Origin of the sequence: Cohnella sp. WQ 127256 (genome assembly GCF_024519285.1) — a bacterium.
Classification (GTDB): Bacteria; Bacillota; Bacilli; order Paenibacillales; family Paenibacillaceae; genus Cohnella.
The window spans coordinates 1-57,671 of sequence record NZ_JAMZCY010000011.1 but is presented as its reverse complement, the minus strand read 5'-3'; the positions used below and the strand labels follow the sequence as shown (position 1 = coordinate 57,671).

Below are 57,671 nucleotides of genomic sequence, written 5' to 3'. Positions count from 1 at the left end.
CGGATCTGAAGGTGGTATTCCGACGATCAAAGGGATTACGAATACACAACTGACGTCTGCCGAGCTTGATGCTCAGAAGCTTGCGGATGAAGGGAAAGCCGGTCCAGTTGGCGTTAGTCCTTCAAGTGGCATTCCTCAATATGTAGCTGGGGATTATCCAGCATACCTTCAGGATGTAGTCGCAGGTGCAAAGACCCCAGAGCAGGTCCAAGAGGCAGAACAGAAAGAATTAGTGAAGAACGCTAAGGCCAAGGATGATCCGAACTTCAAGTAAAGCTTACTAGAAATATTCGATTGGATAAGCAATTAAGGGAGAGAGTTTCTGAAGTAAAGAAACTCTCTCTATTTTTTGGAGGGGAAATGTATGCTGAAACGTCAATACTACAGGTATTCTATGCTAGCGCCAGGATTCTGCATTTTCCTAGTCTTCTTCGTCTGGCCTGCGGTTTCAAATTTTTTCTACGCGTTCACAAACCTAGACGCCACTTTTAAGTACACACGTCTTGTTGGATTTGATAATTTTATTTCTATATTTGAAGATTCGGGTAGTTCAATAGCCTTTAAGAACACTTTTATATTTACAGTTGTAACGACAATCAGTAAAGTCGGTCTTGGATTTTTGTTAGCTAACTTTGTAAATATTAAGCTTAGAAGCACGAATTTCTTGCGTTCTGCGCTTTTTTTCCCCGTTATATTAAGTCCAATTGCTGTAGCATTGGCATTTACGGCCATTTTCCACCCAAGTCGTGGATTTCTCAATGTGCTATTGCAGAGTGTTCATCTTGACTTTCTGATGCAACATTGGCTTACGAATAGACATATCATCATGTACTCCATTTCTTTTGTGGAAACATGGAAGTGGACCGGATTAACCGTCATCTTGTTTCTAGCTGCTCTCCAGACGATTCCTAAGGAGCTTACCGAGGCAGCCAAAATTGATGGAGCAACAAGCTGGGAGCAGAAGAGACATATTATATTCCCGTTGATTCTTCCCGTTGTTAATACCAACATCATTATCTCCTTAATTGGTGGATTAAAGGTGTTTGATATCGTATATGCACTCACAGGTGGGGGGCCGGGAAATGCCTCTAATGTTATTAATACGATGGTATACAAGAGCTTCTCGCAAGGAAGGAACGGGGAAGCGACTGCAGCTAGTCTATTGTTGTTTGTATTCATTCTCGTCCTTGTATCGATCACGAATAAATATCTGAATAAAGATAATAGAGGGTGAGTGTAATGCAAGGTTGGAGAAAAATACTATTGGAAGTTGTTTCTCTATTGATCAGCTGTGTTATTGCCATTCCGATTTATTTGGTTATTGTAAATTCGTTTAAGACTGGAGCGGAGGCTTCGGATTTAGGCTTATCCTTACCAACGAAGTGGAGTATATGGAATAACTATACTGACGTGTTTGTAAGCGCAAAGATTCCACAAGCCTTATGGAATACAACAATTCTAACTGTAGTTAGTGTCTTCTTTATTATCATTTTCTGTTCTCTGTCTGCTTATTTCATTCAGAGGAGAGAAAACAGGGTAAGTAAGCTAATACAGACCATTATTATCGCGGGTTTAATATTGCCCTCTTCGATCATTACCACGTATATGCTGATGTTTGATTTGAATTTGGTCCGTACTTATTTAGGCGTTATTTTACTCTATATTGCTGGGAATTACGCTTTTCTAACCTATGTCTATATCGGTTTTTTTCATAGCATTCCAAGAGAATTGGATGAAGCGGCGATTATTGATGGGGTAAGACCCTATGGTTTGTTCTGGAGAATTATTTTCCCCTTATTGAAGCCAGTTAGCGCCAGTGTTCTCATTATTGCCTTTATGTCGGTATGGAATGACTTCACGACACCATTCTATTTCTTGAACACAGCAAGTAGATTCACTTTAAGTCTGACCGTGTACTTTTTCTTCGGGCAGCATTCATCGGACTGGAATCTGGTTTTTGCTGATATAATCATCGTTTCATTGCCAGTTGTTATCTTATATCTATTTTTGCAGCGGTACATAGTTGAAGGCTTAACCGCGGGGGCTGTTAAAAGTTAATAGAAGAGAGGACTGAAAGCTAATGATTGATAGTTCTAAGGAATATCTATATACGGAAAATCCAGACATCGGCAACGAATATAGAGAGAAACAGAAGGTAGAATTTGCTCGACTCATTGAGCGTATGCGTTCAAGCAGCGATGAGCAACGTGGTGTTTTCTTTAAACCTAGCACAGCGTCAATATATTCCTATGAACAGGATATAGAATCGTATCGGCTACAGTTCAAGGAGATGCTAGGATGGCCACTGAAAGATCCCATGATCTCTTCATTACCCCCCCGTGCAGAACTGTCATTTGTTGCCGAAGATAGTCTCAGTAAGATATACAGGGTTCGGGTAGAAGGGGAATATGAGCTGACAACTTACGGTTTGTTATTCTTGCCTCATACAGAGGGCCCCTTTCCACTTGTGATTTCACAGCATGGTGGAGCAGGAACGCCGGAATTGTGCTCTGGATTATATGGTCCGACGAATTATCATGATATGACCCGAACAATTCTGAAGCGGGGAATCGCCGTATTTGCACCTCAACTACTTCTCTGGAAAGAGGAGGAATACGGTCCCAAATATGACCGAGTTCAAATGGATAAACAATTGAAACAGCTCGGGAGCTCGATTGCGGCGGTAGAGATCTATAAGATTCAGAATAGCTTGAACTATTTACTATCACGGGATGACATCGATGCTAGCAAAGTTGGGATGATCGGATTATCTTATGGTGGGTTTTATACGCTGTATACGGCTGCAGTAGATACTCGGATCAAGGCGGCGTACTCATCCTGTTTTATTAATAATCGATTTATATACGATTGGCCTGACTTCACTTGGTTCAATTCGGGAAACACCTTTTTGGATGCGGAAGTATGCGGATTGATATGCCCGCGATATTTACATATCGAGGTTGGGAGAAACGATGAGTTGTTTAGCTATGAGCATGCGATTAAAGAAATGGATAAGGTGGAGAAGCGATATGAACAATTAAATATAAAGAACCGCGTATCTAGCGAAGCTTATGAGGGTGGTCATGAACTGAATTCGAACGATCAAGGTATTGATAAATTCTGCGAATACATTCATAGTCTGTGAGTTATAAAGCTGCTCTACTTGTAGGAAATTACAAGTAAGGCAGCTTTTTTCTTGTGAATCGAGGATCATATGGGGCACTAAGGTTAGCTGAGTAATACGGATGACCGAATGTCAATACCGTGCAATAAGATTCGGAGGAAATGGGATTCTACGCAGGAGAAAATCATGCTAGCGATCGGATAACTAGAACAAACGGTGCAAAGACCGTATGCGTGATCCATTGTAAACTTAAGGAATGGAGAACGGGGGGGCAATTAGATGAAGCTGGATCGGGAGAATGTCGCCGTATTATCGGCGGGACAGGGAAAACCAGCCATAGGCTGGGCTCCGACGAGGAACCGAGACTCGCCGGTGCGGACGGACGTTGGAGCGAAGGCGTGTTGCACATATGGATCACGTTGCCTCCGCTGCATCCTGGGGTTATCGGAATTGGCGAATGCGTCGGTGAATTAAGCGCACTTTCCTCATTTACACAGATTGACAGGCCTATCCTGGATCATCCATAATTATAGGAAAGATCGGGGAAGCACCCCGCAAAGCGGGACACGATTCGTGTTGCTTTGCGGGGTGTTTGTTTTCGAGGAGGAGGCAGGAAGGATGAGCGCCAATAAAGCTGACAAAGCGACTAAGGTTAAGGGGACGCACGGCACTTATTTCATAGAAGAAAGATATGAAATCATCGGAGGTGTCCGATACGATTTCCTGTCCTCACCCGGTCTATCGACTCGTGGATCAAGTTCTTGCTCGTCGAAGGAGAATACCGGATGGTCGCGACCTGGACGGAGGAGGACAAGCTTGTTTCTTCCTCCGTGCCTTGCCTAGTCATCGAGCTTTCGTCTGTTTTCGAGAAAGAGTCTTAGACGCATAGCCAGGGCGAACTGGAGACTTTATTTTTAATAAACATATCCGAGGGGGAAGATCAGATTGGCTTTCATAACATGTAACTATTTTTCGGAAGTGCTTGGCCTAAGCACCTCTATGACCGTTATTTTACCTCAGCAGACATCGACGCAGATTGGGTTGAATAATCGCAGCAGCCAGAAGCTACATAAGACTTTATATTTATTGCATGGGTTCTCCGATGACGATACGATTTGGTCACGGAGGACGTCGATTGAACGATATGTAGCAGAGCTTGGACTCGCCGTAGTAATGCCGAATGTGCATCAAAGCTTCTATACGGATATGGAGTACGGCAATAAGTATTGGACATTTCTAACAGAGGAGCTGCCGACCATCGCTCGATCCTTCTTCCCCTTATCCGAGGCGAGGGAGGATAATTATGTTGCAGGTTTGTCTATGGGGGGCTATGGCGCTTTCAAATGGGCGCTAAGGCATCCGGATCGATTTGCGGCAGCAGGTAGCTTATCTGGCGCACTTGATATGGCAAAAGATACTAATTCCCCGGCTTTGGCTTATTTGAAGCCTTATTTACAACTTATTTACGGGGAAAAGGAAATAAGAGGCACGGATGAGGATTTACTACATATTGTTGCCGAGCAATCCAAGTCATCTTCGGAGAAGCTTCCGCTCTATCAATGTTGCGGTACAGAGGATTTTCTATACGATGCTAATGTCAATTTCCGTGACATATGTAGAGAAGTGGATTATCCGCTGACTTACGTTGAAGGGCCGGGCCATCATGAATGGGGCTATTGGGATACGCATATTCAGCATTTTTTGAAGTGGCTGCCTTTAGAAAAATAGTAAACTATCTATCTTTCCTTATAAAATAGAAAACCTTGATGACCCGAAACAGCGGGCTATCAAGGTTTTTCGGCGTGCTTGTGCTTTACGATTTGCTAATAATAGTATCGTAAAAACGTTTTGAATTACGAAAGTGGGCTTTTATGCTCTCTTTCACCAATTTCATATCTTTAGCTTGAATGGATTTTAACAGCAAAGTACGCATATCCAGACTGCTCTCGATAGCCCCCGGAACATGTAAGAGCCGGAGGCTTGTTTCGCGTCGCAAATAAACGACCGTTTGCATGAGCTTGGCATAGATTCGATTTCCGGATATGTCGCCCATATACAAATCAAAATTATCCAATCCATCTAGAAAGCTTGCCGGATCTATACTGTTCATAGCTTGTCTGAGGGAATCGAGTATGTTCTGTAAATAAGCATGGTTCTCTATTGTCGCAAGTGAGGCAGCGGATAAGTAGACTTCGGTTTCAATGAGCTGCCGAGCCGCATACACTTCATCCAGGTTATGAATTTCACTATGAAACATCCAGGTGATGGTTTCGACAGGGAGAGGAACCCTTTGTTCGTTCACAAAGCTTCCTTCACCGGCTTTGATGGTGATAAGTCCTACCAGAGATAAAGCACGCAGGGCTTCCCGCACACGGCCTCGAGTAACCTGAAATTTTTCAGCGAGGTCTCTTTCGTTGGGTAGTTGTTCACCTGGGGTTATTTGTCCGGACGTGATTAATCCGGCGATTTGTTCCATGATCTGCTCGGTTACCGTTATTTTTTTGACAGCTTTGACTTCAAACATCCGATAGCCCTCCGATAACAAACTTTAAATATCATGACCCATCTTAATGAGCCTACTATACAGAATATTGTTGAGATGTACAATCACATATGATATCTTCAAATCATGGTACTCTGGTAGCACCACGAAAGGGGAGAGAAGTTATGAAAAAACAGCTTCGCGGCATCACTTGGAATCATTCAAGAGGTTATGTTTCTGTTGTAGCTACCTCGCAAAGATTTATGGAGTTGCATCCTGACGTTGAGATCACCTGGGACAAAAGATCGCTCCAGCACTTCGCGGATTATCCGATACAAGTTCTTGCAGAGAAATATGATTTGTTAATCATCGATCATCCGTGGGCAGGCTTTGCCGCCGACAAACAAATTCTGGTTCCACTCGAACAGAAGCTACCCCGAGAATTTATGGAGAACCAATCCGCTAATTCCGTCGGATTATCCCACCAAAGCTATAATTTCAGCGGATTTCAGAGTGCGCTTGCTGTCGATGCTGCAACTCCAATCGCTACATATCGGCCAGATTTGTTCGTCCAAGAAGGGTTAAATTTGCCTGAAACCTGGGATGAATTACTGATTCTTGCCAAGCAGAAAAGGGTGGCCTTTGCCGGAATTCCAATCGATACGCTAATGCAATTTTATATGCTGTGCGTTACGCAAGGGGAGGAACCCTTTAGTTCTACAGATAAATGTATCAGCTTGGAAATGGGCACTAGAGTGTTAGAGCAGTTGAGAGAATTAACAAGCTATTGCACAAAGGAAATGTTGGATTGGAACCCCATCCAGGTATACGAAGCCATGGCGGAGCGGGAGGACATTTATTATTGTCCGTTTGCTTATGGATATTCCAACTACTCCAGGCGAGGTTATGCCAAAAATCTGTTGTATTCTACGGACATGGTGGCGATAGGCGAGCACGGCAAGTTGAAGTCAACACTGGGTGGCACGGGACTAGCGATCTCCGTTCATTGCGAAGCTATGGATGCAGCGCTTGAATATGCGATGTTCACTGCGGGCCCGACGATCCAAAAAACGCTTTACTTTGAAGGAGGCGGGCAGCCGGGTCACAGAGTAGCTTGGCTTGACGAGGAAGTGAATCGACAAACGAGCGATTATTATCGCAATACGCTCCCCGCACTGGATCGTGCTTATATGCGTCCACGGTATAGTGGATATTTTCACTTTCAGGATCATGCTGGCGATATTGTTCGCGACTATATCCGCTACGGTGGCAATCCGGCAGAAGCCCTTGAGAAGATGGATGTGCTCTATCGTGAGTCATTGAAGGAGGAATAGTGATGAAGCCATTGGAAGGTATTGTCGTTCTTGACTTCAGCCAATTTCTCTCTGGTCCATCGGCAGCACTTCGGCTTGCGGATCTTGGAGCGCGTGTAATCAAAATCGAAAGGCCAGGCTCAGGTGATTCCTGCCGCCAATTGTCTTTGCATAATCTCATGTCCGATGGCGATAGCCTTTTGTTCCATACCATTAATCGAAACAAGGAAAGCTATGCCGCAAACTTAAAGGATCCTGAAGATCTCGCTAAGGTGATCAAGCTAATCTCTCATGCTGACGTGATCATTGAGAACTTCCGACCGGGTACGATGGATAAGCTTGGTTTGGGTTATGAGGATGTAAAGCTAATGAATCCGAAAATCATCTATGGCAGTGTTACCGGTTACGGGAAAACAGGCCCATGGAGAAATAAACCGGGACAGGATTTATTGGTGCAATCCTTGTCAGGCTTGGCTTATCTTAACGGCAATGCCGACCAGCCACCCGTTCCATTCGCGCTTGCTGCGGCGGATATGTTCACAGGGGCGCATTTGGTTCAAGGTATTCTGGCTTGTCTGATCCGCCGCGGCCGAACGGGTGTTGGGGGACTTATAGAGGTAAGCTTACTTGAATCGATTCTGGACTTTCAATTTGAAGTGTTAACCACCCATCTGAATGATGGCGGACAGCCACCTGTACGTAGCTCCGTGAATAATGCTCATGCCTATTTGGGTGCGCCTTACGGGATTTACGAGACAGCTGATGGATACCTTGCATTGGCAATGGGATCAGTTATTCGCTTAAGCGAGTTATTAAATTGTCCAGCGCTAGCTGCTTACAGTGATCCGAAATCGTGGTTTCTACAACGGGATGAGATTAAGAGGATTCTCGTGGAGCATCTTTTAACGCAACCGACACAAGGTTGGTTAGATGTGCTTGAGCCTGCAGACTACTGGTGCGCCGATGTACTTACATGGGAACGTTTATTAGCACATGAGGCCTTTCAGGAATTGGACATGGTGCAAGAAATTTCGCGGCCGGGTAGCCAACCGATTAAGATAACACGCTGCCCGATTAAGATAAACGGCATGCGGCCGGAATCGACGAAATGGGCACCCTGGGTCGGGGAAAACAATGCAAAGCTCGAAGAGGAGTTTCACTTGGTCGAACCAACGGCTAAGGGAGAGAGACAAGTATGACGATGACAGATTTGGATAAACCGCTACAGGATATGCTTGTGCTAGATTTTAGTCAGTTTCTTTCCGGACCGTCTGCGAGTCTACGCTTAGCCGACATGGGAGCAAGGGTTATCAAGGTCGAACGAAGTGGCATCGGTGATATTTGCCGCACTTTATATATATCGAATATGGAGTTGGATGGGGATAGCACCTTATTCCATTCGATTAATCGGAATAAAGAAAGTCTTGCTCTCGATTTAAAAAATCCAACCGAGCTTGATGTCATCAAAAAACTGATTGGTAAAGCGGATGTCATGATTGGAAACTTTCGTCCAGGTGTGATGGAACGGCTAGGGTTAAGCTACGAACACGTCAAGCTGATCAATCCGCAGATCATTTATGGAGAAATAACCGGTTATGGTCATAATGGACCTTGGCGTGACAAGCCTGGGCAGGATTTGCTTGTGCAATCCCTCTCCGGCTTAGCTTATCTTAACGGAGATGCTGAACAGCCTCCGATGCCATTCGGATTGGCTGTTGCGGATATGATGGCGGGGGCGCAGCTTGCTCAAGGGATACTCGCGTGTTTGGTGCGACGCGGGGTCACAAGTCATGGCGCTTTGGTTCAAGCCAGCTTATTGGAAGCAACACTTGATTTCCAGTTCGAAGTACTGACGACTTATCTCAATGAAGGTAAGTCACCTGTTCGTAGCTCCGTGCATAATGCGCATGCCTACCTGGGTGCTCCATATGGGATATACCGTACGAAAGATGGGTACCTCGCTCTGGCTATGGGTTCTGTTGTTGAACTCGGACACCTGTTGGGGTGCCCCGAGATGACCATGTATACCGATTCAAGCGAATGGTCCACCAAGAGGGATGAAATCAAACGGATACTAGCAGCGCACTTGCTTCATGAAACGACTGAGTTATGGCTTTCCAAGCTCGAGCCTGCCGATTATTGGTGTGCTGATGTTTTATCATGGGATCGGCTTCTGAAACATGAAGGCTTCCAAACCCTTCAGATGACCCAGCAGGTCACTCGCAGCAATGGAGCAAGCTTAATGACAACACGTTGTCCGATTCGGATTGATAGGGCCTATATGACATCTCCGAAAGGATCGCCGCGCATCGGCGAACATAATGAAGCAATATTGCAGGAAATAGCAGGCATGTGACTATTAAGATAGAACAGGAGAGAGTAGCCGTGATACAATCGATATTTTTTGAGGATTATTCGGAAGGGGCTTCCCGAGTCACGCTTGGAAGAACCATTACAGAAACCGATATTGTTCTACATGCAGGTCAGACGGGTGATTTTTTCCCTCATCATATGGATGCCGAATGGTGCAAAACACAAGACTTTGGCCAACGCATCGCACATGGTACATTAATATTCAGTGTGGGTATTGGAATGACGGCAGGGGTCATGAATCCGGAAGCCTTCTCCTATGGCTATGACCGCCTGCGATTTGTAAAGCCCGTGCACATTGGGGATACGATTCATGTTCGAATTACGATTGCCGATAAACAAGAATATCCGAAGAAGCCTGCATATGGATTAGTTACAGAACAAGTAGAAGTTGTGAATCAAAGGGGTCAAGTTGTCATGGCCTGCGCGCATTTGTTATTGGTGAAGAAAAAACACGAATAAGGAGGATGACGATGGAAACGGAGATCAGCGCTTTAATGGATTTGGCGTATAAACCTACGGTTCCTCGGAACAAAACGATAGGAATCGGCATTGTAGGCGCGGGTGCTATTGTTCATGCCTGTCATTTGCCCGCCTATCAAATAGGTGGACTCCATGTGGTGGGAATATATGATATTGAAAGATCCAACGCCGAGAAGGTCGCCGCAGAATTTGGAATCAAACATACTTTTACCACCTTAGACGAGTTACTGGATCATCCTGAAATCCAGATTATCGATATTGCAGTTCCCTCCAAATTTCAGCCTGAAATCGTTGAGCGAGCAGCAGCAAAAGGCAAGCATGTTCTATGCCAAAAGCCCCTAGGCGAATCATACGCGGATGCTAAGCGAATTGTAGCTGCATGTGAAGCCGCTGGAATAAAAGGAGCCGTCAATCAGCAATTACGCTGGGCGCCAGGTATTCGCGCAAGCCGCACGATCATGAAGCGGGGCTGGTTGGGTGAGGTTACACAAGCATCCATTCAAGTGAATGTGAATACAGATTGGTCCCTATGGCCCTGGATTACGGAAATTGACCATCCAGAGCTGATGTACCATAGTATCCACTATATCGATGCGATTCGTTCCTTGCTTGGCACTCCCGAATATGTGTACGCGGATGGTGCCAAGTTCCCTGGTCAAGTATGCAAGGGAGAAACAAGAACGCTCATCCATTTGAAATTTCCTGGGGACACGCTTCGCGGACTCATTCATGATAATCATAACCATATCGCCGGACAGGAAGATTGGTACGCAACCTTCCGTTTTGAAGGAACCGAGGGCATCATTAAAGGTACGAATGGGGCTTTGTACAATTACCCAGTCGGTCAAGAAGACACATTAAGCTTTCTATCCAAGCAGATAGACCCTACCTGTTGGTTAACCCCGCAGCTGGAGGGCCGGTGGTTTCCGCATGCCTTTCTGGGAACGATGGGAGAATTATTGTGCGCGGTGGAAGAGGATCGTGAACCGGAAAACAGCGTGCAAGATAATTTGTTAACTTTACAAACGTTGTTTGCCGCCATTCGCTCGATGGAAGAGAACCGTCCTGTTTGGCTTAAAGAAATACGATAAATCTTATAAAAGGAGGTTCAAGTCATGAAAATAGATGCTCATCAGCATTTTTGGAATCTCGATAAAGTGGAGTATCCTTGGTTAGTTCCATCTTATGGGTCGATCTATCGTACTATCGAAGCAGATGAGCTAGAGCCTCAGATCAAAGCAGCAGGAATCGATAAGACAGTTATCGTTCAGGCAATGAATTCTTATGCGGATACGGATTATATGCTAGAAACAGGGGCGAAATTCGATTGGGTTGGCGGTGTGGTAGGCTGGGTCCCCTTGGACAACCCGGATGAAGCTGCGAAAAAGCTGGAGGAGTATACCAAAAATCCACTCTTCAAGGGCGTTCGACATTTGATTCATGAAGAAAAGGATCCAGACTGGGTCGTTCAAGATAAAGTCATCGAAGGGCTAAAGGTATTGGCAGCCTTCGGAATGACCTTTGATGTGGTTGCTGTGTTCCCTAACCATCTAAAGCATATCCCCCTAATTGCCGAGAAAGTGCCGAAGCTCAGGATGGTGATCGATCATCTGGCCAAGCCGCAGATTAAAAATCGGCTAATGGAGCCATGGGCGAGTGAGCTCAAGACCGCAGCATCCTATCCACAAGTCTATGCCAAGCTATCGGGGCTCAATACGGCAGCGGATTGGGATCATTGGTCAGCTGCAGATTTGATACCGTATACCGATCATGCCTTTGATGTATTTGGTGCGGATCGATTAATGTTTGGAAGCGATTGGCCTGTTGCGAATCTCGCTGGAAGCTATAGCAAGGTTTGGGGAGAGGCGAACAAAATGCTAGAAGGTCGCTCTCAGGTAGAGATTGATGCGGTATTAGGGGGAACGGCGGTCTCTTTTTATAAATTGTAAGACATGTATTTCAGGAAATTAAACAGCCTTAGTCCGATGGAGTTCGGGCTAAGGCTGTTTAATGATGATTGTTCTTCAAGGACTATGATCCGTTATTTTGCCAGGATACCAGTGCCTGCACCTGTAGCCGGATCTTTCGGCTTGCGGTGGAAGAGACGATCGGTGCCTTTGTGAAGGAGTGGAAGGACATAACGGTCAAGTCCGAAGCGACCTGCGTTCGTTCCAGCGACGACGACGAGTAATCCGAGAAGCAATAACCAAGGGTTGGTGCTTACTGTTCCAGTGAACAGGAACATGAAGTTCATTAAGAGTCCGAAGAATGCGGCTGTGACGGTCAACGTACCAAGGATGAGACCAAGACCTACAAGGAACTCTCCCCAAGGAATCATTACGTTGATAATTTTAACGTTCGGTAATGCGAAGTTTTCTAGGAAGGCAAGGTATGTTGGGTAAACTGCCTCGCCTGTTGCTTTATCGACAATCGGATTATTAATAGCTCCGTTTAAGAATCCTCCAGCGTTGAAAGGTGTTGCACCCGTGATTTTATGCCATCCAGCAGTGATCCAAGCATATCCAACTACGAAACGAACAATAGTGACTAAGACTGCAGCAATGCGATGCTCTCTCCACAATTTCATCATGACACTCACTCCTAAATTTTATTTTATGGGGCCTTGAATTTGAAAGTACTGATTAGTCGTTATCGCCTTATCTTATACTTAGCCGATGTTTGAGATCGAAACTGCTTCTTCATCGGGCTCACCATCCTCGTTTGTTTTCTTGTATTTCATGTCTTGATTATAAATCGATTCTCCAACTTTAAATGTGAATTAAATCACAATGTAGAAAAAAGATGAATCGATTTAGCTTTATTTTTGAAGAAATCACCAGTATGCTTTAAGAAGTAGCACCACAAAAACATTCTAAGGGGGAATTGAGATTGGCTTTCATCACTTGTAACTTTTACTCGGAGGTACTGGGGCTAAGCACCTCTATGACCGTTATTTTACCTCAGCAGACTTCGACGCAAATTGGGTTGAATAATCGCAGCAGCCAGAAGCTTCATAAGACTTTATATTTGTTACACGGCTTCTCTGATGACGATACGATCTGGTCAAGAAGAACATCGATCGAACGATATGTAGCAGAGCTTGGACTCGCAGTAGTCATGCCGAATGTGCATCAAAGCTTCTATACAGATATGGAGTACGGCAATAAGTATTGGACCTTTCTAACTGATGAGCTTCCGGCTATCGCACGATCCTTCTTCCCCTTATCCGAAGCAAGGGAGGATAATTATGTAGCAGGCTTGTCAATGGGAGGATACGGGGCCTTCAAATGGGCACTAAGGCATCCGGATCGATTTGCTGCTGCAGGTAGCTTGTCCGGCGCACTTGATATGGCAAACGGTATCAAATTCCCCGCCATGGCTCATATGAAGGCGTATTTCCAGCTTATTTACGGAGAAAAGGATATTAGCGGCACCGATGAGGATTTACTTCAGCTTGTAGCCGAGCAATCCCAAGCTTCTATGGAGAAGCCTCCATTTTACCAATGCTGCGGTACTGAAGATTTTCTATATCCAGATAATATCTCCTTCCGTGATGCTTGTAGAGAGGCAGAGTATCCGCTGACTTATGTTGAGGGGCCGGGTAATCATGAATGGGGCTATTGGGACACGCACATTCAGCATTTTCTAAAGTGGCTGCCTTTAGAAAAGTAGAAATGCTAACTTAGACCGCTTACGGAGAGGTATATATGAGGAGGAGCTACTCTTGATTCAATACCAAAGCGAAAACATAACGGTTTTCCAGAGCGCATTATATCAGACGACCTCGACGATCATTCAAACGAATGAAATGGTGCTCCTCGTAGACCCGAACTGGCTTTCGGGTGAAGTAGAGACGATCAAGGATTATGTAAATGCGATCAAAGGAAATCGGGACACGTATCTTCTATTTACTCACGGTGATTTCGATCATATCATAGGCTATCAAGCGTTTCCTGATGCGAAAGTAATTGGGAGTGTCGGACTGAAGCAGCATCCACAGAAAGAGAAGAAGCTTCAACTGATCCGGGAGTTCGATAACTCAAATTATATTATTAGGAATTATCCTATTGAATTCCCGAGGCTAGATATCGTGATTCAAGAGGATGGCCAGCAGCTTTGTCTAGGAGACACAACAATCACTTTCTATCTCGCACCGGGACATACGGAAGATGGATTGATGACTATAGTTGAGCCGCTGGGGGTCTTGATTGCAGGAGATTATTTATCGGATTTTGAACGACCGTTTATTTATCAGAGTGCGAAGGCTTATCGGCAAACTCTGGAGAAAGCGGATCGTATTTTCGCAACTCATTCGATTCACTTGCTCATACCCGGTCATGGGCAAGCCACTGCTGATTCGACAGAGATGACGAGACGCTTGGACATGGCATCGGATTATTTGAACCGATTATGTGAGGCGGTCATGACGAACAATGAAATCGCTCTTGATGAGCTCTATCATGAGCATGCCTTTCTATCTCCCTTTACCGAAGGCTGTCACAAAGAAAATATAAACATTATTAGACGTGAATGTGGCTCTTCTGGTATTGCCGGGGGGTAAGGCCAGTCCATTTCTTGAAGGTAGAGCTGAAGTGGCGCTCTTCCTGATAGCCTACAAGCTTGGCGACGGCGTATATTTTGTAGCGCTCTAGCAACAGATCTTTGGCGCGCTCGACACGGAATTGATGCAAATAATCGAGGAAGTTCACACCAAGCTCTTGCTTGAATAACGAGCTCAGGTAAGAGCTGCTGACGAACGTTTCCTTGGCGGCAAGCTCAAGAGTGAGATTGGTGCTGTACTTATTGCGTATCAGCTCGATCGTAGCGTGTACCGTACGGTGAAGAACCTTGTGATTGGAAGCGGCCTCTACAATGCATTGTACGATTTTCTGTAAAATCGATGAGCATTCGTCTATCGTCTCCATATCCGGCATTTTCTCAATCCAGTTGATGACGCCATCCTGCCATTCTATGGAGCCTGGGTAGCGTTCCTTCGCAAATTTTTGCAGCTCTAGAATAAGGCTTGTGACTCGTAATATGATTTCGGCTCTCGAATACTCGGGATGCTCCTTAAAGTAATCGAGTCCCGCCGCGATCGAGTCTACCACTTGTCCATACTGCTCATTCTGCAAGTAGACGAACCATTCCTTCTCCCATTGTTGAAGATAGGCATCGTCCATAATGGATGTCCTCGGGCGGGTCTGTCGGTTCATTTCTGTATGAAAAAAAATCCCCCCATTACCCTGGTAAAAGCGTTCCTCCATCGCTTTCAGTGCTTGCTGATAAGCAAGATGTGCATCGTTTACCGACGGTTGCATGGAACTAACGGACAAGCTTATGGTCAGCTTAAGATGAGATTCTAGATTAATCTTCAATTGCTTCATCATTGCCTCTGGATGATGCTCTGAAGCAGTAGTCGGATAATTACCGAACCATAGAATATCGTCTCCATGGCGAAACACTTCGAGTCTGCCGTCATAAGCAGAGGTAAGTGATTCGTTTGTTATGTTCAATATAGCGAAACGGATAAGCTCTAGATCACGTTCGGAGTAGGGATAATGGCTTTTATGGGTATCCATCCGAATTAACCCGATCTCAATCGGTCCAGGCTGCAGGGTAAGATCGACCTCACGTATAACCAAAGAGCGGTCCTCCAGGGGCATAAGCGGCTTCTGGATCCACTGCGTAAGAATTTGATTTTTCAGATGGTGAATATTCCGATTCCAAGCTCTGTTCATTTCCGAGAGAAGAGGTCGATTGGGTGCAGAAGCCTCGATTTTCCGTTTCACATCAAGAATTACACGGATAATATCTTGCGGCACGCATGGCTTGAGCAAATAGTCAGACACTCCGAGATTGATCGCTTCTTTGGCATATTCAAACTCGTTGTAGCCGGTTAACAGTATTGTATGAAAAGTCACCCCGTCTGCCTTTGCCTTTCGTATGACCTCCAGCCCGTTCATGTAGGGCATTCGGATATCTGTCAGAAGCAGGTCAGGTGGATTATTCATGATCATTTCCAGAGCCTGACGACCATTCTCCGCGACTCCGGTAACTTCGATATCGTACAGCTTCCAATCGACGAGGGCGATAAGCCCTTCGCGAAATGATTGTTCATCCTCCGCGACGATCATTTTAAGCTTCATTCGTGATGTCTCCTTGTCTGATCCGGATTTGTACTCTTGTTCCTATACCTTCTTTGCTCTGAATATCGAATTCCGCATGCTCGTAGAACAAGGTCAGTCGCTCTTTAATATTGGATAGTGCCATCCCGGAGCGGGATTCGCTAAGTAATCGCTTGGAATGTGCTTTGCGGCCATCCATCAATAAGTGCAGCTGTGCCTCCGGTATGCCAGGTCCGTTATCCGACACCTCAAGAATGACCCATTCATTTTCACGATAGGCTCTCACATGAATGTTCCCTGTTCCCTCGGAAGGCTCGATGGCATGGATAATCGCGTTCTCGACGAGCGGCTGGAGGAGCAGCTTCGGCATGTGAAAGTTCCGTAAAGCGGCCTCTATCTCGATCTCGAAGTGAAGCCGTGTTGGATATCTTTTCTTCTGCAGGAATAAGTAATGCCGTACAAGCTCGATCTCTTGATCCAGCTCTACATAATCATTTCCGCTGTTCAGGCTTAGTCGGAATACCTGCGAGAGTGAGACGACCATCTCCGATATTTCGTGATCATTTTTTTGCATGGCGCTCCAGTTTATCATGTTTAAGGTGTTGTACAAGAAATGAGGATTGATTTGGGATTGCAATGCCTTAAGCTCAGCTTCTCTCTGCTTCAGGCTAGAGGCATAGACATCGTCGATTAACAGCTTGATCCTTCCAACCATCGTGTCGTATAAATGCCCGAGACGACCAATCTCATCATTTCCTGTAAAATGGACCCGTTGGGTGAAGTCACCTATCTGAAGCGCTTTCATCGATAGCATAAGCTTTTTCATTGGATTCGTAATGATGCGAGCGATCAGCCAGAAAAGGATGATGGCAATAAAGCTGACGATTAGCATGATTGCTAGTGTTGCTGATCCGATATGGTTGAGCTCTAAAACCAGTTTGCTGCGATCTTGAATGACGACCGTATGCCAGTTGGTGATTGCGGAGATGGAATCGGATACGATCAATTTTTTGTTTTCCTTCAATAAAGCAAGGCCAGAAGCAGGTGGAGTGTCATGGGCTCCGCCTGCATGTGCGAACACCGGGAGCTGCGTAATGGGCTTACCAATCCAGCTCAAATCGGTCGCTGCGAGAATGGTTCCGTTATCATCCATTATAAATTGAACGGCGCCCTCCGTGTCGTGGAAGAGGTTGCGGCTAAGCCTGTCAGCATCCATTCCGATTACGATCAGCCCGGTCTGTTTATAGTTGTAGAAATCCTTGTAGGGCTTTATCAGAACAATTTTATAATGATAATCACCAGTCAGCACATTATCTGAAGGGCTGAACATATCCCATAAATAATGGTTGGGAGCAGTGTTATAGCGTTCATAGTATTTCGTTTCCTTAAATTTCTCGAAGCTGATCGCACTTGCAATCCCAGTATGCGTCATAACGAAGGGTTGATCGGTTACATGAGTCCTCGGGAACGAATAGAGAAGCAACGACTGGATCGACTCCCCGGTCACCATAAGTGGAAGTAAGGTTTTGGTCACCTGATCGCGTAGCTTTGGAGTATCCCCGTTCATCATCATTGCCTGAACCGACGGATTGAGAAAGATATAGTTAGAGAAGCTTATCGTATTTTTGGCAAAGTAGTCTAGTTGGTCCTGCGTTTTCACAGCCATATTCATCTGAGATTGACGAATTTTGTCCACTACCTCTTTCGAAGCAATCATATAGGAATAAAGACCGGTTATACCGACGGTAATAAGAAGAAGTGGAATAATTAAGGTGAGCAATTTTCGTTGTAACGAATAGTTTCTATAGGGAGTCATTAAAGTTCTCATTGTATTCACCTGTGGGTGTTGAATAAGTTAGATTTGGTAGAGTTTAGTATATCAAAGAAACGCATGTGTATTGATGAATGTTGTCAATTATCCAAAAAATGAAGCAGATATTCATAAATATGCACCATATTTATGGAGGATAGTTACGGGCTATAATGGGTGCAGATCAGGGGATGATCCTGCTCAAACAAAAAAAAGGTGGGGTAACAATGAAGAGAATGCTGATATCAATTGTGGCCATGATCATGGTATTTACACTGGCTGCTTGCGGCTCCAACAACAACAACAATAGTAGTAGCAGCTCCAGCCCGAGCAAGGAAGTGGTGTCGGAAGCACCTGCGACTACGGAAGCAGCAACACCGGCTGACGAGCCTATTACATTGAAGTTCTTCACGGCTTTAGCGGATCGTGCTAATGGTGCTGGTAAGGTTGAACAAGATATTATCGATGCTTATACGAAGGAAAACCCGAACATTAAGATCGAGGTTGAAGCCCTTCAGGACGAGCCTTACAAAGCGAAAATCAAAGTATACGCTTCAACAGATGCGATTCCGGATATCATTCAATCGTGGGGTCAAACCTCTTTCATTAAGCCGCTTATAGACAATAACATGCTTCTTGAGCTTAATGCTGGTGATTTCGCTGATAATAATTTTGTTCCGGGTGCAATGGACGGCTTTATGCAAGAAGGCAAAGTGTACGGCTTGCCTAGAAGCGCGGACTTCCTAGTACTTTACTACAATAAAAAGATATTCGACGATAACAGCTTGTCGGTACCGACAACGCTTCCTGAGCTGCTTGAAGTATCCAAGAAGCTAAGAGCGAAGGGCATTAATCCGATTACGACGAACGCTATGGAAGGCTGGTCATTGCCGATCTGGTTCGAATATGCGGCACAACGCGAAAATGGCGATTTCAATAAGATAGACAACGTATTGAAGGGCCAAGGCACATTCTCAGGCGATGCGGATTTCCTAGCTGCGGCTAAGGATCTTCAAGAATTAGCAGCAAACAAAGCATTGGCAGACGGCTTCTTGACTGCAGACTATGGTACATCCCGTAACTTGTTCGGTCAAGGACAAGCGGCAATGTTTGTTATGGGTAACTGGGAAGCAGGCATGGCTACGGACGAGAATTTCCCTGAAGAGGTTCGTAAGAACATTGGTGCAATATCCTATCCGACTTCGGACAAAGGAAAAGCAACAGATGTGGCAGTATGGTTCGGCGGCGGATATTCCGTATCGAAAAATTCCAAGCACCCTGAAGCTGCAATTGCATTCTTGAAATATTTCTTCAAGCCAGAAAATTGGGCGAAGCAAGTGTGGCAGGGCGGAGCAGGTACTCCTGCGCAATCCTTTACTGATTATTTAACAGGTCAGGAATCCACACTTCAGAAGCAACTGGTTGATATTTTCGGATCAATAACGTCCTCCAGTGGGACTCCAATGCATGATATGGGCACAGATGAGTTCAAAACAAAGGTCATGGAAGCCCATCAGAAGCTGTTCGGCAAACAAGTTTCACCTGAGGACTTCCTCAAGGAGCTTGATGCTGCAGTAGCCCTGTTGAAGTAATGAACGGTTGACCGAAGAACAATCATAGGTATGGTTAAGGGAGCAGGCGAATCCATTTCGGCTGCTCCCGCTTATATAGAACTAGAACGATAAGGCGGGAAGAGGTATGCACAAACTATTAAGCAGTCGGATCACCATCTTTTGGCTGGTCGCTCCTAGTCTACTCTTATTTCTGGTCATGATCTGCTTGCCTATCGCAATGAGCGGATATTATGGGATGACAAATTGGCGTGGTGTAGGTTCTTATGATTTTATTGGTTTGGCGAATTACTCAAAAATATTATTTCATGATGAGGTTTTCTGGCGTTCGCTATGGAATGCACTGCTGCTGCTCGCAGCAACATTGCTCATTCAGCACCCGATAGCACTCTTATTCTCGATTCTAGTCACGAATGCGGGAAGGTTCGAGAAGTTTTTCCGTACCATTTTTTTCATACCGGCGGTTATTTCCATTGTTGTCACTTCGAAAATGTGGGTAAGCGTATTCCATCCGAATTTCGGGATGTTAAATAAACTATTGGATGGTGTTGGACTCTCTGCTTTAAAGCAGGATTGGCTCGGAGATCCAAAGCTAGCCATCTGGTGCATTATTGTAGTCGTGATGTGGCAAGGTTTTGGTTATGCGTTATTGCTCTATTATGCGGGATTACAAGGCATTCCTAAGGATCTCTACGAAGCGGCTGAGCTAGATGGAGCGGGTCGTGTAACCTTGTATACGAAGGTCGTCATTCCACTGTTGACTCCGATGGTACGCGTAGCCGTTGTTATCGCTGTAACAGCTTGTCTTAAGCAGATGGAGACGATATTCCTCATGACCAATGGCGGACCTGCCAATACGACGCAGTTCGTTGGTAATTATATTTATAAAACAGCGTTTTCCTCCTCTCTCTATGGCTATGGGAACGCGATTTCAGTTATTTTCGTCATTATATGCCTCATCATCACAGTCATTATGAACAAGCTGTTCAGTAAAGACGTCGGTGAGTTCTAATAAAGGAGACACATCCAATGAAGACAACCTCGCCAGTCCTAAAGTTGATCCAGCACGTCATATTATGGTTTGTTGCGCTCATTCAAATTTTCCCGCTTGTGTGGTTAGTCAATTACTCGTTCCTAAAAAGCGGAGATTTCTTCGGTAAAAATATATTGAAATGGCCTGCTGTATTTGAATGGAAAAACTACAATAGCGCTTTTACTTCGGGTAAAGTGCCACATTTCATGCTGAACAGCTTGATCATTACGACGGTAACGATATTAGCGGCGGCAATCTTATCTCTCATGCTAAGCTATGCTCTTACCCGTATGGAATGGAAGCTACGCAAGCCGACGATGGCGTTTATTTTGTTGGGGATGATCGTACCGATTCATTCCACGCTACTTCCGAATTTCATTTTGTTTGATTGGTTACATATAATCGATAATCCTTTGTCTCTAATTTTGCCTTACATTGCTTTTTCGTTACCGATCAGCATGCTCATTATATCCGGCTTTGTGGAGACGATTCCGAGGAGCATTGAAGAATCGGCGGTTATAGATGGTAGTTCCATCTACGGTGTTATCTTTCGAATTCTATTGCCGATTACGAAACCGGCAATCGCTGCTGTCTGCATTATGAATTTCATCAGCTGGTGGAACGAATTTATTATGGCGAACACGTTTCTAACATCGGAAAAATTCAAAACGTTACCGTTCTCCATCATGAAGTTTGCTGGGCAATATTCGTCGAATTATGGCGCACAATTCGCGGTAATGACCATGATTGCGCTGCCGACCGTCATTATCTATTTAATGTTCACAGAGCAAATGTCTCGCGGAATTACAGCAGGTGCAGTAAAAGGATGATAACGATTACATTATTGTAAAAACAATACACATAATCTAAAGAATGGTGCCTGTTTTCACTTGCTAGTCCACCGTATACTATCGTTGAATTCCAGCGATAGTCTATGGGAGGTAAGAGAATGACTAAGAGAATTTTGTCGATGATTTGTATACTTGCTATTACAGCAAGTACGGTCGCCATTCAACCTACAGTTACACATGCGGCTACACCGACATCGGTTAGCGGAGCCACGAGTAGTATATTTGGACCCAATGTGTATGTGTTTGACCCATCCATGAATAATGCCGACATTCAGACAGATGTCAATTCAGTATTCACAGAGCAGGAATCAAATGAATTTGGTAATAACCGGTATGCGCTTTTGTTCAAACCGGGTAACTACAACAACGTCAGTGTTCGTGTGGGCTTTTACGAGCAAGTAGCTGGATTAGGAAAGAATCCGGACGATGTCTTCGTGAATGCGCTCAATGCAGATGCGAAATGGGATAATGGTAATGCGACTAGGAATTTCTGGCGTTCAGTCGAGAATCTATCCTTTGGCAAGCCGACTGAAGATGCTTTCTATGCCGTATCTCAAGCGGCTCCTATGCGTCGCGCCCATATTAAATCGAAGGCACTTCTCCTATTTGACTTTGATCAGTATTGGAATGCTGGGTGGGCAAGCGGAGGCTACATCGCCGATTCGAAAGTTGAAGCTAATATTGTGCCTGGATCGCAGCAACAATTTTTCTCCCGCAATAATGATTATCCCAAATGGGATGGTACCTTGTGGAACACGGTATTAGTGGGTGATAAGAATCCTCCAGCTAACTCGTTTCCATCACCCACCTTCACAGTTATCGAGAAAGCACCTGCAATCAAGGAAAAACCTTATCTCTATGTGGATGAATTAGGTGCTTATAAGGTATTTGTTCCTTCGTTACAGATAGATAGGAAAGGGGTAAGCTGGCCGGAAACGCCTGGTGCCTCGAGAGATGTTGCTACTGAATTTTACATTGCGAAGCCGGGTGTAACTGCAGCAACTATTAATGAAAAACTGAATGAGGGTAAGAGCTTGATCTTCACTCCAGGCATCTACCACATGGAAGATACGATTAATATCACTAAACCAAACACGGTTGTCCTCGGTCTCGGACTTGCTACGATTGAAGAAGATACAGGGAAAGTGGCAATGAAGGTGGCAGATGTAGAAGGGGTAAGCATTGCTGGATTAATGTTTGAAGCTTCATTGATTAAATCCGTCTCTTTGTTGGAGGTTGGAACGGGGAAAAATGAGGTTGATCATTCAGCTAACCCTATCGTTCTATCCGATCTATTTTTCAGAGTTGGAGGGACGGACGCTGGAACGACAGATGTATGTCTGATCATCAACAGCAATAACGTGATCGGCGACCATTTCTGGATATGGCGTGCGGATCATGGAGATGGATCAGGCTGGGATAGCAACATTAGTAAAAACGGACTTGTCGTTAATGGAGATGATGTCACCCTGTACGGCTTGTTTAACGAGCATCATGAGGAGTATCAAACCTTATGGAACGGGAATGGCGGAAGAGTGTATTTCTATCAGTCCGAGATTCCATACGATCCTCCGACCCAGGATAGATATATGAGCCATAATGGAACGGTAAACGGATATGCGGCCTATAAGGTAGCAGATCACGTAACGACCCATGAAGCTTGGGGATTAGGCATCTATTCTAATTTTACTGCCGGACCGGTTAAGCTGGAGAGCGCGGTTGAAGTGCCTAAAGTGGAAGGTGTTAAGCTTCACTCTATCACTACAGTTTTTCTGAATGGGATAGCTGGAAGTGGGATTACGCATATCGTGAACGACTCTGGGGAAAGTGTTTATTCGCTCTCTCCAATGACTCGGACGATGACGCATTATGCCAGTGGAGACACTCAGGCACCGAGCATTCCGCAAGATTTAACTGCGGTGGCAGTATCGGGTAGTCAAATTAATTTGTCTTGGAGTGCATCAACGGACAACGTTGGTGTGGAGGGCTACGATATTTATCGTAACGGTAAGAAGGTTGCTTCTACGGGCTTCAATACTTATAGCGACGCAGGTCTCAATGCGGAGAAAAGCTATACTTATTTCATTACTGCGAAGGATTCTGCAGGCAATCAATCTGCAAATAGTGAGACCGTAAGTGCAACGACGCTGAAGCTATGGACGGCGCTTAGCAACTTCGGCTGGACAGCGGTTGCTTCACACAATAGCGGCGTTAATAATGGAAATGCAGCGAATATGATTGACGGCAACTCAACCACACAATGGTCATCTGATTCGCTTATGGTGCCGGGCATGAATTTTGTTGTGGATTTGAAGGCTGCGCAGAGCATTGGAAGAATTGTAATTCATTCGCCCGGAAATGATTATGCTCGTGGTTATGAGATCTATGTGTCGGATGACGGTACCACCTGGGGAGCTCCAGTAGCTAGTGGGACGGGGAGCGGAACAGAAATCATTGCAGATTTGGGGATGGTAACTGGCCAATTCATCAAAGTGCAACTGACAGAATCATCTAGCAGCTGGTGGAAGGTTAGCGAATTCAGTTTGTTTACGGACACGGAAAAGCTGTTGAACCGGAATGGTTGGACGGCGACTACTGACCCAGTAAACGACAATCCTGCAAACTTGTTTGATGGAAGTCTATCTACTCGTTGGTCTGCAGGTAAATCGATGGTACCGGGTCAATCGATCACGATTGATATGAAGAGCGAGCAAATCTTTAACAAGATTCTAATTGATTCAACAGGCAGTAATAACGACTATTCAAGGAGCTTTGAAATCTACGTCTCGGATGATGGGCTCAATTGGGGTGACGCTATCGTCAATAGGGCCGCCACTGGCCCGGTTATTCTCTCAGACGTAGCGGAACAATCAGCTCGTTACATCAAAATCGTGCAAACGGGTACGAATAGTGGCTGGTGGTCTGTACATGAAATCTATGTGTACAGAGATGGTACCCAGCCTGTAGCCGTGAATAGCATCTCTGTCACCGGGGCGGACGGTGCTAGTACAATTACGAGCAAAGGCGACACATTGCAAATGAATGCATTGGTGTTACCGGCGTACGCGGATGATCCTTCGGTAACCTGGGCGGTTTACAACACGGATGATACTGTGACTGATAAGGCATTCATTACTCAAACCGGTATGCTTGCCTCACTCGATAATGGAACAGTGAAAGTCGTAGCCATGGCGGAGGACGGCTCTCTCGTGACCGGAAGTGCTATGATCGAGATTAGCGGTCAAGAGGATCTCGTGACAAGCATTACGGTTACTGGAGACGAAGGTGCGAGCGTGATTACAAGCAAAGGCGGCACGCTGCAAATGAATGCAGTGGTGCTACCGGAATATGCAGATGATCCTTCGGTAACTTGGTCGGTTCTCAATACAGATGATACTGTGACGGATAAGGCGTCCATAACACAAGCAGGTCTACTAACCTCAGTTAATAACGGAACGGTGAAGGTCGTAGCTACAGCTTCAGACGGCTCTGGCGTGAAGGGAAGTGCTATGATCACGATTAGCGGTCAAGAAGATATTATTCCTGATCCTATACTAGTGACTGGCATCTCTGTTACCGGAGCGAATGGCGCGAATGTGATTACAAGCAAGGGTGGTACGCTACAAATGTCAGCGGCAGTACTACCTGAGAATGCCAGTAATAAAGAGATAACATGGTCAGTTTATAATGTAGAGGGAACTATGACGGACTTGGCAACGATCAAAATTAATGGACTGTTAACTGCTGCGAAGAATGGAAGCGTCAAGGTTGTCGCGACAGCCAATGACGGTTCTGGTATTACGAGTGAAGCGACAATTACCATCAGTGGACAGGTAAGTAGTGGCTGTACTTCGGGCTGTGGTGGGGGTGGAGGCTATTCACCACCGACACCAAATAAGTCGATCGATGCAAATCAACAATCAGTTACAGCCGCTGAACTGAATAAGATTCAAGGCGGCACAGCAGTAGTGGCCTTAGACAAAGGGAAGACGGAAGCGGTCATTCCGGTTGATCTTGCACAAAAAGTGAGCAGTTCTGTGCAAGTGACATCCGCGGGCATATCGATCCTTATCCCATCGAAGGTTCTTCAGGAATTGGCAGGTAAAGTGCAAGGAAATGCAGGGGATTCGAAAATTGTTGTAAGGATCGTAGCGGGTACGAACGGAGTAACGGGGCTGGACGGCTCGAACCTTAAGCTAAGTGGTCAGAGCTACAATCTTGATTTGGTACTTGTAGATAAGGACGGTAAGGAGACGAAATTAAGCACATTCTCTGAACCTGTTCTAGTCGTGTTACCTTACGACGGCACCCGTACGGATAAAGATCTGATCGGCATCTACGTCTATGATGAAGCATCGAAAGCTTGGCAGTATGTTGGGGGTAAGGTCAATCCCGATAAACAAACGATTACTACCCATGTACCACACTTCAGTAAATACGCAGTGCTGGAACTCAACAAGGCATTTGCGGATGTACCTGCCACGCATTGGGTGAACCACACACTGAAGGTGCTGGCTGCAAAGCATATCGTCTCGGGAGTATCAGCAACGGAGTTTAATCCGAACGGAAAAACGACACGTGTGGAATTTGTATCGATGCTGGTGAAGGCACTTGGATTGAAGGCGACTAAAACGAGCACACAATTTACAGATGTAAATGCATCCGCTTGGTATGCGCTGGATATTACTGCTGCTTTCGAAGCTGGGCTGATTACGGGGATGTCGGATACCCTATTCGAACCGAATGAACAGATCACCCGAGAGCAAATGGCTATCCTACTTGTTCGAGCTTATGAATACGTCAATGGAGTGAAGTCTCCAACGGGGGATAACCTGGCTGATCTGAACGATCAGGAGCAAGTATCGACTTGGGCAAAAGCCGGAGTGAACTCAGCAATCGATCTTGGATTGATGAAAGGACAGTCGGCCACCGTATTTGCACCACAGTCTGATGCGATCAGAGCGGAAACTGCGCAAGCGATCTATAACTTACTCACAAGTCTGAAGTGAATTGATTTGGGAGAGGCACTATAACAGAAGTTCTAATCAGAGGTGGTCATGAGAACTCAACTCCCTCCGATAACACATAATTCAATAACACAGAAATCCTTAGTTAATAAGGGTTTCTGTGTTTTTTAATGATTTCTTGTGCTCTTTTTGCTTCCTACTGCTTGTTCATATGCGTCATATAATACGCCTTGCGGAATTCCGTAGGCGTTATTTTTTCGCACTTTTTAAATAAGCGCATAAAGTACTTCTCATCCGCGATGCCTACCGCATAGGCAATTTCTTTAACACTTAGCCGAGTTTGCACGAGCATATCCTTCGCTTTAGCTAGCTTTAAGGCATGGATGTACTCCTGCAAATTCATCCCTGTCTTTTTCCTGAAAAACCTCGATAAATAATCTTTGTTGTAGCTGAACTTATCTGCAAGTGCCGATACACTAATCGGTTCAGTAGCATGGATGCGTACCCACTCCAGGATGTTCACCAAGTTGTTGTCAGATGGCGTCTGCTCTAATGTCGTGCGAAGACCGGCTATCGTTTGTTGCGATAGCTCTAGCAGAAGTGAAGTGGTCATATATCCTGCAGCTAATCGGCTAGAATAATCGGAATTCGCGATATGAAGCAGCTGATGGAACAAAATACTTAATCGTTCAATTCCAGATGGCGTGGAGAATAAGGGGATATAGATAACCGTGTTAATGCGGTGTGATTCTGGATTGGAATTCAGCATGTACATTTCTTCACGGATTTCTTGATCGTCAGCAATAAGGTAAGGATCCTGACAAAGAAAGTGGAGCCAATAAAACGAGCTGTTCTTGCTGCTTGCGGCATATCCCTGATGAGTGCGGTTTGGGAGGAGGAGAAGAACATCACCCGGACCAACCTCGAATTTCTCATCCTCCTGCTGCATGTACAACGTTCCCTTCACACCGATAATCAGCTCGAAGCTATCGATCGTTCTATGGGAATGCGTCCAGGGTACATCTGTTACGAATTGTCCTGCGGATAGAAATTCAAGGGGCAAGGTTACGTTTGTTTTCAACAATTGCATGCGAGATCTCTCCCAACCTCTATTATCCATCGCTATCGTCTACTGTAATCTCAAAAGTCAGTTTAGTCCACCTAATGTTGTATTTGGACTACCGACAACGCCAATGAACCGATGATATTATAAGAGACAATCTAAGAGATGACTTGAGGAGGAAGGGACAATGATCAAGCATATGAATGCGGTTCCAATTAATAATGTAACGATAGAGGATTCCTTCTGGGCTAAGCGACAACAGCTCGTCCGCGAAACGGTCATTCCCTACCAATGGGAAGCATTAAACGATACGATCCCTGGCGCAGAGCCGAGCCACACCATAGAGAATTTCCGGATCGCTTCCGGTGAACTGAAAGCGGATTATTACGGGATGGTATTTCAAGATAGCGACTTGGCGAAATGGCTAGAGGCCGTTGGCTACGCTTTGTCCGGTAAGCGTGACGAGAAGCTTGAAGCAATTGCGGACGGCGTGATCGATTTGCTGGAGCGTGCGCAGCAATCCGATGGCTATTTGAACACCTATTTCACAGTAGCAAAGCCTGGGAAAAAGTGGACAAATCTGCGCGACGACCATGAGCTCTATTGTGCAGGACATCTGATTGAAGCGGCTGTCGCCTATTATGAGGCGACTGGCAAACGGAAAATGGTCGACATCATGAGTCGTTACGCCGACCATATGGTTGACGTATTTGGCAAGGAGCCCGGGCAGATCCGCGGTTATGATGGGCATCCGGAAATTGAGCTTGCGCTCGTCAGGCTGTACCGTGTCACTGGCAATACCCTTTACTTGGAGCTGAGTCGTTTTTTTGTGGAGGAACGTGGTCAAGAGCCGTACTTCTTTGATATTGAAGAATCCCAACGGACAGAACATCGAGTAGCGAGAAGGAAGGCCGACTATTTCCAAGCGCATTTGCCAGTGCGAGAGCAGAAGACAGCTGAAGGTCATGCTGTTCGTGCGTTGTATTTGTTCAGTGGTGCGGTTGATCTCGCTGTGGAATATAACGATCGCGAGCTGCTGGAGGTTTGCAAAGAGCTATGGAGAAATGTGACTCGCAAGAGAATGTACATTACCGGTGGTGTCGGTTCCAACGAAAACTGGGAATCGTTCACGATAGATTACGATTTGCCGAATGACAGGGCTTATACGGAAACGTGTGCTTCGATCAGCCTTATGTTCTTGGCAAGTCGTTTGCTACAAATCGAAGCGGATCGAGAATACGCGGATGTAATGGAGCGTGTGCTGTATAACGGAATATTGAGCGGCATATCGTTGGATGGCAAAGGCTACTTTTACGTCAACCCGCTTGAGGTTTGGCCAGCCGCCTGCGACATTCGTGATGATTTGCGCTCAGTAGCTAGAACGAGACAAGCGTGGTTCGGCTGCGCGTGCTGTCCTCCGAACATTGCCCGCTTAATTGCATCTCTCGGGCAATACATTTATTCCTATAACGAGAATGACCGAGAATGGTTCGTTCATTTGTACATCGGGGGTCAAGCTCATCAAACAATCGATGGTCATCAAGTGCAATTGACCCAGCAATCCAATTACCCATGGGATGGCAATATTTCATTTACGGTTGCTATGGAACAAGAACAATCGGCCGAATTTACGCTAGCTCTTCGTTTACCGGGATGGTGCAAGGAGGCATCTCTGAAGGTCAACGGCGAAGCTGTTGAATTAACTTCAATCACTTCCAAAGGCTACGCAAAGTTAAAACGCGTATGGGCGAGTGGCGACCGGATCGAGCTCGTATTGCCGATGACGGTGGAGAAGGTGCGGTCTAATCCGAAGGTGCGTGAGAATATCGGTAAGCTGGCCTTGCAGCGGGGCCCGATCGTCTTTTGCTTGGAAGAAACGGATAACGGCGATAACCTACGTGATATTCGCGTATCCGGTTCTGGTGAATTCGTGGTGCACCATGAAGATGGGCTACTTGATGGAATCGTTTTTCTGAGGGGTAACGCATGGCGCACGGATAAAGCTTCATACGATGAAGATAGCTTATACTCAACCGTTCCTTATTCGAGCACTCCGGTTCAAGTAAAGGCAATCCCATACTATGCTTGGGCGAACCGGGAGCCTGGTGAAATGCTAGTCTGGTTGCATGAGGATCGCGGTTAAACCATGAATTGACAATTCAACATAGTTGAATTAAAATAAAACATGTTTACTAAAAGGAAACATATAACAGTAAAGTCAGTAGAGTTCAGGCGAGTTCAACTTAAGAGAGGAAGGCTGATTTCGATGGAAACTTTACGTCTTAACCGCGTGCGGGAGCAACTTCATGAGTGTGGATTGGATGCATTATTTATTACTAGTGCTTTTAACCGTAGGTATTTAACAGGGTTCACAGGAACGTCTGGATATGTCCTTATTACGAAGGAAAAAGCATTGCTATTCACCGATTTTCGCTACACCAGTCAAGCTGCCGAGCAAGCAAAGGCGTATGAAATTGTTCTACATGCGATTAAGCCTACGGAATCGATCTTCGAAGCGATACAATCCCTTGGCGTGAAGAAGCTTGGCTTCGAGAAGAACTATGTCACATTTGCAGCGCATGCGGCTTACCAAGAACAGTTTCCCGGTATCGAGCTCGTCCCAACTGAGAATATAGTTGAAGCACTGCGCGGAATTAAGGATGAGAAGGAATTAGGCTTTATCCGCAAAGCGGTCGAAATAACGGAATTAGCATTCGAGCACATTCTAGGCATCATGAAGCCGGGTATTTCCGAGCGAGATGTTTCAGCAGAGCTTGAATATATAATGCGTAAAAATGGAGCACCTAGCTCAGCTTATGCAACGATCGTAGCATCGGGTGAACGCTCGGCATTGCCTCACGGACTAGCAAGTGACAAGCTGCTAGCGGTTAATGAATTCGTAACGCTTGACTTTGGTGCGAGCTACGAAGGGTATTGCTCCGATTTAACCCGCACGGTGTTCATCGGTACGCCGACGGATAAGCATAAGGAGCTTTACAGAATCGTACTGGAAGCCAATCGTACAACACTATCTGGGTTGAAGCCAGGGATGACAGGCAAAGCGGGAGATTCTCTTGCTAGAGATATTATCGCGGGCTATGGCTATGGGGAAAATTTCGGACATGGTCTGGGACATGCGTTTGGGCTTGAAATTCATGAGGCTATGAGGTTCTCGCAGCAAAGCAATGATATTCTACAACCGGGCATGGTGATCACAGTTGAGCCAGGCATATATATTCCAGGCTTCGGAGGCGTGCGGATCGAAGATGACATCGTCGTAACCGAGACAGGCATCGAAGTACTAACGAAGTCGAACAAAGAACTTATCGTTCTGTAATGGGAAAGAAGTGGGTTAAACGATGAAGTCTGATACGGCTGAGGTTGTCATTATTGGCGGAGGCATTATCGGTATGGCTATCGCCTATTACACGGCAAAGCTTGGGATGGACGTTGTTGTTGTAGAGCGGGGTGAGGTCGCTGGAGGAACATCGTCGAAATGCGATGGCAACATCCTGGCAATTGATAAGGATCCCGGCTTCGATAGTCAAATGTCTTTGAAATCACAAGATCTAATCGCCGAAATGGTGCATGAGCTGGACGAGGAATTCGAGTACCGTGCACCGGGTAGCATCCTTGTTTGCGAGAGCGACGAAGAGATGATTGCGGCGGAGCGGTGGGTTAACCGTCAGAAGGAAGCAGGTCTTCCCTTCCGTATGCTTGATCGCCAAGAGCTTCGCGATGAATGGCCTTACATGGCTGATGATTTGCTTGGTGGCTTGGAATGCGCCACAGATTCTACAGTAAATCCTGTATTGCTTACTTATTCCCTTGCAGCTACGGCGCGCCGGTTGGGTGCGCGTATTCTGACGAATACTCCGGTCACGGCAATCTTGCTGGATGAGCAACGGAAAATACGGGGCGTGGAAACCTCGAACGGCACGATTAAGACGAACATCGTCATTAATGCAGCGGGCGTATGGTCTAAGGTAATCGGGCAAATGGTTGGCATAGACATTCCGATCGAGCCGCGCAAAGGACATATTCTCGTTGCATCGCGGACGAACAATATCGGGAAGCGGAAAGTGATGGAATTCGGATATTTAATTAGTAAGTTCGGAGGCCAAAGAAAAGTAGATCCAGAGTTTGAGAAATACGGTATTGCGCTCGTCTTTGAACCAACGGCTTCACAAAACTTTCTTATCGGGTCTAGTCGCCAATTCGTCGGCATGGATGCACGCGTCGATCAGCACGTTATCCGGTTGATCGCTGAACGTGCGATTCGCTTCTTCCCAGTCATTGAGCACATTCCAATGCTACGCTCGTATGCCGGCTTGCGGCCTTGGACACCAGATCATTTGCCAATTGTTTCGCAGATTGACGAAATTCCTGGGCTGTATGTCGCCGCGGGTCATGAAGGTGATGGGATTAGTCTTGCTGCCGTCACGGGCAAAGTGATCAGTGAAATGCTGAGCGGTGCGTCAACGTGTATCCCAATTGAGCCTTTACGATATGATCGTTTCCACAGCGGGCACACCCATCAGGAGGTGGTCATTTGAAGCTTTCCAAAATGGTGACGACGATTGATACTCATACGGGCGGCAATCCGACTCGAACAGTAACAAGCGGCGCACCGACTTTATTCGGAAATACAATGACGGAGAAAATGGTATACATGTCGGAGCAACACGACGATTTCCGACGGGCTTTAATGTTTGAGCCTCGCGGGCATGAGGTGATGTCTGGTTGTATCCTTACAGATCCCTGCGATCCGACAGCCGATATCGGCGTCGTCTTTATTGAAACAGGCGGTTACTTGCCGATGTGTGGACACGATACGATTGGCGTTTGCACGGCACTCATCGAAGGAGGAATCTATCCTGTAGACAAAAACGTGCTACGTCTTGATACTCCTGCCGGTCTCGTGGAAGCGAAGCTAGATATTGAGAACGGTAAAGTGAAGCAGGTTACATTTACGAACATTCCTTCGTTTTTGTACCGGAGGGACGTTACGGTTCAAGTTGAGGGTTTAGGTGAGGTAACGCTCGACATTGCTTATGGGGGCAATTTCTACGGCTTGATTGACGCTCGAGCATTGAATTTACCTTTGATGCCGAATAGAGCTTCAGATATTATCCGACTCGCCATTCAAATTCGTGATGCTGTTAATGCTCAAGTCGAAGTGGTACATCCGGAAATTCCAGTCATCCGCGGCTTGACGCACATCGAATTCTACAGTGATCCAGTTTCTCCGTTGGCACACTGTCGGAACACAGTTGTTGTACCCCCTGGCGGTATTGACCGTTCTCCTTGCGGCACTGGCACATCGGCTAAGGTTGCTACTTTATATGCCAAAGGGGAGCTGGCGATGAACGAGGAGTTCGTCCATGAAAGCATTGTGGGTTCGATGTTCTATGCAAAAGTTTTGGAGGAATCCCAGGTAGGCGGCTTGCCAGCCGTTGTCGCGCAGATATCCGGTTCCGCTTGGGTAACCGGGTTCCATCAGTTCGTCTTTCGTGAAAAGGACGCACTGAACGACGGATTTTTCCTACTATGACACGGGTGAAGTTACCTTAGCCTTGGGAGGCACGCAACGATGGAAATCAACAAATGGTTAGCGGCAATAGATACCCATTCCGGCGGCGAGCCGCTCCGAATCGTTACCGGTGGTATACCGCAGATGGTAGGTGCTACACAGCAAGCCAAAGCGGTCTATTTTCACCGAAACTTCGATTCGGTTCGTCGACTTCTGATGGCTGAGCCCCGCGGGCATCATGGCATGACCGGTGCTATTGTGTCGTCTCCTACGAGTGAGGATGCCCATTTCGGTTTATTGTTCATGAACAATGAGGGGTTTCCCGCGATAAGTGGTCACGGTGTCATCGCTGCTGTCACCGCTTGGATCGAGACAGGGCAGCTACAGCTGGATGAAGCGATCCAAACTGAAGGCATTCGGATCGATTGTCCAGCAGGTCGAATTACGGCATATGCCGATTGCGATGGCTCGGTAGTAAAGTCCGTATCGTTCGATAACGTACCAAGCTTCGTGCATGACCTGGACGTTCCGATATCGCTGAATGGTGTTGAGTTTACGGTAGATGTTGCTTTCAGCGGAGAATTTTATGCCCTCGTTGATGCGCAGGCACTAGGTGGGATCAAGCTTACGGAAAGCGCTCTGCCGGACTTGCAAGCATGGGGCGGGGCGATCAAACGGGCAATCGACTCACAGCTCAATTTGGTTCACCCCGACATAGCTGATATCACTGGAGTACATGGTGTTGTCATTAGCGATGGGGACAATGTGATGCAGCCAGACTCAGATTATCGTAACATAACTGTTTTCGCTGGTGAGCAATTTGATCGGTCACCTGGTGGAGCGGGAGCATGCGCGCATATGGCGGTGTTGATGAGGCGAGGTAAGCTAAATATCGGCGAAGAGGTCGTATATGAAGGAATCGCGGGCTCGCAAACGACAGGCGCAGCGATGGTGGAATTGACGTATGGCGGCTATAAGGCCATTATTCCTCGGTTAACCGGGAACGCCTTTATTTTGGGACTGATGAATTTTGTGGTTGACCCTAGTGATCCGTTGTCTGATGGATTTTTATTACGTTAGCATTCAAGATTCACACAAATAAATGACACTAAAATTTGAGAGGGGCAATTTTCAATGGCACGTTTTGAAGGCGTTTATGTCGCAATCGTTACACCTTTTACAGATTCTTATGAGGTAGATTACAAACGTTTGACTGAGCTTTGCGAATTTTTGATCTCGAATGGCGTGAACGGTCTCGTTCCGACAGGCTCCCTTGGAGAATACGCGACAATGTCCAACGAAGAGCGCGCGAAAGTCGTAGAAACAGTAATTGCAGCAGCAGCTGGTCGTGTGCCAGTTGTTGTCGGCTCCGCGGCACCTTCTACACAACAAGCGGTTGCTTGGGTTCGCCATGCGAAAGAAGCAGGTGCAGCAGGTGTTATGGCGCTTCCGCCGATCAACTACAAACCATTGGAACACGAAGTTATCGCCCATTATGAAGCATTGAATACGGTTGGACTTCCGATCGTCGCATACAACAATCCACATGACTACAAAATTGACTTAACGCCGGATTTTCTTGCTAAGCTGTCGAAGTTCGAAAACATCGTGGCTGTTAAAGAATTTTCAGGCGACATCCGCCGCGTTCATGATATTTTAGCGAAAACGAATCTTGAAGTGATGATCGGCGTTGACGATCTCGCATTGGAAGGACCGCTATTCGGCGCAACTGGTTGGATTTCTGGCGTTCCAAACGCATTGCCGAAGGAAGGCGTTGAGCTGTTTAACTTGGCACGACAAGGCAAAGTGAAGGAAGCTTCTGAGCTTTACCGTCATCTGCTACCGTTGTTCCACTTCGATGCAAGCCCGCAGCTTGTCCAATCGATTAAATATATGATGGAACTTGCCGATTTCCCAGTAGGCCCGACTCGTCCACCAAGATTGCCGTTGCCTGAAGCCGATTATCAAGCGATCAAGAAGGCTTACGATTTCGCCGTTAGCTACAAATAAGACGAACTGAATTCGACGGCAGTAAACGGGGAGGTACGTAATATGGTGAACAGTCAAAACTGGATCGGTGGACAATGGAGCACTCCGAATGCCGGTGAAATTGTAATCAAAAATCCTTCGAAAGTGAAGGAGGACGTTGGCGTACTACATTTGTCCGACGCTTCTCACGTTATTCAAGCAGAGCAGGCGGCGCGCAAGGCGTACGCCTCCTGGTCTCACTTGACTGGAGCGGCAAGAGCGGAGTATTTGTACAAAATGGCTGCGGCTTTGGAAGCGCGCTTAGTTGAGGTTGCTACGTTAGCAAGCTTAGAAATGGGTAAGCCGATTACGGAGATGCGCGGCGAGGTCATGCGTGGAGTAAACTTGCTTCGTTATTATGCAGCCGAAGGCGTTCGCTCGAACGGCGTCGTCATTCCTTCCAGTGAAGTTAATGTCCTGCAATATACGAAGAGGGTGCCACTAGGCGTTGTCGGTATCATTACACCGTGGAATTTCCCGGTTGCCATACCGATTTGGAAAATTGCGCCTGCACTTATTTGTGGCAATACGATTATCTGGAAACCCGCGGAGTTTGCTTCACTTACCGCGAGTCGCCTGGTTGAAATATTCGCATCTGTGGAATTGCCCGCTGGCGTACTGAACCTTGTGATCGGTAAAGGCAGTAAAATCGGTGACGTATTACTAGAGCAAATTCCGCTAAACGCCGTCAGCTTTACCGGATCTACGTCAACAGGAACGCGCGTTGCAGAAATCTGCGCTCGCCGTAATATTAAATACCAAACCGAGATGGGCGGTAAAAATGCGGCAATCGTATTGAATGATGCCAATCTGGAAAAAACGATTCCGATGATCATGAGTGGCGCATTCCGCTCTGCGGGTCAAAAATGTACGGCGACGAGCCGGGTTATTGTTGAAGATGGCATTTATGAGGCGTTCGTCGAGGCGTTGCAAAAAGCCGTTTCGGCGATCAAGCTTGCACCTGCACTTGATCCTACAGCTTATCTAGGGCCGGTTGCGTCGGCCAGTCAGTATAAAACCGTTATGTCTTATGTGACGTTGGCACGCGAGCAAGCACAAATTATCGCGGAAGGACCATCTCCTGCAGAAGCAATGGAAGGTCATTACATTAGTCCGCTTATTACAGCAGGCGTTGATGTAGATCATCCGCTTATTCAGGAAGAGATTTTCGGACCGGTCGTTACGTTGTTGAAAGCCAGTGATTTTGACGAAACAATCGCTTTGTGCAATCGAACAATATTCGGGCTGAGTGCTTCCCTCTTTACGCAAAACCTCGTTTATGCGCATCGTTTCCTTGACGAAGCGCAAGCCGGTATGGTTCGCGTCAATCAGGAAACAGCCGGTGTTGAATATCAAGCGCCGTTCGGCGGTATGAAGCTATCTAGCTCACATACGCGTGAGCAAGGCCAAGCGGCTTTGGATTTTTATACCGAAATCAAAACTTGCGCTGTAAGCTACGCCTAAGAAGGATCAGCTATGAAACCATCCTCCTTGATCATATGCCGCTGCGAAGAAGTGACGATCGAACAATTGGAACAGGCTTATCAGACGGGAAGCTGCACTTCGCGTCAATTAAAAATGAAAACGCGGGCATCGATGGGCGCCTGTCAAGGTCGTGTGTGCAGACAGCTGGTCGATGCTTGGGTTCACGACAAAGATCCGGATTCGCCACACGATGCGGAATTATTATCGTACCGTCCGCCCATTCGGCCAATTACATTCGGCCAGCTAGCAAAGGGTGAATTATAAATGGAACGGATACAGGAGCATCCGATATTAGGAATGAAATCGAATCGGGACACCGTTTCCTTCACGTTTAATGGGAAGCCGCTGACCGGCTATCGTGGGGAGCCGATTGCTGCCGCGTTACTGGCAGCAGGTATACGGACTTTGCGAAAGCACGAGGAGTCGGGCAACCCTCGCGGGCTGTATTGCGCGATTGGCCACTGCATGGAATGCCGGCTTAGCGTACAAGGCAAAGGCATCGTCCGTTCCTGCCTGACACCACTTGAAGATGGGATGACCGTACTCGAGGGGCAGCAATTGGCTAATGAAATTACCGGGAGGAAGCTGCCATGAAGCCGAAGCTACAGCAGACGGATTTAATTATTGTAGGTGCTGGCCCGGCAGGCTTATCGGCGGCAACAGCTGCTGCGGATAATGGCTTGAGTGTGACCGTCATCGACGAATTTCCGGAGCCTGGCGGCCGTATGCTCGGACAGTTTCACGAGGAGCAAGGGCATTGGTGGGTCGGTAAGCGGATTGCCGATGAGCTGATCGAGAAAAACAGAGCGCAAGGTGTGTCCATCCGCTGCGGTGTATCGGTGTATGGCATGCTGAAGGTCGACCAACTGTGGGAGGTGTCCACCTCGCACGGGACATGGACAGCGCCTCGCGTGCTGCTTGCAACTGGCGCGGCGGAAATCCCCATGCCAACGTGTGGTTGGACGCTACCCGGAGTTATGTCTATCGGCGCGGCACAGGTGATGACGAATGTCCACTATGTTAAACCAGGTAAACGTGGGCTCATTATCGGTGTGAACGTATTGGCTATGGCTATCGCTCGCGAGCTGTCTGTCAGCGGCGTTATGCTTGCTGGCATTGTACTTCCACCTGGCGGTCCGTTAGCAGGAAAAGCTGCTTTACCGCGTAATAATTTGCAGGTGCTAATGGGATTGTCGCACCTTGCACCATCACCAATCCTTCGCTTTGGTGGCAAAATCGCATATGCACTTGGAATGGCGGGCATCGTGTCTAGCTTGTTTCCACGTCGCGGCATCAAGCTGTGGGATATTCCATTGAAGCTACGCACAGCGGCAGTGTCGATCAATGGCACGGATCGTGTGGAATCCGTAACCTTAGCGGATGTGAACGCGAAAGGGGAAATCATTGCTGGAAGCGAAAGGGAAGAAGCTGTTGATTTCGTTGCGCTAGCAGGCGGGTTGTATCCTTTGGCCGAGCTAGCCTCTGTTGCTGGCTGTCCTTTTATTTATACGCCTGAGCTCGGCGGTCATTTGCCGCTTCATAGCGAGCGGATGCAGACGCCTGTCGAAGGGCTTTATGTAGCTGGCAACATTACGGGTGTGGAAAGCGCACTTGTGGCGATGGCACAAGGTCAGCTTGCAGCAGCCTCGATATGTAGCGATGCAGGCGTTCTTGGTGAGGATGGCGATCGCAAAGTGGTGGAAGCGATAGGGGAAGTACAACGTGTTCGTGCTTCGGCATTGATCCAATTCCACCCAGGTATTCCTGAGGCACGACGCAAAATATATCGAATGTGGCAGCAAACCTATGAAGCTGGGGTGTGACCATATCCAGCGAGCAACCGAAGCGAGCTTACCAACATTCGAGGGGGTAAAGGAACATGGTTAAAATAGAAAAGCTGACGAATGTATCGTATAAGGAAGTAAAAATACACGATCCATTTTGGACTAAATATATGCATTTGGTGCGGGATGAAGTCATTCCTTATCAATGGGATGCGCTGAATGACCGTATTGAAGACGCTGCACCGAGTCATGCAATCGAGAATTTCCGCATCGCCGCTGGTGAAGCGGAAGGGGACTTCTATGGGTACATTTTTCAGGATAGCGACGTTGCCAAATGGCTGGAAGCTGTAGCCTATAGCCTTGCGACTTCTCCCGATCTGGTATTAGAGAAGTTAGCCGACGAAACCATCGATCTTCTGGGTAGAGCACAACAGGCCGACGGTTACTTGAATACGCATTTTACAATTAAATATCCAGATAAACGTTGGACTAATGAACGTGATAATCATGAAACGTATTGCGCAGGTCATCTAATTGAAGCCGCAGTAGCCTATTACGAAACGACTGGCAAGGTCAAGCTGCTCGACATAGTGTGTAAGCTCGCTGATCATATCGATTCCATATACGGACCTGAAGTAGGCAAGCTGCGTGGTTATTCCGGTCATCAGGAAATCGAGCTTGCTTTGATGCGGTTGTACGAGGTGACAGGCGTTGAGCGGTATTTGAAGCTGAGTTTATTTTTTATCGATGAGCGCGGCCAGGAACCCCATTTCTTTAAGCTAGAAGCGGATCAGCGAGCGGAGCGCTTCGGCCGGGAGTCGCTGCTTAAGGAAGGCTATTACAATTTATACAAGCATAACTATGAATATAATCAATCGCATTTGCCTGTTCGCGAACAGCTTCATGCCGTAGGTCACGCTGTTCGTGCAGTGTACATGTATGCAGGCATGACTGACGTGGCAGCAGCCACTCAGGATCAGACCTTAATTGATTCCTGTAAACGATTGTGGGATAACGTCACACAGAAGCAAATGTATATTACCGGTGGGATAGGCTCGAATCATGACGGCGAAGCGTTTTCGTTCGATTATGATTTACCGAATGATACGGCCTATACGGAAACCTGTGCAGCAATCGGGCTCGTATTTTGGGCACAAAGGATGCTGCATCTAGATCCGCACGGCAAATATGCAGATGTCATCGAGCGCGCATTGTATAACGGCACAATCAGTGGGATGTCGTTGGATGGTAGAAGCTTCTTTTACGTCAACCCACTTGAGGTATGGCCAGATGCGTGCAATCGCCCAGATAAAATGCATGTTGAGCCTGTTAGGCAAAAATGGTTTGGTTGTGCCTGCTGTCCTCCGAATATTGCTAGACTCATTGCTTCGCTCGGTCGATATATTTATTCGCAAAGCGAGCAAACGATATATGTTCATCAATACATCGGCAGTGGTACGAACATTGAGGTTGCTGGACGTTCTGTTCACTTGTCGCAGCAAACGAATTTCCCTTGGGATGAGACGATTGAGCTTACTGTAACTCCAGATCGTCCAGGACAATTTGCGGTGGCCGTACGGGTTCCGGGCTGGTGTGAGGACGCAACTGTGCATGTGAATGGACAAGATGTGCAAGTAGAAGCAAACCTTCATAACGGTTATGTAACGATTAATCGCGAATGGAAAACCGGGGATGTTGTACAGATCGTTCTCCCTATGCCGGTCAAGCGCATATATGCGAATCCGAACGTGCGTGTGAATGCGGGTAAGGTGGCACTGCAGCGTGGTCCGGTCGTGTATTGTTTGGAGCAGGTGGATAACGGTGCGATATTACCTGATATTGCATTGCCTGAACATGCCATACTTGACGCTCGTTTCGAACCGGATGAGTTAGGCGGTGTTACCGTCATTACCGGTGAAGCGGTACGTGGTGAGCTAATCGATGAGAATGCAGCATTGTATACAGCGAAGAAACGGAGTGAGAGCTCCATCAAGATCAAGGCTATACCGTATTTTGCTTGGGCTAACCGTGGAGCTGGCGAAATGCAAGTCTGGATTCGGGAGCGCTAAAGCGGAGGGGTAATCACTTCGGTTAGGTCACCATTCATTATCTAGGGAAGCCGGCACTGTCGGCTTCCTCGTTGTATTTCTTGATTGCGAGTGAAAGAGCTTCATCAGAAGAACAAGGAGGAAATAGAATGATTACTTACCCTAAAGTGAAAACCAAAGTTGAGTTCGCTGCTACACCGTTTGAATTGCAAGATGTGACACTGCAAGAAGGCCCCTTTAAGCATGCAATGGAGCTGAATAAAACCTATTTACTTGAGCTGGAGCCGGATCGTCTACTCGCTAGATTCAGAGAATATGCAGGCTTGCAGCCTAAGGCGAAACAATACGATGGCTGGGAAGCAATGAGCTTGTCGGGGCATTCCCTTGGTCATTATTTGTCTGCTATTGCAATGCTCTATGCCTCACTAGGGGAAATCACATTTAAAGAGCGTGTCGACTATATCGTAGACGAGCTGGAATCGTGTCAGAATGCTCACGGCGACGGCTACGTGTCCGGCATTCCTGGAGGCAAAGAGCTGTTTTTGGAAGTTTCCGCTGGAGACATCAGATCCAAAGGCTTCGACTTAAATGGTGGATGGGCGCCATTATATACGTTACATAAATTGTTTGCTGGCTTACGTGATGCTCTCCATCTGGTCGGGAATGAAAAGGCGCTTCAAGTATCCGTGAAGCTAGCGGATTGGTTGGATGGCATGCTCGCCAAGCTCACGGTTGAGCAAATGGAAGTGATGATGATTTGCGAATACGGCGGGATGAATGAGGTATTGGCCGACTTATATGCGGATACGGGCGAAGAAAAGTATTTGAAACTCGCAGACCGATTCTGGCACAAGGTTGTGCTAGATCCGTTGGCGGCTCATGAGGATTGTTTGCCGGGCAAGCACGCGAATACTCAAATCCCCAAATTGATCGGGCTAGCGAAGCAATATGAACTGACGAATGACGAGAAGTACAAGTCGACCTCGGAATATTTCTGGGATCGTGTCGTGCACCATCATTCCTATGCCATTGGCGGTCATAGTTTTAATGAATACTTCGGTGTCGCGGATGAGTTATCAGATCGGATTGGGAGCTCCACGACCGAAACCTGTAACACCTATAACATGTTGAAGCTGACGCGGCATCTCTTTCAGTGGAATGGTCATGCAAGAGAAGCGGATTATTACGAGCGGGCGATGTTTAACCACATCCTGTCATCGCAAAATCCGGACAACGGAGATATGTGTTATTGCGTATCGTTGGATATGGGCGGATTTAAGGATTACAACAAACGGTTCGAGGATTTCACTTGTTGTATCGGAACGGGGATGGAAAATCACGCGAGCCACAACAACAGCATTTATTTCCATAGCGGGAATAAGCTCTTCGTTAACCAATACATCCCCTCTACACTTCGTTGGGAGGGTCAAGGCGTCGAGTTGAAGCAGGAAACCTTGTATCCAGAGGACGATCGTATCCTAATGAGACTTTCCTGCGAACAGGCCACGCCGTTAGCGCTAAACATTCGCTATCCGAATTGGGCAGAGCAAGGGATTGAGGTCAAAATAAACGGTCAACTGCAGACGTTTAGCGAAGCCACAGCCACGCCGGGAAGCTTTATTGAAATCGATCGCGTTTGGAACGATGGTGATATTGTGGAATTACAAATTCCGATGACACTGCGTCTGGAAGCAATGCCGGACAACCCAAACCGGGCTGCGATCATGTATGGTCCATTAGTGCTCGCGGGACAATTAGGTTCGCTGGAGGATCCAGAGGCTTCGAACTATCTCTATACACCGGTTATGATCACGAACGATAGGCCTTTAACCGAATGGCTGGAGCCGGTTGATGGCAAATTCGCTACCTTTCGTACTGTAAACGTCGGATATCCGCGCAATGTCGAGCTTTATCCTTTCTACCGAATGCATGACAGAATGTACACCGTATATTGGGATTTGTTCACAGAAGAAGCATGGCATAAGGCTGAGAAAGAGTACGTAATTGCACGTGAAAACATACGTCATCTGGAGCAAAACACAATCGATTTTGCTCAACCGGGAGAGATGCAGCCGGAACGGGATCATAATTTCCAAGGTGAAGTTACTGGTGTCGGAACATTGCATAACCGCGCGTACCGCTCTGCTGGCATGGATGGTTGGTTCTCCTTCGATATGAAGGTTGATCCTCGGGTAGAGATGATGCTTGTTGTCACATACTCGGCGGCTACAGATTTGCCAGGCTGTGAGTTCGACGTTCTTGTGAACGGTACACCGCTAATAGAAGGGGTCGAGGGCGTTAAGGAAATAGAGAAGTTTTACAATGTGAACTATACGATTCCGGCAGCCAATGTGGGCGAGGCCAACGTGATGACAGTGACTTTCCAAGCCCAAAAGGGACGTAGAGTACGTAAGGTTTTTGGCTTGCGTATCGTGAATAGAGAGCAATATAACGGTTAGGGAGGGTAACGATGAAATTTCAAGATTTTGCTTATGAAAGACCCGACATTCACAATTTGGAGAAAAGCCTGGATGAACTTATTCATAAATTCGAAGCAGCGGAAAACTCTCAAGACCAGCACTCTTTAATGAAGGAAATAAATAAGCTACGCCGTGAATACGAATCTACATGCGGAATTGCGTATATTCGTTACACGATCGACACAACCGATTCCTTCTATAAAGACGAACAGGACTTCAACGACGAGACGAGTCCGATTTACCAAGGGATGATCACTCGGTATTACAAGGCGCTGGTAGGTTCTAAATTTAGGGATGAATTGGAGCAGCGATGGGGGAAACAGTTATTCCGTATTGCGGAGATGGCGGTTCGAACATTTTCACCAGAAGTTCTGGAAGATTTGCAGCGGGAGAACAAGCTATGTAGTGAATTTACGAAGCTGCTTGCTTCTGCGAAGATTAGGTTTGAGGGAGAAGAAAGAAACTTATCTCAGATGATTCCCTTCACCCAATCTACGGACCGAGAAATAAGGAAGAAGGCCATTGATGCAAGATCTGCCTACTTTGCAGAGCATGAGAGCGAGCTGGATGAGATATTCGATCAATTAGTAAAGCTACGCACTGAGATTGCCCGCAAGCTGGGTTATCGCAATTTCGTGGAGCTCGGATATGCCCGCTTGAATCGATCGGATTACAAGGCCGCGGATGTGGCTAATTTCCGTGAGCAGGTCAAGAATTTAATCGTCCCGGTTACACTGAAATTGAAGGAACGCCAGCGGAAGCGCATTGGGATTGATTCTCTTCGGTACTATGACGACTCCTTCAGCTTCAAAAGCGGAAATGCGAAGCCGAAAGGCGACCCGAATCAGATTATGGAAAACGGCAAAGTGATGTATTCAGAGCTGTCTCCGGAGACGAGTGAGTTTTACTCCATGATGATAGACAACGAATATATGGATCTGCTCAGCAAAAAAGGGAAGGCGGGCGGTGGTTATTGTGCGATAATTAGTGAGCACAAGGCTCCGTTTATATTCGCCAACTTTAATGGCACGTCTAGCGATATCGATGTGCTAACGCATGAGGCAGGGCACGCGTTCCAGGTTCACAGTAGCCTAGATTACCAAGTGCCAGAATACGAGTTTCCGACTGCGGAAGCAGGGGAAATCCATTCGATGAGCATGGAGTTTTTCGCTTGGCCTTGGATGGACTTGTTTTTCCAAGAGGACTCGGATAAGTACAAATTCAATCACATGAGTGAGTCGCTGCTTTTTATTCCTAACGGTGTAGCGTATGATGAGTTTCAGCATTACGTTTATGAAAATCCGGAAGCTTCACCCGCAGATAGAAAGCAAGCATGGCGCGCTATCGAGAATAAGTATGTGCCCTACCGCAATTACGAGGGCAATGACTTTTTGGAAAGAGGCTGTCTGTGGCTGCAGAATGGCCATGTGTTCTGCCTCCCATTCTATTATGTAGATTACACCTTGGCACGAATTTGCTCCTTCCAGCTTTGGAAGAAAGCGAATGTGGATCAAACAGCCGCATGGTCTGATTATATGGCGTTGTGTACAACGGGCGGCAGCAAGTCGTTCTTGGAGCTGCTCGAAGTGGGCAATTTGTTGTCACCCTTTGCCGATGGATGTGTAGAAGGAGTAATCGGTGACATTGAGGATTGGCTTGACCGTATTGAAGATCAACATCTCTAAAGAAAAAAGGATGGATAACCGATGAATGAACGTTTGCATAAATTTCATGCTTATATGGAAGAGTTCAATTTGGATGCCGTAATCGTTACTTTACCCAAGCATGTTTATTATTTGACCGGATATTCCTCGGACCCGCATGAGCGTTTTCTTGGATTAATATTGCCGAAAGGGGATGAGCCATTTCTACTTGTTCCCTCACTGGATATTGAATCGGCGAAAGCGGAATCCATTGTTCAGCGAATCTATACGCATACCGACACAGAAAATCCGTATGAGGTGCTGAAACGTCACTTGCGCGGGGGGCTCAAACGATTAGGTGTCGAAAAGAGCCATCTGACCATGAATCGTTTCGAAGCGTTGTCCGAGACGCTTGAAGCCGAGCAATATGTTGACGTTGAAGCGGCGTTAACGAACATGCGAGCAATCAAATCGGCTGACGAAATTTTGCGGCTTAGAAATGCTGCTCGTCTTGTCGAGCAGGTGCTACACGACGGATTAAAGCATGTTAAAGCTGGAATCACAGAAATGGACATCGCTGCAGAATTAGAATATGCGATGAAGAAAGCAGGCGTTGGTCCGGCGTTCACGACGACCGTGCTGTCCGGTGAGAAATCGGCGCTTCCGCATGGAGCGACAGGGAACCGTCAAATTCAGCACGGTGACATGCTTTTGTTCGATATGGGAGTTGCAGCTAACGGCTATCTTTCGGACATAACACGAACATTTGCAGTTGGAGATGTCAGTGATAAGATGAAGGAAATATACGATATCGTGCTTGAGGCGAATGCTCGAGGCATTGCAGCTATGCATCCGAACGCCGTCCTGGCGGATGTGGATCACGCTGCGCGGCAATGTATCGCGGATCGAGGGTACGGTGAGTATTTTACACATCGGGTCGGACATGGCCTCGGCATTGAGGTGCATGAGTATCCATCCGTCCACGGAGACAACCGTGATCAGCTGCGAGAAGGAATGGTCATCACCATTGAGCCAGGCATTTATTTGCCAGGCATCGGCGGCGTCCGTATCGAGGACGATGTCCTTGTGACGTCGACTGGTGCGGAGACGTTGACAACATTTCCTAGAAGTTTTACCGTAATTGGTTGAGTCAAGGCGAATGGATTGACGCTTCTACGGGTTTGCAATACAATAAATCTAGTTAAATGTAATGATATGGAAAAGGAACGGATCATATGGAATTAGGGACAAAAATTCGCAAAATTAGAAAAGAACAGCGTCGAAGCTTAGAGGAAATCGCCATCATATGTGGGTTTACTAAGAGCTTATTGTCCAAAATCGAAAACGGCAAAACCGTTCCGCCTATCGGTACCCTTATCAAAATTGCCGATGCTCTAGGCACGAAAATATCGGTGTTGCTGGACGATCATGAACAAGGCGGTACCGTCTTCACGACGAAGGAAGCAGCGATGCTGAAGCTAGTCAAGACGCAAAAGGGCTACTCGTTCTCAGCCTTAGCGGTCGAGCGGCAGGATAAGCTGATGCAGCCGTTCTATTTTGTCGCGAAAAAAGGGGAGACGCCAAAGCGAACCGTATCCCATATCGGTGAAGAGTTTATCTATGTGCTAGAAGGTAGTATGAAGTACAAGGTAGGAAGTATGGAATATACGTTAAACCCCGGAGATAGCCTCTACTTCGACTCTGTTGAAGACCATTTGTTTACTCCGATATCCGATGAAGTACGATACATGTCTATGTTCTGCTCAGCTCAAAGCTAGAGCTACTAGATATTGCATCATCTCATATTGCAAATAAGGGAACCTTGGTTCCCTTATTTGCGTTGTGCATGAAGTCAGTTCTCAACATTATTTCGTTTCCCCGGTCACTTTTCTACGAAAATTTGAGGGTGAAATACCTTCCTTATTCATGAAAAAGGTAGAGAAGTAAGGAGAGGTATTAAAGCCGACCTCTTCGGCGATGCGTGCGATGGACCAATTTGTCTGGAGGAGCAGCTTCTTGGCTTGCTCGATTCGGTATTGCTGTAAATAATCGATCGGCGTCATGCCGTAAATTTTCAGCATGCATTTGGCCAAATGATTGGGATGATAGTTCAATTCACTTTGCAGCATGGAATTGGTTAATTTTTTTGCATAGTTTTGACGGATGAATAGCTCTACCTTCTCCGCGAGTCGAATGGCTGCTGCATCAGAGGACGAGGCAGATTCGCGATCGATATGCTGCATGAAAACCTGGAACGCGGTTTGTTTTTTCCAGTTACGCAATGACCGTGGGTCATGATCCAATTCATAAAACTGCTTCAGATCATCCATTGATCTTTCCGAAAGCTTAAAATGCTTTGGGATGAAGATGGAGCATACCTCGCAATGGTTCAAATAAGCATTTTGCTTATGCTTTTCAATAAGGGCCAATTGATTCTCAAGGCATTTACTCATTTCTTGGCTTTCTTCCCAAGCACCAAACGTATGAAAGTGAATCCAGGTGATCTCCGTTTCCTCTTGGCAGGGTGTTGTCCCATAATGGTACCCGTCAGGTCGCAAGATGAGCGCTTCCCCTTGTCGAACCGTCCATTCAACCGAATTTTCTCCAATAAACAAAGTCCCTTTCGTCACAACAATCAAATCAAACACGCTGATGAAGTTCCGACTGATATGGCGTTCTCCTGGCATGAAATGGTGCTTCCCGCTATCTATGAAGTAAGGCACTGGTGGAGATATAAAGTGCAGTATGGGAATAGACATTATTTCTCGCCTCACATTAGGTTGATATTTTAGAAAATCGAGTTGGAATTTAGTATGTAATTCAGATGACACATTAGGTACCATAGGAAACAGATCGAATTCCACAAGGTTGAATTGCATCTGAAAAGGGAGGATATAATGAATCCTACAACATTAAACAAATCGCTTCAATTAAAAAAACTAGATATTAGGGATTCATTCTGGACTTCGTATATTCGTCTAGTACGTGATGTGGTGGTGCCTTATCAATGGGAAGCGCTGAATGACCGAGTAGAGGGTGCTGCTCCAAGCTATGCGATACGGAATATGAAAATTGCCGCTGGATTGGAGCAAGGAAGCTTTAACGGTATGGTATTTCAAGACAGTGACATCGCAAAATGGTTAGAAGCGGTTAGCTACCTGCTAGAGTCTGAGGCTAATCCGGAGCTGGAGCGTATCGCCGACGAATTGATTGACGTTATAGCCCAAGCACAACAGAAGGACGGCTATCTCAACACCTATTTTACGATTAAAGAACCGGATGGACGATGGACGAACTTGGCGGAATGTCACGAATTGTACTGCGCCGGTCATCTCATCGAAGCGGGAGTTGCTTACTATCAAGCAACGGGGAAGAGAAAGCTACTGGACGTCTGTTGTCGGATGGCGGATTACATTGATTCGGTATTTGGTCCGAAGCCCGGTCAAATTCAAGGCTATGACGGTCATCAAGAAGTAGAGCTAGCTCTTGTTAAGCTTTACAGAGTTGTAAAAAACGAAAAATATTTAAGCTTAAGTAAATTTTTCATAGATGAACGTGGGAAAGAACCAAGTTTTTATGAGCAGGAACTGAAACAACGCGAAGGTAAAGTGCATTTTCCGTTTCTCGATATGGCTCAAGATCTTTCTTACAGCCAAGCACATTTGCCAGTACGGTTGCAGACATCGGCTGAAGGACATGCTGTCCGGGCTGTGTATATGTATTCGGGAATGGCAGACATCGTTGCGGAAACAGGCGATCAACAGTTACTTGAAGCTTGTCAGAGATTGTGGAGTAGTATCGTAGAGAAACGGATGTACATTACAGGGGCGATCGGATCGATGTCCCACGGGGAATCCTTTTCTCTTGATTATGACCTCCCAAATGACAGCGCTTACGCTGAAACATGCGCATCGATCGGATTAATCATGTTTGCACAGCGCATGCTTCTGCTAGAGCCGAGAAGCGAGTATGCCGACGTGCTGGAGAAGGCACTGTACAATACCGTCATTAGTGGGATGTCCAGGGACGGCAAACGATTCTTCTACGTCAACCCGTTAGAGGTTTGGCCGGATGCATGTGACAAGAACCACACGTTCAGCCATGTGAAGCCCGTAAGGCAGGAGTGGTTTGGCTGTGCGTGCTGCCCACCCAATATTGCAAGATTGTTAGCCTCACTAAATCGGTATATCGTTTCGGTTCAAGATCGAACGATCTATACGCATTTATATATTGGTGGAGAGCTAGAGTGTGAGCTAGATGGCCAGCCTATCCATTTTACACAGCAATCGAATTTTCCTTGGGATGGCGACGTCCTCTTCAAATATGAAGGAGAACAAATTGCCCATTTTACAATGGCATTGAGAATTCCGAATTGGTGTCCGGGTGCGTCAGTCTTGATTAATGGTCATTCCATTTCACTAGAACCAACCATCGTTAACGGATATGCGCATATTGCGAGAACATGGCAGCCGGGAGATGTTATCGAGCTGTCGCTACCGATGCCAGTCACACGAATGAGAGCACATCCCTCTGTTCGTGAAACGGTAGGCAAGATCGCGTTGCAACGTGGCCCAATCGTATATTGTGTGGAGGAAGCGGACAACGGAGCGAATTTACACCATATTACATTGGATGGGGGATGTGAATTTTCAGTGGAATTTGAGCCTGAGCTGCTCGGCGGACTGCAGACGATTACCGCGAAAGGCGTTAAGATACCCTCTACCGACTGGGGCAATCAGCTCTATAAGTCGGAAAAACGTGGACAATCCCTGCCTACAACGGTAAAATTTATTCCTTATTTCGCGTGGGCCAATCGAGGTCGTGGTGAAATGGCCGTATGGGTAAGGGAGTAAGCTAACGCAGTTACCTCATGACGAACAGGAAGGCGGGTCCCGATAGAATGGTCGATAAAAGCAAAATCGATATTATGGCTAAAAGCAGCTTTGACATTCGCCTCAAAGATGGAGCAGTAATTAGCCTTAAATATTTACGAGATGCGCATGATACACAATATATTTTGAAGGACAAACGCTTTGGGGACGTATTTGTTACCTACCGAAAGCCGAATGGGGATTGGTTATCATTAAGCACTTTAGATTTAGCACAACAAGGCTTTGTGGGAACAGCCGTCTCCACGGACGGTCTAAAATACGACTCTCGTTATGACTCCGCTCAAGACGGACAACTAGATATTAGACTTGAAATTTCGTTTGAAATCGTTCAAGATTGCTTAAATTACACCATTGGAATAACTAACCAATCCAATAAACCGATTGAAATTGGCGACTTGTCGATCCCCTTTCCGATGAATTCAGCTTACGAATGGGGAACTAAGCCACATGAAAGCGTACTGCGACATGGCCTCATATCAGGCCATAATTCATATATGTTCTGGATGCGTTGTAATAGTGTGGGTCCTTATCTGACCCTGACACCGGCAAATGACTCACAGCTGGAATACTTTGATCTTTATTCAGAGGATGAAGGTAAGAAGGGAAACCGACAGTTCAAAGCCTATATTCATTCAGCGGCCCAAGGGCAAGTTGCCAAAGAGAAAGGTACGAAATGGCGCCAGCCGAATACGAGTGCAATTCTCGCTTCCCAAGGGGAGCAAGGTGATTCAGTAACGTATCCTTTTAAGTTCCATTGGGCTAAGGACTATGACGACGTGCGCAATACGATCGTAGATGAAGGGCTGATCGACATTCAAGTCATTCCTGGCATGACAGTGCCGAACGATTTGCATGCGATGTTCTATCTACGGACGAAACAGCCGATTGAATCGGTGACACCGGAGTTTCCTGATGCCACGGAGCTAACGTATATAGGTAAGCAAAGCGAAGACTTGCATGTGTATAAGGTGAAGTTCGAGAAGCTAGGCGAGAACATCGTGACGGTAAAGTACGGTGGGGGCAAACAAACCTACTTAGAATTTTTTACTACGGAGCCGATTGAAACGCTAATTCAAAAACGAGCTGCCTTTATCGCGAAAAGCCAGCATCGTGATCCGTCCAAGTGGTACAACGGACTACTTGCAGAGTGGAACATGGATAACGAGGTATTGCTTGGACCTGACAATTACGACCGCATTAAAGGCTGGCGCATTTACGAGGTAACCTGTGACGATCCGGGACTTTGTAAACCCGCTTATTTAGCCGCAAAAAATGCCGAGTTCCCGGTCGAGGAAGAAATTGAGGCACTCGAATATTATATCGAGAACTTTGTGTGGGGAGGCCTCCAACAAACAGAGGAGGAAGAATACCCTTACGGCATATATGGAATTCCGGACTGGAATGCTCTTCGTACCAGTGAAGATGAGGGGCCAAAAGGCAAAACGCACATCTGGCGAATTTACGATTATCCGCACATCGCCTTAATGTATTGGAGTCTGTATCGAGTTACGAAAAATTACCCGCAGCTTCGAACGAAGCTTTCGAAGGAAACTTATCTAGAACGCGCATACAGAACAGCGGTCGCTATGTTTACGATTCCGATGGAAACGGGCGAGTGGTCAGCCTACAAAACTGGGCTGTACAACGAATTAATTATTGCAGACTTAATAGAAGAGTTGAAATCAGTAGGATTAATAGAAAAAGCACACCGTCTCGAGAGGCACTGGAAAAAGAAAACCATTCATTTTGTTAATGAAAATGGCGATATGTTCGGTTCAGAATACCCGTTTGATTCGACTGGTTTTGAAAGCACACATGCGCTAGCTAAATATGCGATGAAGCATGCGGTTAAATCAGTCGGCGAGATAAAGGATCGCAACGCCGAGGAAGTTATTCTACATAGTAACGCAGTGAAGTTTATGGAAGCTCAGGTTGAAGCGAATATATTTTGTCGTGGATGGCTGTCTCCGGCTTACTACTTATATGGTAGTGATTACCGAGGCGAGTCTAATGGAGCTTATACATTAAGTTATATGTCTCAAATGGGTGGATGGGCGCTACTCGATTATGCCCTTGAGTACAGCACGAATCCCCATGAATATTTGCGGTTGGGTTATGCCTCCATGTTAAGCTCATGGGCGCTCATGAATACGGGAACGCCAGAAAGTAATTATGGCTTCTGGTATCCGGGACAAGCCAATGATGGCAGCGCAGGTGGAGGCTTTGAGCCCTCCCCGTATGGCCAAACATGGTTAGATCAGGAGCATCATCGCGGTTCATGGTATTATTCCTGCGAAATCGATCTTGGTTATTGTGGGGCACTTCGAGGGGCTGCAACGATTTTTACTGACGATCCTATATTCGGATTGTTCTGCTACGGAGGCGATTATCGCCAAGTGGAAGACGGATATGAAATTACGATGAAGGATGGGATTCGTAGAAAACTCCACGTATTGTTGGGTGAATCGAAGGTGTCCCTGCAAATCGATACAGATCACATTTCGGCAACAACGCCTGTATTTGTCCAAGCTAAAGGTTCCGAAGTCCGTTTCCAAATCGAATCCGAGGGAGTGGAGCAGCACACCGTTACATTAATTGTTTCCAGCCTTCCCGAAGGCTCATATGGAATTTATAAGGATAACTCTAAAGTGCTGTCTATGAAGGGTGGTGTTGAAACGATCCTACCCTTAATCATGGATTCGCAAGGAGCGACCCTCTGCATAAGGAAGGAACAATGATCAATGGCGATAAGCCTTCAGCGTTTTCAGCAACACCTTCTACCGCGGTTGTTTAACAAAAAAACACATGGGGGAATCTATCCGATGAAAAAGTTTGCTTGTTCGATGTTGGCGCTCACAATGTTAGTAACTGCAGTAGGCTGTAGTAGCGGAAATAACAACAAGGATTCGGACAAAGAGGCAACAGCAAGCTCCGGTAATTCGGGGGTAGCAGCTACGAACGGTGTGAATGAATACGGGTGGGACGTTCCAACGGAAACGCTGAAGTTTAGTTTCTATGCGGGCTATGACGATCAGTCGGAGGTTGATAAGCTTGCCGTTCCGATGAGTCAATTTTATAAAGAGAAGTTTAATGTTGATATCAAAAAATTAGTGTACAGCATCGACATGAACGAGAAGCTTAACCTCATGCTGGCGACTAGCGATTATCCAGAAGTGATTACGAATATGGATGATGCGATGGCCGAGAAGTTTATCGCGCAAGGTCGGGCAATTGACTTGACGGATCTGATCGAAAAGTCAGCTCCAAACGTGAAAGAGAAGCTGGGTAAGTACCTGAACCTAATGAAAAATGACGAAGGTAAAATTTATAAGCTACCTGCGATGTGGGGCGAGAATCCAAACGTAGCCGGCTGGGACTTCGGTATTCGTTACGACTGGTGGAAAGAGCTGGGTACTCCAATCTATCAAACTCCTGAAGAGTACTATCAAGCGTTAAAGCAAGTCATGGCTAATCATCCGACAAACGCGCAAGGTCAGAAGATTTACGCTATATCAGACAACGCGAATGCGGGCACAAATACACAAGGTGCAAACCTTTACAATGGGATGCTATCCGCTTACGGATTTAAAAATGGCTTCAAGGTAAACGATAGCACGGGTGAGTTTACGCATTGGATGAATACACCTGAAGGCTTGGAAATTGCTAAGTACATTAATCGTTTCTATCGTGAAGGTATGATGGATCCGGATTTCTTAACGAACAAATTCGAAGATTGGCAGACGAAGGTTACGAATGAAAGAGTCATTGGTAACATCGGTACCTGGTGGCAATTATGGGTAGGCGGTCAAGAGGCGTGGGCGGAACAAGATAAAGACAAATACAATATCGAAAAACGGTATATGAACGTCAGCGTCAAAGCGCCAGGTGTTGAGAAATCAACCGAGCTTTCTTCAAACTTTATCGGAAATTACCGGATGATTATTACGGATAAAGCCAAAGATCCTCAAAAAATTATCGAGTGGCTGAACTGGGAAGTGAGTACGCTTGGGACGATGATTACGGGTTATGGTAAGCCCGATCCTGAGAACGTATGGGATATAAAAGACGGTAAATGGATTTTCAAGGATAGTGCGATGGATTATGCGAATAAGAACACAAATTTCCATGATGTCCGCGAGAAGAAGTTTGGTGCTCAATCCTTTATGATGGTCGCCCCTGGAGGCTGGATTAAGGACGATCGCCTCGATCCAAGAGTGACGCGTGTGAGCGTCTACGATATGTGGCCAGTTACGGAAGAGGGTAAGTTTCTTGATGCAGGCGTTAATCTAAGCTGGGAAAATGTAAAAGGCGAAAGCTGGGATTCGACGCTTTATACAGTAACGTATAAGGGTGACGATCCGATCTCGAACACAAATGCCACGATCAAGGACACGTTAATTTCCGAGTGGGCAAAAATGATTACTAGCAAAACAGAAGAAGATCTCGTAAGTAAATTTAATTCTGCAAAGGACAAGCTGAATAAGCTTGGACTACATGATATCGAGAAGTACAGTGCCGAAGCATACAAATCTAATGTAGAGAAATTTAATCAATAAGTCATTCAACAAAGTAATAATCCTCATAAGGCTTGGATCGGATAGCATTTCCATTCGATCCAAGCGCATTCTACTTCAAAGAGTATTATACCTATCCATCGAAAGAGGAGAACTTATGGAGATACAAGCTAAAACGGGTATGAAGCAAACCGGGTTTAAAGGTCGGATGAATCGAATTGGAAAACGGTTGTATAAGGAAAAAGAGCTCTGGATCATTAACCTTTTTGCCCTCGTATGGGTGGGTATCTTCTGTTATGGACCGATGTATGGGATCATCTACAGCTTTTATGACTATTTTCCGGGTAAAAGCTTAAGTGAATCTAAATTTGTGGGTTTAAAATATTATGTTGAGTTTTTTACGCTACCTGATGTTTGGCTTATTATCCGTAATACGCTTGTCATTAGCTCCCTTGGTCTTACGATCGGTTTTATTGCTCCAGTTATACTAGCACTTTTAATGAATGAGTTGAGAAGCATCAAATTCAAGAGATTAGTTCAAACCATTTCGTATTTACCTCATTTCGTTTCATGGATAGTTGTTGCCAGTATCATTTTTACGATGCTCGGTAGCGAAGGGATAATCAATGATGTGCTGATGAAAATGGGTATTATTCATGAGCCGTTAAAGATTCTCGGTGAAGGGGAATATTTCTGGGCACTGCTGACTTCCGCCAACCTATGGAAAGGAATCGGTTTTTCGTCCATCATCTATATTGCTGCTATCGCAGGGGTCGACCAAGAATTGTATCAGGCCGGGGCCGTCGATGGGCTCGGAAGATTCGGAATGGCATGGCATATCACGCTTCCGGGTATCCGACCTACAGTGCTGTTATTGTTTATTTTAGGCATTGGAACATTGCTAAACGCTGGTTTCGAACAGCAATTGTTGCTCGGGACTCCGGCGACAAGAGAATATCACGAAGTCATAGAAACCTACGTCTATCGGTATGGTATTCAGCAAGGTCGCTATTCATTTGCAACCGCCGTTGGCTTTATGAGCTCAGTGCTTGGCTTGATGCTCGTATTATCAGCGAATAAAATCTCGAAGAAAATGACAGGCATGTCCATTATTTAATGGAGGGGAGAGCGGCAATGAGAGCGACATACGTAAAAAACACGACTAGCGGACGTATATTTGATTTTTTTAATGTCGTATTTATGGTTGTACTGGCGTTTGTGATGTTGTATCCCTTCTGGAATCAATTGATTATCTCGTTTAACCAAGGCTCGGATACGATGAAAGGAGGACTCTACTTCTGGCCACGGGAATTTACGTTGGATAGCTACTCTTATATGTTCGATAAAGGCAACTTGGGTAAGGGAGCGTTTATTTCCGTATTAAGAGTGGTTGTAGGGACAGTCACGACGTTATTTTGTTCGGGGTTACTAGCTTACATAACAACAGTGAGATGGTTTTCTGGCAGAAGATTTACTAGAGTCCTCTTTCTGATCACTTTGTATTTCAGCGGCGGTCTTATTCCGACCTATCTGCTCATTAACAGTCTGCACCTCATGGAAACGTTCACGGTTTATTGGCTTCCGGGCTTATTCAGCGCCTATTATATGCTGCTAATCTCATCCTACATGTACAATCTGCCGGAAGCGCTGTCAGAGTCGGCGAGGATAGATGGGTGTGGTGAGCTTCGAATCTATGTGCAGATTATTGCTCCATTGTGCGTTCCCGTATTTGCTGCGGTTGCGGTGTTTAGCGCCGTGAATCACTGGAACTCATGGTTTGATGTCATGCTGTATAATTCCTCCGGGAAATGGGATACCCTACAGGTTTATTTGCGTAAAGTGTTGCTGGACGTTGAACAACTGAGCAAGCTAATGGACGAACAGAGGCAAATGGAGGGAATGAGAAAGTTGACTCCGGCATCTATTAGAGCTGCGACAACCATGATCGTTACGATACCGATTATCTTATTTTACCCGTTCATGCAAAAGTACTTTATGGGCGGCATTACGATTGGAGCCGTTAAAGAATAATCGGAATCGCTATGAGATGAAATTGGGCGGAGCCCTCTGGCTACAGAGGGTTCTTTTTATAAGATAGATATGAAGCTATGTATTGGAGAGGTGGGTTAATGAATGGCGCAAACAAGTATCATTATTCGTTTGGAATTAGATCACAGGAAGATCAGCTTTGGGGATGTGGCTGCTGTAATTAGTAAGGTAAAGGGAGATATCACATCTATTGATGTGATACGTCCGGGACAAGATGTTTCCATTCGAGATATTACTGTTGATATAGCGGATAAAGATGAGGCGATCATCGAACAAGCTTTGAGGGAGTTAGATGGTATTCAAGTCATTAACATCTCGGATCGCACCTTTCTAGTACATTTGGGTGGGAAAATTACGATTCAACCGACGCTTCCTATTAAGAATCGCGATGATTTATCGAAAGTATATACTCCTGGTGTTGCTCGTGTATGCACGGCGATAGCTGATAATCCTAGCAAAGCGTATTCTCTGACGATTAAGAGGAATACGGTTGCCGTTATTAGCGATGGCACAGCAGTACTAGGATTAGGTGATATTGGACCCTATGCGGCTGCTCCAGTTATGGAAGGGAAAGCGATGCTCTTCAAGCAGCTTGCCGGGGTGGATGCGTTCCCGATCTGCTTGGATACACAGGATACGGAAGAAATCATTCGTACGATTAAAGCGATTAGCCCTATATTTGGGGGGATTAACTTGGAGGATATTAGCTCCCCACGTTGCTTTGAAATAGAGACAAGGCTCATTGAAGAGCTGGAAATCCCTGTTTTCCATGATGATCAGCATGGAACCGCCGTTGTGGTTATCGCAGGGTTACTTAATGCATTGAAGGTAGTGGGCAAACGGTTAGATAACATTCGCGTCGTCGTTAACGGGATAGGTGCTGCGGGCGTATCGATTTGTAAAATGTTGCTCCAAGCAGGCGTCAACCATCTCGTGCCTGTAGATAAGGAAGGCGCAATCGTTCGCGGTGAGACATATTCAAATACTGCATGGCAGTGGCTTGCTGATCAGCCTCAAGTGGAATCGAAACCAGGAACGCTTCAAGAAGTGATTCAAGATGCAGATGTGTTTATCGGGGTGTCGCGAGGTAGATTGTTAAGTGAAGAGGATGTGAAAAGGATGGCTCCGCGTAGCATTGTTTTCGCGATGGCGAATCCTGAACCTGAAATCACACCAGAGGAAGTACTCCCGCATGTCGCTGTATTTGCTACCGGACGGAGCGATTATCCAAATCAAATTAATAACGTGCTCGTATTTCCAGGACTATTTAGAGGAGCATTAGATTGCCGCGCACGGCTAATCAATGAGCCGATGAAGCTAGCTGCGGCAAGAGCGATTGCTTCCGTCGTATCTGCAACAGAGCTCAACGAGACTTACATTATCCCTAGTATCTTTAATGAACAGGTCGTGACTCAAGTACGCAGAGCCGTCATTGAAGCGGCCATTCTGACAAATGTAGCTCGTAGGACCCCGCCTGAATTTAGATGATAGAGTTAGTGGGATATCGCTACTCTCTCTCTATATATAGAAGAGAAGGGTAGCCGATGTTCAACTTATTAATAGAAGGGCCAAAGATGAATATAGATTCCGAAACAAATTGGGAATATTTGATTGTTGCAAACGGCATTCTATCGGGTTATGATATACCTCTTGCTTCGGAAATGAAGCGAGCGAGTAAAAAAAGAAGTTGAAAATAACTCTTGCAATCTCGTTTATGAAATGATATAATATAATTCTTGCGTCGGAATAACGACGCAAACAAGAAACGACAAATTGTTCTTTGAAAACTGAACATCGAGCGTAAGAAAACGAACAAAACGTCGGAAGATGGCTTCGGCTGTCGGAAGACAAACCAGTTGTAAAGATTGAGCCTTCAAGGCTCTTTAATACGAAGCTTCGGCTTCACTATTATGGAGAGTTTGATCCTGGCTCAGGACGAACGCTGGCGGCGTGCCTAATACATGCAAGTCGAACGAATCTCTGATGGAGCTTGCTCCTGATGAGGTTAGTGGCGGACGGGTGA

Annotated in this window: 47 protein-coding genes and 1 rRNA gene (1 of these 48 running past the window's edge); 42 read left to right on the top strand and 6 right to left on the bottom strand. The window is 46.2% G+C overall.

Annotation, left to right across the window (positions count from 1 at the left end; genetic code table 11):
* The 7 genes from M1K58_RS26415 to M1K58_RS26385 all read left to right on the top strand — a co-directional run.
* Positions 1–274: the 3' end of an ABC transporter substrate-binding protein gene (locus M1K58_RS26415; RefSeq protein ID WP_256761892.1), read on the top strand. 1,115 nt of this gene lie to the left of the window's left edge; 274 of the gene's 1,389 nt are visible here — the last part of the coding sequence; the start codon falls outside the window, past its left edge; it ends in the stop codon at positions 272–274.
* Between the two features lie 90 nt (positions 275–364).
* Positions 365–1,234: a carbohydrate ABC transporter permease gene (locus tag M1K58_RS26410; protein WP_256761891.1), complete on the top strand. Its 870-nt coding sequence runs from the start codon at positions 365–367 to the stop codon at positions 1,232–1,234.
* Positions 1,235–1,239: 5 nt separating this feature from the next.
* Positions 1,240–2,058, top strand: a complete 819-nt coding sequence (locus M1K58_RS26405) for a carbohydrate ABC transporter permease (RefSeq protein ID WP_256761890.1) — start codon at positions 1,240–1,242, stop codon at positions 2,056–2,058.
* A gap of 22 nt (positions 2,059–2,080) precedes the next feature.
* Positions 2,081–3,145, top strand: a complete 1,065-nt coding sequence (locus M1K58_RS26400) for a dienelactone hydrolase family protein (RefSeq protein ID WP_256761889.1) — start codon at positions 2,081–2,083, stop codon at positions 3,143–3,145.
* A gap of 140 nt (positions 3,146–3,285) precedes the next feature.
* Positions 3,286–3,651: a hypothetical protein gene (locus M1K58_RS26395; RefSeq protein WP_256761888.1), complete on the top strand. Its 366-nt coding sequence runs from the start codon at positions 3,286–3,288 to the stop codon at positions 3,649–3,651.
* A gap of 91 nt (positions 3,652–3,742) precedes the next feature.
* A complete protein-coding gene (locus tag M1K58_RS26390) occupies positions 3,743–3,967 on the top strand; it encodes a hypothetical protein (RefSeq protein WP_256761887.1) in 225 nt (74 codons plus the stop codon).
* A gap of 102 nt (positions 3,968–4,069) precedes the next feature.
* Positions 4,070–4,852, top strand: a complete 783-nt coding sequence (locus M1K58_RS26385) for an alpha/beta hydrolase (RefSeq protein WP_256761886.1) — start codon at positions 4,070–4,072, stop codon at positions 4,850–4,852.
* 85 nt (positions 4,853–4,937) lie between these two features.
* Here the strand turns inward: M1K58_RS26385 and M1K58_RS26380 are convergent, their stop codons facing one another.
* Entirely contained in the window at positions 4,938–5,648 is a 711-nt protein-coding gene (locus M1K58_RS26380) for a FadR/GntR family transcriptional regulator (RefSeq protein WP_256761885.1), read from the bottom strand.
* Between the two features lie 143 nt (positions 5,649–5,791).
* On the opposite strand from M1K58_RS26380, the gene M1K58_RS26375 reads away from it, so the two are divergent.
* From M1K58_RS26375 to M1K58_RS26350, 6 genes are read left to right on the top strand one after another with little or no spacing between them, the layout of a single operon-like run.
* Complete coding sequence (locus tag M1K58_RS26375) at positions 5,792–6,940, top strand: ABC transporter substrate-binding protein (protein WP_256761884.1); 1,149 nt, start codon at positions 5,792–5,794, stop codon at positions 6,938–6,940.
* 2 nt (positions 6,941–6,942) lie between these two features.
* The gene (locus M1K58_RS26370; protein WP_256761883.1) at positions 6,943–8,118 is read left to right on the top strand and encodes a CaiB/BaiF CoA transferase family protein; all 1,176 of its coding nucleotides are present in this window, start codon (positions 6,943–6,945) and stop codon (positions 8,116–8,118) included.
* Positions 8,115–9,275, top strand: coding sequence for a CaiB/BaiF CoA transferase family protein (locus tag M1K58_RS26365; RefSeq protein WP_256761882.1), 1,161 nt, complete (start codon positions 8,115–8,117; stop codon positions 9,273–9,275). The genes M1K58_RS26370 and M1K58_RS26365 overlap by 4 nt, the downstream gene beginning before the upstream one ends.
* A gap of 29 nt (positions 9,276–9,304) precedes the next feature.
* Positions 9,305–9,751 (top strand): MaoC/PaaZ C-terminal domain-containing protein, encoded by a 447-nt coding sequence (locus M1K58_RS26360; RefSeq protein WP_256761881.1) that lies wholly within the window; start codon positions 9,305–9,307, stop codon positions 9,749–9,751.
* 11 nt (positions 9,752–9,762) lie between these two features.
* Positions 9,763–10,863: a Gfo/Idh/MocA family protein gene (locus tag M1K58_RS26355; RefSeq protein ID WP_256761880.1), complete on the top strand. Its 1,101-nt coding sequence runs from the start codon at positions 9,763–9,765 to the stop codon at positions 10,861–10,863.
* 24 nt (positions 10,864–10,887) lie between these two features.
* Positions 10,888–11,721 carry an amidohydrolase family protein gene (locus M1K58_RS26350; RefSeq protein ID WP_256761879.1) on the top strand — a complete coding sequence of 278 codons (834 nt, stop codon included), beginning with the start codon at positions 10,888–10,890 and terminating at the stop codon, positions 11,719–11,721.
* Between the two features lie 92 nt (positions 11,722–11,813).
* On the opposite strand, the gene M1K58_RS26345 is transcribed toward M1K58_RS26350, so the two are convergent.
* A complete protein-coding gene (locus tag M1K58_RS26345; protein WP_256761878.1) occupies positions 11,814–12,362 on the bottom strand; it encodes a DoxX family membrane protein in 549 nt (182 codons plus the stop codon).
* 299 nt (positions 12,363–12,661) lie between these two features.
* Here M1K58_RS26345 and M1K58_RS26340 point away from each other — a divergent pair, with 299 nt between their 5' ends.
* Both M1K58_RS26340 and M1K58_RS26335 read left to right on the top strand, forming a co-directional pair.
* A complete protein-coding gene (locus M1K58_RS26340; RefSeq protein WP_256761877.1) occupies positions 12,662–13,444 on the top strand; it encodes an alpha/beta hydrolase in 783 nt (260 codons plus the stop codon).
* 52 nt (positions 13,445–13,496) lie between these two features.
* On the top strand, positions 13,497–14,333 hold the full coding sequence (locus M1K58_RS26335) for an MBL fold metallo-hydrolase (protein ID WP_256761876.1): 837 nt from the start codon (positions 13,497–13,499) through the stop codon (positions 14,331–14,333).
* Here M1K58_RS26335 and M1K58_RS26330 read toward each other — a convergent pair.
* Both M1K58_RS26330 and M1K58_RS26325 read right to left on the bottom strand, forming a co-directional pair.
* Entirely contained in the window at positions 14,293–15,918 is a 1,626-nt protein-coding gene (locus M1K58_RS26330) for a response regulator transcription factor (protein WP_256761875.1), read from the bottom strand. The two genes, M1K58_RS26335 and M1K58_RS26330, sit on opposite strands and share 41 nt — an antisense overlap.
* Positions 15,908–17,725: a sensor histidine kinase gene (locus M1K58_RS26325; RefSeq protein ID WP_256761874.1), complete on the bottom strand. Its 1,818-nt coding sequence runs from the start codon at positions 17,723–17,725 to the stop codon at positions 15,908–15,910. Before M1K58_RS26325 ends, M1K58_RS26330 begins: the two co-directional genes overlap by 11 nt.
* Before the next feature lie 209 nt (positions 17,726–17,934).
* On the opposite strand from M1K58_RS26325, the gene M1K58_RS26320 reads away from it, so the two are divergent.
* The 4 genes from M1K58_RS26320 (at position 17,935) to M1K58_RS26305 (ending at position 26,171) form a co-directional block, all read left to right on the top strand.
* Entirely contained in the window at positions 17,935–19,299 is a 1,365-nt protein-coding gene (locus tag M1K58_RS26320) for an ABC transporter substrate-binding protein (protein WP_256761873.1), read from the top strand.
* Positions 19,300–19,405: 106 nt separating this feature from the next.
* Entirely contained in the window at positions 19,406–20,290 is an 885-nt protein-coding gene (locus M1K58_RS26315) for a carbohydrate ABC transporter permease (protein WP_256761872.1), read from the top strand.
* A 17-nt stretch (positions 20,291–20,307) separates the two neighbouring features.
* Positions 20,308–21,141, top strand: coding sequence for a carbohydrate ABC transporter permease (locus tag M1K58_RS26310; protein WP_256761871.1), 834 nt, complete (start codon positions 20,308–20,310; stop codon positions 21,139–21,141).
* A 119-nt stretch (positions 21,142–21,260) separates the two neighbouring features.
* Entirely contained in the window at positions 21,261–26,171 is a 4,911-nt protein-coding gene (locus M1K58_RS26305; RefSeq protein WP_256761870.1) for a discoidin domain-containing protein, read from the top strand.
* A gap of 154 nt (positions 26,172–26,325) precedes the next feature.
* Here M1K58_RS26305 and M1K58_RS26300 read toward each other — a convergent pair whose 3' ends face one another.
* Positions 26,326–27,219: an AraC family transcriptional regulator gene (locus M1K58_RS26300; RefSeq protein ID WP_256761869.1), complete on the bottom strand. Its 894-nt coding sequence runs from the start codon at positions 27,217–27,219 to the stop codon at positions 26,326–26,328.
* Between the two features lie 160 nt (positions 27,220–27,379).
* On the opposite strand from M1K58_RS26300, the gene M1K58_RS26295 reads away from it, so the two are divergent.
* From M1K58_RS26295 to M1K58_RS26225, 15 genes are all read left to right on the top strand, one after another.
* Positions 27,380–29,335, top strand: a complete 1,956-nt coding sequence (locus M1K58_RS26295; RefSeq protein ID WP_256761868.1) for a glycoside hydrolase family 127 protein — start codon at positions 27,380–27,382, stop codon at positions 29,333–29,335.
* 123 nt (positions 29,336–29,458) lie between these two features.
* Complete coding sequence (locus tag M1K58_RS26290; protein WP_256761867.1) at positions 29,459–30,529, top strand: M24 family metallopeptidase; 1,071 nt, start codon at positions 29,459–29,461, stop codon at positions 30,527–30,529.
* A 22-nt stretch (positions 30,530–30,551) separates the two neighbouring features.
* Positions 30,552–31,748 (top strand): NAD(P)/FAD-dependent oxidoreductase, encoded by a 1,197-nt coding sequence (locus M1K58_RS26285; RefSeq protein ID WP_256761866.1) that lies wholly within the window; start codon positions 30,552–30,554, stop codon positions 31,746–31,748.
* Entirely contained in the window at positions 31,745–32,746 is a 1,002-nt protein-coding gene (locus M1K58_RS26280) for a proline racemase family protein (protein WP_256761865.1), read from the top strand. Before M1K58_RS26285 ends, M1K58_RS26280 begins: the two co-directional genes overlap by 4 nt.
* Positions 32,747–32,785: 39 nt before the next feature.
* On the top strand, positions 32,786–33,805 hold the full coding sequence (locus M1K58_RS26275; protein WP_256761864.1) for a proline racemase family protein: 1,020 nt from the start codon (positions 32,786–32,788) through the stop codon (positions 33,803–33,805).
* 54 nt (positions 33,806–33,859) lie between these two features.
* On the top strand, positions 33,860–34,735 hold the full coding sequence (locus M1K58_RS26270) for a dihydrodipicolinate synthase family protein (protein WP_256761863.1): 876 nt from the start codon (positions 33,860–33,862) through the stop codon (positions 34,733–34,735).
* Between the two features lie 45 nt (positions 34,736–34,780).
* A complete protein-coding gene (locus M1K58_RS26265) occupies positions 34,781–36,217 on the top strand; it encodes an aldehyde dehydrogenase family protein (protein ID WP_256762072.1) in 1,437 nt (478 codons plus the stop codon).
* Between the two features lie 12 nt (positions 36,218–36,229).
* On the top strand, positions 36,230–36,502 hold the full coding sequence (locus M1K58_RS26260) for a (2Fe-2S)-binding protein (RefSeq protein WP_256761862.1): 273 nt from the start codon (positions 36,230–36,232) through the stop codon (positions 36,500–36,502).
* Positions 36,503–36,832, top strand: coding sequence for a (2Fe-2S)-binding protein (locus M1K58_RS26255; RefSeq protein ID WP_256761861.1), 330 nt, complete (start codon positions 36,503–36,505; stop codon positions 36,830–36,832). It abuts the gene before it with no gap.
* Positions 36,829–38,061, top strand: a complete 1,233-nt coding sequence (locus M1K58_RS26250; protein ID WP_256761860.1) for an NAD(P)/FAD-dependent oxidoreductase — start codon at positions 36,829–36,831, stop codon at positions 38,059–38,061. Before M1K58_RS26255 ends, M1K58_RS26250 begins: the two co-directional genes overlap by 4 nt.
* A 56-nt stretch (positions 38,062–38,117) precedes the next feature.
* Positions 38,118–40,091 carry a glycoside hydrolase family 127 protein gene (locus M1K58_RS26245; protein ID WP_256761859.1) on the top strand — a complete coding sequence of 658 codons (1,974 nt, stop codon included), beginning with the start codon at positions 38,118–38,120 and terminating at the stop codon, positions 40,089–40,091.
* A gap of 128 nt (positions 40,092–40,219) precedes the next feature.
* Positions 40,220–42,529 (top strand): glycoside hydrolase family 127 protein, encoded by a 2,310-nt coding sequence (locus tag M1K58_RS26240; protein WP_256761858.1) that lies wholly within the window; start codon positions 40,220–40,222, stop codon positions 42,527–42,529.
* A gap of 11 nt (positions 42,530–42,540) precedes the next feature.
* Positions 42,541–44,235 carry a M3 family oligoendopeptidase gene (locus tag M1K58_RS26235; RefSeq protein WP_256761857.1) on the top strand — a complete coding sequence of 565 codons (1,695 nt, stop codon included), beginning with the start codon at positions 42,541–42,543 and terminating at the stop codon, positions 44,233–44,235.
* Positions 44,236–44,256: 21 nt separating this feature from the next.
* On the top strand, positions 44,257–45,342 hold the full coding sequence (locus tag M1K58_RS26230; protein WP_256761856.1) for a M24 family metallopeptidase: 1,086 nt from the start codon (positions 44,257–44,259) through the stop codon (positions 45,340–45,342).
* A gap of 86 nt (positions 45,343–45,428) precedes the next feature.
* Positions 45,429–45,971, top strand: a complete 543-nt coding sequence (locus tag M1K58_RS26225; RefSeq protein ID WP_256761855.1) for a helix-turn-helix domain-containing protein — start codon at positions 45,429–45,431, stop codon at positions 45,969–45,971.
* A gap of 87 nt (positions 45,972–46,058) precedes the next feature.
* Here M1K58_RS26225 and M1K58_RS26220 read toward each other — a convergent pair whose 3' ends face one another.
* The gene (locus M1K58_RS26220) at positions 46,059–46,952 is read right to left on the bottom strand and encodes a helix-turn-helix transcriptional regulator (protein WP_256761854.1); all 894 of its coding nucleotides are present in this window, start codon (positions 46,950–46,952) and stop codon (positions 46,059–46,061) included.
* Between the two features lie 138 nt (positions 46,953–47,090).
* Between M1K58_RS26220 and M1K58_RS26215 the strand changes: the two genes are divergently transcribed.
* The 8 genes from M1K58_RS26215 to M1K58_RS26180 all read left to right on the top strand — a co-directional run.
* Complete coding sequence (locus M1K58_RS26215; protein ID WP_256761853.1) at positions 47,091–49,046, top strand: glycoside hydrolase family 127 protein; 1,956 nt, start codon at positions 47,091–47,093, stop codon at positions 49,044–49,046.
* Positions 49,047–49,093: 47 nt separating this feature from the next.
* The gene (locus M1K58_RS26210; RefSeq protein ID WP_256761852.1) at positions 49,094–51,823 is read left to right on the top strand and encodes a DUF5695 domain-containing protein; all 2,730 of its coding nucleotides are present in this window, start codon (positions 49,094–49,096) and stop codon (positions 51,821–51,823) included.
* A gap of 84 nt (positions 51,824–51,907) precedes the next feature.
* A complete protein-coding gene (locus M1K58_RS26205; RefSeq protein WP_256761851.1) occupies positions 51,908–53,641 on the top strand; it encodes a type 2 periplasmic-binding domain-containing protein in 1,734 nt (577 codons plus the stop codon).
* A gap of 115 nt (positions 53,642–53,756) precedes the next feature.
* Positions 53,757–54,716: an ABC transporter permease gene (locus M1K58_RS26200; protein WP_256761850.1), complete on the top strand. Its 960-nt coding sequence runs from the start codon at positions 53,757–53,759 to the stop codon at positions 54,714–54,716.
* Between the two features lie 17 nt (positions 54,717–54,733).
* Positions 54,734–55,630 carry a carbohydrate ABC transporter permease gene (locus M1K58_RS26195; protein WP_256761849.1) on the top strand — a complete coding sequence of 299 codons (897 nt, stop codon included), beginning with the start codon at positions 54,734–54,736 and terminating at the stop codon, positions 55,628–55,630.
* Positions 55,631–55,732: 102 nt separating this feature from the next.
* Entirely contained in the window at positions 55,733–57,136 is a 1,404-nt protein-coding gene (locus M1K58_RS26190) for an NAD-dependent malic enzyme (RefSeq protein ID WP_256761848.1), read from the top strand.
* 56 nt (positions 57,137–57,192) lie between these two features.
* Positions 57,193–57,339: a hypothetical protein gene (locus tag M1K58_RS26185; RefSeq protein ID WP_256761847.1), complete on the top strand. Its 147-nt coding sequence runs from the start codon at positions 57,193–57,195 to the stop codon at positions 57,337–57,339.
* 216 nt (positions 57,340–57,555) lie between these two features.
* Positions 57,556–57,671, top strand: a 16S ribosomal RNA gene (locus tag M1K58_RS26180); the annotation flags it as partial.

What these genes read in the sequence shown, in the direction of transcription:
- M1K58_RS26410 (WP_256761891.1), top strand. Translation starts at nt 365, where the DNA reads ATGCTGAAACGTCAATACTACAGGTATTCTATGCTAGCGCCAGGATTC.
- M1K58_RS26405 (WP_256761890.1), top strand. Translation starts at nt 1,240, where the DNA reads ATGCAAGGTTGGAGAAAAATACTATTGGAAGTTGTTTCTCTATTGATC.
- M1K58_RS26400 (WP_256761889.1), top strand. Translation starts at nt 2,081, where the DNA reads ATGATTGATAGTTCTAAGGAATATCTATATACGGAAAATCCAGACATC.
- M1K58_RS26395 (WP_256761888.1), top strand. Translation starts at nt 3,286, where the DNA reads ATGGGATTCTACGCAGGAGAAAATCATGCTAGCGATCGGATAACTAGA.
- M1K58_RS26390 (WP_256761887.1), top strand. Translation starts at nt 3,743, where the DNA reads ATGAGCGCCAATAAAGCTGACAAAGCGACTAAGGTTAAGGGGACGCAC.
- M1K58_RS26380 (WP_256761885.1), bottom strand. Translation starts at nt 5,648, where the DNA reads ATGTTTGAAGTCAAAGCTGTCAAAAAAATAACGGTAACCGAGCAGATC.
- M1K58_RS26375 (WP_256761884.1), top strand. Translation starts at nt 5,792, where the DNA reads ATGAAAAAACAGCTTCGCGGCATCACTTGGAATCATTCAAGAGGTTAT.
- M1K58_RS26370 (WP_256761883.1), top strand. Translation starts at nt 6,943, where the DNA reads ATGAAGCCATTGGAAGGTATTGTCGTTCTTGACTTCAGCCAATTTCTC.
- M1K58_RS26365 (WP_256761882.1), top strand. Translation starts at nt 8,115, where the DNA reads ATGACGATGACAGATTTGGATAAACCGCTACAGGATATGCTTGTGCTA.
- M1K58_RS26355 (WP_256761880.1), top strand. Translation starts at nt 9,763, where the DNA reads ATGGAAACGGAGATCAGCGCTTTAATGGATTTGGCGTATAAACCTACG.
- M1K58_RS26350 (WP_256761879.1), top strand. Translation starts at nt 10,888, where the DNA reads ATGAAAATAGATGCTCATCAGCATTTTTGGAATCTCGATAAAGTGGAG.
- M1K58_RS26345 (WP_256761878.1), bottom strand. Translation starts at nt 12,362, where the DNA reads ATGATGAAATTGTGGAGAGAGCATCGCATTGCTGCAGTCTTAGTCACT.
- M1K58_RS26330 (WP_256761875.1), bottom strand. Translation starts at nt 15,918, where the DNA reads ATGAAGCTTAAAATGATCGTCGCGGAGGATGAACAATCATTTCGCGAA.
- M1K58_RS26325 (WP_256761874.1), bottom strand. Translation starts at nt 17,725, where the DNA reads ATGAGAACTTTAATGACTCCCTATAGAAACTATTCGTTACAACGAAAA.
- M1K58_RS26320 (WP_256761873.1), top strand. Translation starts at nt 17,935, where the DNA reads ATGAAGAGAATGCTGATATCAATTGTGGCCATGATCATGGTATTTACA.
- M1K58_RS26315 (WP_256761872.1), top strand. Translation starts at nt 19,406, where the DNA reads ATGCACAAACTATTAAGCAGTCGGATCACCATCTTTTGGCTGGTCGCT.
- M1K58_RS26310 (WP_256761871.1), top strand. Translation starts at nt 20,308, where the DNA reads ATGAAGACAACCTCGCCAGTCCTAAAGTTGATCCAGCACGTCATATTA.
- M1K58_RS26305 (WP_256761870.1), top strand. Translation starts at nt 21,261, where the DNA reads ATGACTAAGAGAATTTTGTCGATGATTTGTATACTTGCTATTACAGCA.
- M1K58_RS26300 (WP_256761869.1), bottom strand. Translation starts at nt 27,219, where the DNA reads ATGCAATTGTTGAAAACAAACGTAACCTTGCCCCTTGAATTTCTATCC.
- M1K58_RS26295 (WP_256761868.1), top strand. Translation starts at nt 27,380, where the DNA reads ATGATCAAGCATATGAATGCGGTTCCAATTAATAATGTAACGATAGAG.
- M1K58_RS26290 (WP_256761867.1), top strand. Translation starts at nt 29,459, where the DNA reads ATGGAAACTTTACGTCTTAACCGCGTGCGGGAGCAACTTCATGAGTGT.
- M1K58_RS26285 (WP_256761866.1), top strand. Translation starts at nt 30,552, where the DNA reads ATGAAGTCTGATACGGCTGAGGTTGTCATTATTGGCGGAGGCATTATC.
- M1K58_RS26275 (WP_256761864.1), top strand. Translation starts at nt 32,786, where the DNA reads ATGGAAATCAACAAATGGTTAGCGGCAATAGATACCCATTCCGGCGGC.
- M1K58_RS26270 (WP_256761863.1), top strand. Translation starts at nt 33,860, where the DNA reads ATGGCACGTTTTGAAGGCGTTTATGTCGCAATCGTTACACCTTTTACA.
- M1K58_RS26260 (WP_256761862.1), top strand. Translation starts at nt 36,230, where the DNA reads ATGAAACCATCCTCCTTGATCATATGCCGCTGCGAAGAAGTGACGATC.
- M1K58_RS26255 (WP_256761861.1), top strand. Translation starts at nt 36,503, where the DNA reads ATGGAACGGATACAGGAGCATCCGATATTAGGAATGAAATCGAATCGG.
- M1K58_RS26250 (WP_256761860.1), top strand. Translation starts at nt 36,829, where the DNA reads ATGAAGCCGAAGCTACAGCAGACGGATTTAATTATTGTAGGTGCTGGC.
- M1K58_RS26245 (WP_256761859.1), top strand. Translation starts at nt 38,118, where the DNA reads ATGGTTAAAATAGAAAAGCTGACGAATGTATCGTATAAGGAAGTAAAA.
- M1K58_RS26240 (WP_256761858.1), top strand. Translation starts at nt 40,220, where the DNA reads ATGATTACTTACCCTAAAGTGAAAACCAAAGTTGAGTTCGCTGCTACA.
- M1K58_RS26235 (WP_256761857.1), top strand. Translation starts at nt 42,541, where the DNA reads ATGAAATTTCAAGATTTTGCTTATGAAAGACCCGACATTCACAATTTG.
- M1K58_RS26230 (WP_256761856.1), top strand. Translation starts at nt 44,257, where the DNA reads ATGAATGAACGTTTGCATAAATTTCATGCTTATATGGAAGAGTTCAAT.
- M1K58_RS26225 (WP_256761855.1), top strand. Translation starts at nt 45,429, where the DNA reads ATGGAATTAGGGACAAAAATTCGCAAAATTAGAAAAGAACAGCGTCGA.
- M1K58_RS26220 (WP_256761854.1), bottom strand. Translation starts at nt 46,952, where the DNA reads ATGTCTATTCCCATACTGCACTTTATATCTCCACCAGTGCCTTACTTC.
- M1K58_RS26215 (WP_256761853.1), top strand. Translation starts at nt 47,091, where the DNA reads ATGAATCCTACAACATTAAACAAATCGCTTCAATTAAAAAAACTAGAT.
- M1K58_RS26210 (WP_256761852.1), top strand. Translation starts at nt 49,094, where the DNA reads ATGGTCGATAAAAGCAAAATCGATATTATGGCTAAAAGCAGCTTTGAC.
- M1K58_RS26205 (WP_256761851.1), top strand. Translation starts at nt 51,908, where the DNA reads ATGAAAAAGTTTGCTTGTTCGATGTTGGCGCTCACAATGTTAGTAACT.
- M1K58_RS26200 (WP_256761850.1), top strand. Translation starts at nt 53,757, where the DNA reads ATGGAGATACAAGCTAAAACGGGTATGAAGCAAACCGGGTTTAAAGGT.
- M1K58_RS26195 (WP_256761849.1), top strand. Translation starts at nt 54,734, where the DNA reads ATGAGAGCGACATACGTAAAAAACACGACTAGCGGACGTATATTTGAT.
- M1K58_RS26190 (WP_256761848.1), top strand. Translation starts at nt 55,733, where the DNA reads ATGGCGCAAACAAGTATCATTATTCGTTTGGAATTAGATCACAGGAAG.
- M1K58_RS26185 (WP_256761847.1), top strand. Translation starts at nt 57,193, where the DNA reads ATGTTCAACTTATTAATAGAAGGGCCAAAGATGAATATAGATTCCGAA.